Here is a 57671-nt window from a genome sequence, read left to right as displayed (position 1 = left end):
GCCGATGGCGTGTTGGCCGGGCGGATTTCAAAGCTGAGCGGTGAGGGCAATCTTGCCGTTGCCTGCCCACGCTGCGGATCGACCAATACGGAAAAAGTGAGTCAATTCGGCTCCACCCCCTGCAAGGCGTCCTACAGATGCAAGGATTGCCTCGAGCCGTTCGACTATTTCAAGTGCATCTGAGCCAAAGGAGGAGAGGCTCATGTCCCGTTTCTACCCGCTGGAAGTGACCGAAATCCGCAAGGAAACGCGCGATGCGGTCGTTGTCACGCTGAAGCCGCAAACGGATGCGGCAGCGCAATTTGATTTCACCCAGGGTCAATATCTGACCTTTCGCCATGATTTCGACGGTCAAGAACTGCGCCGGTCCTATTCGATCTGTGCTGGGCTTGATGAGGGCTGTCTGAAAGTCGGCATCAAGCGCGTGGACGGGGGGGCGTTCTCGACTTGGGCGAATGAAACCCTCAAGTCGGGCGACGTGATTGAGGCGATGCCTCCGATGGGCAAGTTCTACACGCAACTGGACCCGGCGCAGACCAAAACCTACCTTGGCTTTGCGGGCGGTTCGGGGATCACGCCTTTGCTTTCGATCGTGAAAACCGTGCTTGCGCGGGAGCCGCAATCGACCTTCACGCTGGTCTATGCCAACCGTCAGGTCAGCTCGATCATGTTCCGCGAAGAGCTGGAAGATCTGAAGAACACCTATCTGGGCCGCTTCTCGTTGATCCATATCCTCGAAAGCGAAAGTCAGGATATCGAGCTGTTCACCGGGCGCATCGACGCTGCAAAGATGGAGGCCCTGTTCCGGATGTGGATCGATGCCGAGACCGTCGATACCGCGTTCATCTGTGGCCCCGAGCCGATGATGCTGACGATTGCCGAAAGCCTGCGCAAGCACGGCCTCGATGACAGCCAGATCAAGTTTGAACTGTTCGCGTCCTCGCAGCCGGGTCGTGCGAAGGCGCCTGCCGTTTCGCAAGACAGCGCAAGCACGGCCAATAGCTGTGAAGTGTCGATCACGCTGGATGGCGCGACCCGCAGCTTTGCAATGGCCAAGGATGGCACGGCCATTCTGGATGCAGCGCTCGCGCAGAAAATGGATGCGCCCTATGCCTGCAAGGCCGGGGTCTGTTCGACCTGCCGCGCCAAGGTGCTTGAGGGCGAAGTCGAGATGGACGTCAACCACGCGCTTGAGGATTACGAAGTGCGCGCGGGCTATGTGCTGTCGTGCCAATGTATCCCGCTCTCGGACAAGGTGGTGCTTAGCTATGACGAATGATGCAGAAACGATGTCGGTCGCTGAATACCTCGCGCAGGGCGGCAAGGTCACGTCGCCTGAGAACGTCTCGCCACGCTATCGGGCCGAGTTGATGCGCATGATGTCGTCCTTTGTCGACAGTGAGTTGGCGGGATCGGCGGGTTTTGCCAATGCGATCAACTGGGCACCGGGTATCAAGGAACGGATCGCGGCCAGTCGGATTACCTTGGAAAAAGCGTCTAATGCGGAAAAAGTGCTGGATCTGATGGAAGATTTCGGCACCGACAAGGCGCTTTACAATCAAAGCCACGATTGGGCGGCCCGCGGGGCGCGCGACGATCGAAGCGCCCCGACCCGCCGGGGTGGCGACATGCGGTTGTCGGTGTTTCATTATCCGCTGTCGGGCTGGGTCGATGCCTGTGTGATGAACGCGTTGATGGGCCTTGCGACCTGTGTGCAGCTCGAAGAGATGGTGGGTGTTTCCTACACGCCGTTTGCCGAAGTGATGCGCGAAATCACCCCGATTGAGACGCGCCATATGGAGCTTGGGTTCGAGGGGCTCGAACGGATCGCCGCCACCGCCGAGGGACAAGCCGACATCGCGGCCTCGCTTGCCTATTGGCAGGATCGCGTGGCCGAGACCTTTGGCGTTGCCGCCTCGGAGAGGTTTGATCGCCTCTCCGCGATGGGGCTGCGCCACGCACCGAATGAAGTGCTTTTGGGGCGCTGGAAGGCACGCAGTGCCGAGGCGCTGGCGGCACTTGGACTCGCATGACATGGAAGGACAAGGCATGAAGGATACGGCTGTGAAACCACGCCGTCTGCAAAGCTATCTTGAAGGAGCTTGGCGTGCAGGCACTGGCGAGGGGCGCCCGGTTTACAATGCCGCGACCGGTCAGATCCACGCGCTGATCGGGACCGAGGGGCTTGATTTCAAGGCAGCACTGGAATGGGGGCGTCGCGTTGGCGGGCCTGCTCTGCGCAAGCAGACGATCCATGAGCGTGCCTTGATGCTCAAGGCCATTGGTTTGAAACTGATGGAGATGAAAGAGGAGTTTTACCTCGAGAATTTCGCCACCGGTGCGACCCGCAAGGATGGCTGGATCGACATTGATGGCGGCATCGGCACGATGCTGACCTTTTCGTCCAAGGCGCGCCTTGAACTGCCCAATGCGAAACTGATCACCGAAGGCCCCGTCGAGAGATTGTCGCGCGACGGGTCGTTTGTTGCCCAGCACGTGCTCAGCCCGATGGAAGGCGTCGCGGTTCATATCAACGCGTTCAATTTCCCGATCTGGGGGATGCTGGAAAAGATCGCGCCGTCGCTGATTGCGGGGATGCCTTGCATCGTCAAACCGGCGTCACAGACCGCCTATCTCACCGAGCTGGTGGTGCGCCGGATGCTGGAAACGGGGCTACTGCCAGAGGGCGCGTTGCAGTTGGTGACGGGCTCGGCCGGGGATCTGCTGGATCATGTGAGCGAGCAGGACGTGGTGACATTCACCGGCTCTGCGGGCACGGGGCGGATGCTTAAGGCGACGCCGGCCATCGTGCAGAATTCCGTGCGCTTCACGATGGAGGCGGACAGCCTGAACGCCTCCGTTCTTGGGGACGATGCCGAGCCGGGCACGCCGGAATTCGATCTGTTCGTCAAGGAAGTCGCGCGTGAAATGACGGTCAAGGCGGGGCAGAAATGCACTGCAATCCGGCGTGCGATCGTTCCAAGCCGTTTCGAAGACGCCGTGATCGAGCAGCTTTCCGCGCGTTTGGCCAAGACGGCGATTGGTCTGCCCGACGGCGAAGGCGTGCAGATGGGGGCGCTGGTATCGCGCAAAGATCGCGACGGCGTGCGCGAGAAGATCCGCGAAATTGCCGCCGATTGTGAGATCGTTTCGGGCGATCCCGAAAACGTCACGCTTGTGAGCGGTGATGCGGGGCAGGGTGCGTTCATGGCACCGGTTCTGATGCGGGCGCGCGACCCGATGTCGGCGGATGCGGCGCATGGGATTGAGGCGTTCGGTCCGGTCGCTACGGTGATGGGCTATCAAGACGCGGATGAGGCGGTGGCGCTGGCGCGCAAGGGGCGCGGCTCGCTTGTGTCTTCGCTGTTTACCAATGATCGCGATATTGCGCGCGATGTCGTCACGGGGCTTGCCCCCTATCACGGTCGCGTCCTGATCGGGAATCGCGGCTCGGCCAAGACCTCGACGGGACATGGCTCGCCGCTGGCACCTTTGGTGCATGGCGGTCCGGGGCGCGCGGGTGGTGGCGAGGAAATGGGCGGCATTCGTGGCGTCAAACATTTCATGCAGCGCACCGCTATTCAGGGCACGCCCGAGATGCTGTCGGCGGTAACCGGGCAATGGGTCGACGGAGCGCCTGCGCAATCCGATGGCCATCCGTTCCGTAAATCGCTTGCAGAACTGCGCATCGGCGATCAGGTCGTCACCAAGTCGCGCGAAGTCACGCAAGAGGATGTCGAGCATTTCGCCCATTTCACGGGGGACACGTTCTACGCCCATATGAATAGCGACGCGGCCAAGGCCAATCCCTTCTTCGAGGATCGCGTGGCGCATGGCTATCTGATCGCGTCCTTCGCGGCGGGCCTGTTTGTCGACCCCGAGCCGGGCCCGGTTTTGGCCAATTACGGCGTGGATAACTTGCGCTTCCTTACCCCGGTCTATTTCGGGGACAGCCTGCAGGTGCGTCTGACCTGCAAAGAGATCAACCCGCGCGCCAATGGCGATTACGGCGAGGTGCGCTGGGATTGTCGGGTGAGCAACCAGAAAGACGAGGTCGTTGCCCAGTATGATGTGTTGACACTGGTGGCCAAGACATGGCCGCAAGCGGCCTGATCTACGCGGATATGACATGAAAAAAGGGCCCGGGGAAATCTTCGGGCCCTGATGCTAACTTGTGTTGATTAGTGCCAAAAACACGGCTCTAGCGAACGGCTTTCACACCTTCCAGAATCAGCGTGGTGGCAACATCGGCGTAATCCTCGCGCGAGATCGGCCCGCCTTCCTTGAACCACATATAGACCCAGTTCATCATGCCAAACAGCGACATCGTCACGGGCATCACCAGCGGGCGCTCTGGGCGGTCAAGTTCGGGATGAATCGCGCGCAGCACGTTTGAAAAATAGCCCACGATCTTGCGCTCAAGCTTGGTCAGTTCTGCCTTCTGCGCATCCGAGAGCGCCGGTCCCGCATTCAGCTGAACCTTGTGTTGATCGTCAGCGCCACGATAGGCATCCAGAACCACCATCACCAAAGCCTTGAGCTGCTCATGGGGGGGCAGCGTGGCGTCATTTGCCTCGGCCAATGCGTAATCGAGGTCTTCAAGATGGGCCTGAATGATCGCAAAAATAAGCGCGTCTTTCGAGGGGTAGTAATGATAAAGCAGTGACTTCGACACGCCCGCCTCAAGCGCGATCTGCGACATCGAGGCTTTCTCCATCCCCTGAGAGGCAAAAACTCGGGCGGCATCGAGCAATAGGTTATGTTGCTTTTCTTCAAAATCGCTGGCGCGTGTTCTGGCCATGGGGGTCAGCCTCCTGATGGGCCTGAATGCTGAAGGGGGCAAGTTTGCCCCCTATAGACTAGTGAGTATGTGATTGACCAGTCGGTCGGGTTATTCTTTGGGGCGATTGTCGACCACACGTTTGGCTTTGCCCTCAGAGCGCGCGATCTGTCCGGGATCGTGCACCTCGATTTTGGACGAAACGCCAACCACCGATTTGATGTGATGAGCAAGCTCTTTGGACGCCGCAGACCGGGCGTCAGCTGAGGCGCGTTCGGGCGTGGCTTCGACATGCACGATCATCGCATCCATCCGACCCGCGCGCACCAGTTCAATCTGGAAATGCGGCGCAAGCCCTTTGACTTTCAGGATTTGCTCTTCGATCTGTGTCGGGAAGACGTTGACGCCGCGCAGGATCATCATGTCGTCGCTGCGCCCGGTGATCTTTTCGATCCGCCGCATTGAGCGCGCAGTGCCGGGCAATAGGCGCGTCAGATCGCGGGTGCGATAGCGCACCATCGGCAGACCTTCCTTGGTGAGCGTGGTAAAGACCAACTCGCCCATCTCGCCGTCGGGCAGAACCTCGCCGGTGACGGGGTCGATGATTTCGGGGTAGAAGTGATCCTCCCAGACATGCAGCCCGTCTTTGGTCTCGACACATTCATTCGCAACACCCGGCCCCATCACTTCGGATAGCCCATAAATATCAACGGCATGCATGTCGAAGGCCTGCTCGATCTCTTCGCGCATCTTGTTGGTCCAAGGCTCGGCGCCAAAAATGCCGACCTTGAGAGAGCTTTCGCGCGGGTCGATCCCCTGACGGCGGAATTCATCAAGGATCGACAGCATATAGGACGGGGTCACCATGATGATGTCGGGCTTGAAATCCTGCATCAACGTGACCTGACGCTCTGTCATCCCGCCCGAGATTGGCACAACCGTGCAGCCCAGACGTTCCGCGCCGTAATGGGCCCCAAGCCCGCCCGTGAACAGCCCGTAGCCATAGGCGATGTGGCAGATATCGCCGGGCCGCCCGCCCGAAGCGCGGATCGAACGCGCGACCACATCGGCCCAGACATCGATATCGCCCTTGGTATAGCCGACCACCGTGGGTTTGCCGGTCGTGCCCGACGACCCATGCACGCGCACCAGACTTTTGCGCGGAACGGCGAACATGTCGAACGGGTAGTTGTCGCGCAGATCCTGCTTGTAGGTGAAGGGGAATTTCGACAGATCGGACAGTGTTTTGAGGTCTTCGGGATGTGCGCCGTGCTCGTCAAAGCGTTTGCGATAGAAGGGCGAGTTTTCATAGGCATGGGTCAGCGAGCGCCGCATCCGGTGAAACTGCAGCGCGGAGATTTCGTCACGCGAGGCGGTCTCGATCGGATCGAGCATATCTTTGCTGGGTTTTAGGTTGATCATCTGGTTTCCTCCCAAAAATCATACGTCTTTTGTCGGCGTTTCATCCGACAGATGCGGTGTGCCCAAGCTGCGCGAATGGCCGCGGAATTCTGCGATCAAGGTCCCGTCCGCGCGCGCGATATGCACGTCATAGATGCCCGAGCGCCCGCGCCGCGACACCTCCTTCGCGGTGGCGATCAACTGATCACCGCTCGCCCCCGGCGCGATGTAGGTGATCGAGCAATGCTGCGCGACAGTGACCTGATTGTAGGTGTTGCAAGCGAAGGCAAAGGCGCTGTCGGCCAGCGTAAAAATATAGCCGCCATGCGCCGTTCCGTGCCCGTTGGTCATGGCGTTGGTGATCGTCATCGCCAAAGTGGCGGCGCCCGGTGCGATGTGGCGCAGCTCCATATCGAGGCGTTGCGAGGCGGAATCGTCGTTCCACATCGCGGCGGCGCAGGCCTCGGCCAGCTCTTGCGGTGTCATATCCGTCAGCGGTTTCATATCTTTGGCCATGATCAGTGCCCCGTGAAATTTGCGGAACGTTTCTCCAGAAAGGCGGTGACGCCTTCGGCATAATCGTCGGTGAACCCGGCTTCGCGCTGGCAGTCGCGTTCCCGATCGAGATGCGTGTCGAGATCGCTTGTCGCGGCCTCCTGAATAAGACGCTTGGTCAGGCCCAGACCTGTGGTCGGACCGGCTGCGAGTTTGCTTGCAATGGCCAAGGCTTCGGCTTGGAGCGCGTCATCCTCTACGGCGCGCCAGATCAACCCCCAGTCAGCTGCCGTCTGCGCGGGCAGGGGCTCGGCCAGAAGGGTGAGGGCCTTGGCGCGCGGCTCGCCCAGAATGCGCGCCAGAGACCAGCTTCCACCGGCATCCGGGATCAACCCGATCTTGGAAAACGCCTGAATGAATTTCGCCGATTGCGCGGCAAGAACGATGTCGCAGGCAAAGGCAATATTCGCGCCAGCCCCCGCCGCCACGCCGTTGACGGCGCAAATGACTGGCTTTTCAAGGCTGCGGATCAGCCGCAGGAGCGGGTTGTAAAACGTCTCGATGGTCGCGCCCAGATCGGGCTTGGGACCACCCTTGCGCGGATCGCGGTCGCCCAGATCTTGGCCTGCGCAAAACCCTCGTCCGGCCCCGGTCAGAAGCACCGCGCGAATCGCGTCATCGTCGCGGGCGCGTTCCAGTTCGCCGCGCAGGGCGAGATGCATCTCTTCGTTAAAAGAGTTCAACTTTTCCGGGCGGTTGAGCGTCAGCTTCAGGACGCCAGCCTCCTGAAAGGAAAGCAAAGTTTGTGATGATGTCATGTCTGTCTCCCTGGCTCTTTTTCGAGCCCCTCAAACAAATAGTTGCATAAACCGTCCGGTCGGTCAATGATACGAATCGAACTCTGGGAGGAGACATGACGGATTTCTTTGATCGCCATCGCGACTTGCTGGATCGTGCAGTTCATGCGTGGCGCGCGCGTGAATTCTGGACGCCTTTTCCCGAAACGCCTAGCACAAAAATTTACGGGGCCGATGCGCGCCGGGACGGCCATGCGGCCTATGAGGCGCTGCTTGGCGGCGCGTTCATGCTGCCCGGCCATCCCGAGACCGCACGCCTTGGGGCAGAGCAGTCCCCTTGGGGGCAGGATGTGGCAATCAGCTATCCTGCGGCGCCTCCGGCCGCGCTGATCGCGGCATCGCAGGCGGCGGGGGCGCAGTGGGGCAAAGCCTCGGTGCAGGCGCGCGTTGGGGCGTTGATCGAGGCCCTGATCCGGCTGAACCAGATGTCATTCCTGATCGGCGAGGCGACGATGCACGCCACGGGGCAGGCTTTTCCGATGGCGTTTCAGGCCGGTGGCCCGCATGCGCAGGATCGTGGGTTTGAGGCAATCGCAGCCGCCTGGATCGAGATGACGGCAACGGCGCAAACGGCGGTCTGGGAGAAGCCGCAGGGCAAATCCGACCCGCTGGTGATCGAAAAGCGCTGGCATCTGGTGCCGCGCGGCGTGGCTTTGGCGATCGGGTGCAATACCTTCCCGACGTGGAACAGCTATTCGGGTGTGTTTGCCAGTCTCGCCACAGGAAACACGGTGATCGTAAAGCCGCACCCGCACGCGATCTTGCCGCTGGCGCTGACGGTCAAGGTCCTGCGTGAGGTGTTCGCCGAGGCCGGTTTGCCGCAAGACGCAGTGCTGCTGGCCGTTGACGCGCCGGGTGCCGAAATCACCAAGGAGCTTGCGACCGACCCGGCCGTGGCGATCATCGACTACACGGGCTCATCCAGCTTTGCGGATTGGTTGCGCGCCAATGCCGGTCAGGCGCTTGTTTTCACAGAAGAAACTGGCGTGAATTCGGTCACGATCACCGGCACGGACGATTTCGCGGGGATGTGCGCCAATCTGGCCTTCTCGCTGTCGCTGTATTCGGGGCAGATGTGCACCGCGCCGCAAAACATCTACATCCCGCGCGGTGGCATTCAGACCTCCGAGGGCCACAAAAGCTTTGACGCGGTGGTCGCCGGGATCGTGGCGGCGATCGACGCCTTGTTGGCAGATCCCCAAAGCGCCTCGGCAATTTGCGGCACTATCGTGAACCCCGCGACGCTGGAACGTATCGCGTCGGCGCGTCACGCGGGGCAGGTGGTGCGCGAGAGCGGCGAGACTGGGGCAGGGCGCTCGGCTACGCCGCTTTTGGTGGTGGTGGATGGGGCGGGGTCGGGCCTGCAAGACGACGAATGTTTTGGCCCGGTGAGCTTTGTAATCCCCTGCGAGGATGCGCAAGATGCGATTGCGCGTGCCTCAGGCATTGCCGCGCGCAAAGGCGCAATCACAGCCGCGCTTTACGCCAATGACCCGGACTTGATCGAGCAGGCCGCGATGGCCTTTGCCGCAGCCGGGGTCAATCTGTCGGTCAATCTGACCGGCAATATCTATGTCAATCAGTCCGCTGCATTTTCCGATTTCCACGTCACCGGAGCCAATCCGGCCGGAAATGCCAGCCTGACTGACACCGCCTTCGTCGCGTCCCGGTTCCGGCGCGTGATGATCCGCTGGCCGAAAGCGGCATAAGGAGAGACGCCAACGGCAAGCTTTGGTTTTGGAGAGTATGGGAGGACTATCTATGAAACTGTTAATGACAACGGCTGTAAGCGCACTTGTGGTGTTGGGAACCACTGCAGCGATGGCAGATATCAAGCTGGGGGCAAGCCTGTCGGCTTCGGGCCCGGCCGCCTTCTTGGGCGATCCAGAGGCCAAGACCATCGAAATGATGGTCGAGCAAATCAACGAAGCTGGCGGGATCAACGGCGAGAAGATTGATCTGGTGCTGTATGACGATGGCGGCGATCCGAACAAGGCGCGCACCTTTGCCACGCGTCTGGTCGAGGATGACGAGGTTGTCGCAATCATCGGCGGCTCGACCACCGGCACGACGATGTCGATCCTGTCGGTTGCCGAGGATGCAGAAGTTCCGTTTATCTCGCTGGCGGGTGCCATTCAGATCATCGATCCGGTGCATAAATGGGTGTTCAAGACGCCCCATACCGATCGCATGGCCTGTGAAAAGATTTTCAGCGATATGCAGCAAAAGGGGATCACCAAGATTGGCATGATCTCGGGGACGGACGGGTTTGGTGCCTCGATGCAGGCGCAGTGCAAGGATGTTGCGCCGAAATACGCAATCGAGATCCTCTCGGATGAGACCTACGGTCCTCAAGATGCCGATATGACCCCGCAGCTGACCAAGATCCGCAATACGGACGGCGTTCAGGCCATTCTTAATCCCGGTTTCGGTCAAGGCCCGGCCATCGTAACGCGCAACAAGGCCCAGCTTGGCATTGATCTGCCGCTTTATGAAAGCCATGGGGTTGCGTCAGATGGGTTCATCGAGCTGGCAGGGGCTGCAGCAGCCGAAGGTGTGCGCCTGCCGGGCACCGCGCTGCTGGTGGCTGCGATCCTGCCCGATAGCGATCCGCAAAAGCCTGTCGTGACGGCCTACAAGACCGCCTATGAGGCGAAATACGGCGAGACGGTCTCGACATTCGGGGGCTATGCTCATGACGCTGTCGATTTGATGACCAATGCGATGAAGACGGGCGGTAGCGATCCCGCGGCCATTCGCGACGCGCTGGAGGCCACGCAAGGCTATGTCGGCACCACGGGCATCTATAGCTTCTCGCCCGAGGATCACCTTGGTCTCGATCTGTCGGCCTTCAAGATGCTTGAAATCCGCGATGGCGGCTGGACGCTGATCGACTAATCCCCAGGCCAGGTTCCTGAGGCCGGGGCGGTTTCGCGATCGCCCCGGACAGGACTAGACTTCATCGGAGACGTTCATGGACGCCTTGTTGCAATTCCTGCTGTCCGGCGTGACGGTTGGCGCGGTTTATGCGCTGGTCGCGCTTGGGTTTACGATCATCTACAATGCCTCCGACGTGGTGAATTTCGCCCAGGGCGAATTCGTCATGCTGGGCGGGATGATCACGGTTTTCACCTATCAGGCGGGGCTGCCCTTGCCCCTCGCGGCTGTTCTCGCGATTGCGATCACATCGCTGGTCGGGGTCGCGCTGAACAAGCTTGCGCTGGAACCCGCGCGCGGCGCACCCGTGGTGTCGCTCATCATCATCACCATCGGCGCCTCGATCTTTATCCGTGGCGCGGCGCAGCTGATTTTTGACAAACAGTTGCACCGCTTTCCGTCCTTTTCCGGCGATCAACCGATCCACATCTTTGGCGCGACAATCGTGCCGCAAAGCCTGTGGGTGATTGGTGGCGCGGTGCTTGTTTTCATCGGTCTATGGCTGTTCTTCACCAAGACGCTGACGGGCAAAGCAGTGCTGGCCACCGCAAATAATCGCCTTGCCGCGCAGCTTGTGGGGATCAATACCGGCTGGGTCATGACGCTGTCCTTCGCGCTTTCGGCGGCGATCGGGGCGCTGGCGGGCGTGCTGGTCACGCCGATCACCTTGGTGGGTTATGACGTAGGTGTCGGGCTTGCGCTCAAGGGTTTTGCCGCTGCGATGCTGGGCGGAATGGGCAATCCCAAGGGGGCCTTGGTGGGGGGCATCTCACTGGGTCTTCTCGAGGCGCTGACCGCAGGCTATCTGAGCTCGCAATACAAGGATGCAGTCGCCTTCATCGTGATCCTCGCGGTGCTGTTCGTGATGCCTCAGGGCCTGTTTGGCAAAAGCACGACGGAGAGGGTCTGAACCATGAAACTGTCTTCGAAATGGATGCAACTGGCGGCGCTTGCGGTGCTGGTTGCGGTGCTGCCGCTGTTCTTTCCCTCGGGCTATTATTACCGGGTCGGGGCGCTGATTTTTGTCAACGGGCTGGCGGTGACCGGGCTTGTGATCCTGATCGGCTATGCCGGGCAGATCAGCCTTGGCCATGCTGGGTTTGCGGGCATTGGCGGCTATGCCTGTGCGCTTGCGCCCGCGCATCTGGGCCTGCCGCCGTCCTTGTCGATCCTGCTCGGGGCCGTGATCTCTGCGGTGCTGGCGGTGTTGATCGGCAAGCCGATCTTGCGGTTGCGCGGCTATTATCTGGCGGTCGCAACGCTGGGCTTTGGCATCCTTGTGAGCATGGTGCTGACCAATGAGCGCGCCTTGACCGGCGGTCCCGATGGGATGGCGGTACAAGGGCTTGCGTTGCGCAAAATCCTGCGCGGCTGGGGCTGGAAGCTGTCGAGCGGAGAGTTCTGGTATATCCTAAGCGCGCTGGCGATGCTGGTCGGCGTTTGGATCGCGCTCAACCTGTTCCAAAGCGCCACCGGGCGCGCCATGCGCGCGCTGCACGGCTCTGAGGTGGCAGCGCGCACCGTGGGCATTGATGTAGCACGCCTCAAGCTGCAAGCCTTTGTTATCTCGGCCGTCTATGCATCGGTCGCAGGCTCGCTTCTGGCGCTGCAAAACCAGTTCGTCACCCCCGATATCGCAGGCTTCATGCATTCGATCGAGATGGTGACGATGGCTGTTCTGGGGGGTGTTGGCTCGGTCCTTGGCGCGGTGACGGGGAGTGCAATCCTGACGCTGCTGCCGCAGGTGCTGACGGTCTTTGCCGAATACGAACAGCTTGTGCTGGGGCTGGTGATGATCCTTGTGATGATTTTCCTGCCCCGTGGGCTGTTGCCCTCGATCGCGGCCAAGTTGAAGGGGAGGGGCGAATGAGCTTGCTGGAAGTATCGGGCCTTGGCATCGGTTTTGGCGGATTGCGTGCGGTCGATAATGTCGGGTTTTCCGCCGAGCCGGGCGAGATCGTGTCGATCATCGGTCCCAATGGCGCTGGAAAAACGACCTTGTTCAACATGATTTCGGGGGTCTATCTGCCCGATAGCGGCCATGTGCGCCTTGACGGGCAGGATGTGACTGCAGCCGAGCCGCATCGCCTTGCGCGCATGGGGCTGACCCGCACGTTTCAGAACCTGCAGATATTTCAGGAAATGACGGTTCTGGAAAACGTGATCGTGGGCTTTCACCAAAGCGAAAGCGGCTCGCTGATCGCCGATCTGTTGGCCTTGCCCGCCGCGCGTCGGCGTTCCCAGATTGCGCGCGCACAGGCCCAAGAGCTTCTTAAACGGGTACGTCTGGACAAGGCCGCCGAAGAATTGGCGGGCAACCTGTCTTACGGCGCGCTCAAACGGCTTGAGATCGCGCGGGCGCTTGCGATGCAGCCGCGTGTCTTGTTGCTGGATGAGCCCGCCGCAGGCTGCAACGCGGTCGAGACCGAAGAGATCGACCATCTGATCGCGGAACTGGCGCAGTCGGGCATTGCGATCTTGCTGGTTGAGCATGACATGAAGATGGTGATGCGGATCTCGAACCATATCGTCGTGCTTGATCACGGTGAAAAGATCGCCGAGGGCAGCCCCGAGAGCGTGTCGAAAAATCCTGCGGTGATCGCGGCCTATCTGGGCGCGGGAGATGAGGAGAGTGTCGATGCTGACAGTTGAGGGGGTGCGCTCGGCCTATGGGCGGATCGAGGTGTTGCACGGCGTGGACCTTGAGGTCCGCTCGGGCGAAATCGTGACTGTTGTGGGCGCGAATGGCGCGGGTAAGACAACGCTATTGCAATGCCTGTCGGGAACACAGCCAGTCAGTGCGGGTCGCATTCATTTTCGCGGCGATGAGCTGACCTCGGTGCCCGCCTATCGCCGCTTGCGGCGCGGATTGGCGCAATCGCCCGAGGGGCGGCAGATTTTCACCAACCTGTCGGTTGAGGAAAACCTGCGGCTGGGGGCGTTCCTGTTCACCGACGAGCGGGTCGATCGCGATATGCAAGATGCCTTCGCGATGTTCCCGATCCTGCGCGAAAAGCGCAATCTGGTGGCGGGCGGATTGTCCGGCGGGCAACAGCAGATGCTGGCGATAGCGCGCGCCTTGATGGGGCGGCCGCATTGCCTGTTGCTTGATGAACCCTCAATGGGGTTGGCGCCGCTGATCGTTGCGCAAATCTTCGAGGTGGTGGAAAGTCTGCGCGCGCGCGACGTCACGATCCTGCTGGTGGAACAAAACGCCTATGGCGCGCTCAAGATTGCGGATCGTGGCTATGTCATGGAAACCGGCCAGATCACGATGACCGGCCCCGCCGCCGAGTTGATTGCGGATCCGCGCATCCGCGAAGCCTATCTGGGAATCTGAAGAGGCCAATATGAACACTCCTGTATCGATCCGTCCTCAGGGCGATATCGCTATCGTCACGCTCGACAACCCGCCGGTCAATGCGATCTCGGCGGCGGTGCGCAAAGCGCTGTGGCAGGCCGTTGAGGACATCGATGCCAATCCGACCTTGCGCGCCGCGATCCTGATCTGTCAGGGCCGCACGTTCATTGCGGGCGCGGATGTGCGCGAATTCGGTCAGACCCCAGAGCCGCCGCATCTGCCCGATCTGGTGGATCATCTCGAAGCCGCGCGCGTGCCATGGATCGCAGCAATCCACGGTTCGGCTTTGGGCGGCGGGTTCGAGATCGCGATGGGGTGCCGGTTTCGCGTGGCCGTGCCGCAGGCGAAGATCGGCCTGCCAGAGGTCACGCTTGGCATCATCCCCGGCGCGTCGGGCACCGTGCGCACGCCCCGTCTGGCAGGCGTCGAGGTGGCCGTGGATCTGGTGACGTCGGGCAAGCCGATGGCGGCGTCCAAGGCGCGCGAAGCCGGGCTGATTGACGCGGTGATTGAGGGCGATCTGGAGGCAGGCGCGATTGCCTTTGCCAAGGCCGCTTTGGCCAAACCCCTGCCTGCGCCGATTTCGGCGCGTCCAGTCGCGAAAATGGATGATGCGTTTTGGGAGGCCAAGCGCAAACTGGCAGCAAAACCGGGCCATCGCGCGCCGCTTGAGGCGCTCGACGCGCTGCGCCGCGCCACCGAACTGCCCTTTGACGCAGCCATGGCCGCAGAGCGCGAGAGCTTTCTCGCGCTACGCAGCTCGGATGAGGCGGCAGCCCTGCGCGCCGTGTTCTTTGCCGAGCGCGCCGCACCCCGCCCTGATGCGCTACGCGACGTGACGCCGCGCAAGCTGGCGCAGGTTGGCGTTGTGGGCGGCGGCACGATGGGGGCAGGGATCGCGGCAGCCCTGCGCAGCGCCGGGCTGCCGGTGGTGTTGATCGAGCGCGATGAACAAGCGCTGGCACGCGGGATCGACACGCTGGCCAAGACATTCGCGGGTGCGATCAAGCGGGGCAAGCTTACTGAGCAGGCGCGCGATGCACTGATGGCGGGTGTCACGGGGGCCACCGATTACGCGGCATTGTCGGAGTGCGATCTGGTGATCGAGGCAGTCTTTGAGGAGCTGTCCGTCAAGCGGCAGGTCTTTGAAAACCTGATCGCGCACTGTCGCCGCGATGCGATCTTGGCCACGAACACCTCCTATATTGACCCGCGCGAGATCTTCGCCGGATTGCCGGGGGCCGAGCGTTTCATCGGCCTGCATTTCTTCAGCCCCGCCCAGATCATGAAGCTGCTGGAAATCGTGCCGCTGCCAGATACGGCACCAGACGTTCTGGCCACGGGTTTCGCACTGGCCAAGCAATTGAACAAGATCCCGGTCCGCGCGGGCATCTGCGAGGGCTTCATCGGCAATCGCATTCTCAAACGCTACCGTGCCGAGGCGGAAACCCTCGTGCGGCGCGGTGTGCCGATTGCACAGGTCGACGCCGCGATGCGTGGGTATGGCTTTCGGATGGGCCCGTTTGAGGCACAGGATCTGGGCGGGCTCGACATTGCCTATCTGCAACGCGAGGGCGCGCGGGCAGCGGGGCAGGACGTGCCCGAGACGCTGGGCGATATCCTTGTTGGGGCAGGGCGCAAGGGGCAAAAAACGGGCGGCGGCTGGTATGATTACACCGAGGGCGATCGTACGCCCCAGCCCTCAACGCGCGTGGCAGAACTGCTAGCGCCCCACATCGCCAAGGACGCGCCCGGTCTTGAGGACGCTCAGATTGCCGCGCAACTGATTGCGGCGATGGCAGCCGAAGGCGAGGCCATTCTTACAGAGGGGATCGCCGACAAGGCCAGCGATATCGATCTGGTCGAGATCCACGGCTACGGTTTCCCGCGCTGGAAAGGTGGCCCGATGTTTGCGAGCGGCAAGCACCGCTAGGGCGCTCAGGCGCGCCTGTCCTAAGCCATGGCTTTGACAAGCGCGTCTGCCTTGGGTTTGAACCTGCGGATCGCGTCGTCTTTAACCGGGCCATAGCCGCGAAACTGCATCGGTATTTCAAGCGCTTCTAGCGCCGAGGCCGCGGTCTTGTCCGAGATCAGCGCGGGTAGGGTTTCAAGAAGGGTTTCGAACCAGTCGATCAGGGCAACTTCTTGTTTGCGCTCTTGGCTGTAGCCAAACAGATCGAACTTGCTCCCCCGCAGGCGGCGCAGCGAAGCGAGCGCGCGCAGTGCGGGTGTCATCCACGGGCCGAAGCTGCGTTTGACGGGACGTCCGCGCGCATCCGTCTTGCGAGAGAAAATCGGCGGGGCCATGTGATAATTGATCTTGAAGCCGGGCTCGAATTCCTGTGCCAGAGCCGTGGCGAAACTGTCTTGCCCATGCAGGCGCGCGACCTCGTATTCGTCCTTATAGGCCATCAGCTTGAACAGCGATTTCGCCGCCGCTGTGGTCAGATCCTGCGCGGTGGCTGGGTCCAGTTCATCGCGCAGAGCCGCACGGAAACGCGTGAGGGAGCGCGTATAGCGCTCTGCGTAGCGGGCGTTCTGATACTCGGTCAGAAAAGCCACATGCTTGGCGATGAGCGCATCAAGACTTGGGGGCGCAGCCGAGGGTTCTTGCGCAAGGATGGCATCCGGCGTCTCTGCCAGCACCCGGCCCAGATCGAATGCGCGAGCATTTTTCTCAACTGCCACGGCGTTCAGGGTGATCGCCTGTTTGAGAGCCGTTTCGCTGACCGGCACCAACCCCTTTTGCCACGCATAGCCAAGCAGGATGACATTGGCGAACACGCTGTCGCCCAAAAACGTCTCGGCCAATGCGTTGGCGTCAAGGCTCCAGACGTTGTCGCTGCCCGCGACACTGCGGATCGCCTGTTCGCGCAGATCGACACTCAGGCTCGCATCGCGATGCAACACCAAGTCACCGGTCGGCATTTCAGCGGTATTGAGCACGATCCGCGAGCCGGGTTTGAAATAGGCCGACGCGCGCGGCGCCGAGGACACCACGATGTCGCAGGCGATAACAGCCTCGGCCGAGCCAATATCGGTGCGCACCTGATGGATCGCGTCCGGGCTTTGGCCTAGACGAATATAGCTGAGCACGGTGCCGAATTTCTGCGCGAACCCGGTGAAATCAAGAACGGATGCGCCTTTTCCCTCAAGATGCGCGGCCATCGTGATCAGCGCCCCGACCGTCACCACACCCGTGCCCCCGACACCGGTCACCAGTAGGTCGTAGGGCTTGGCAAGGTCTGACATTTTCGGCGCGGGCAGGGCGCCCAGCAAGCTTGCCACATCCACGTCGCGCACGGTCTTCTTGCGCCGCACTGCGCCTTCCACGGTCACGAAACTGGGGCAAAACCCGTTGAGGCACGAGAAGTCCTTGTTGCAGGTCGATAAATTGACTTTGCGCTTGCGACCAAACTCGGTGTCGAGCGGCTCGATGCTCAGGCAGTTGCTTTCCACCGAGCAATCGCCGCAGCCTTCGCAGACCAAGGGGTTGATATAGGCAAACCGCTTGGGGTCGGGCATCGTGCCACGCTTGCGGCGGCGGCGTTTCTCGGTGGCGCAGGTCTGCTCATAAATCAGGACGCTGACGCCGCGCACGTCGCGCAGCACGCGTTGAACGGCGTCCAGGTCTTCGCGCGGGTTGAAACTGGTTCCTTGCGGGAAGTCTGCGCGGTTGAATTTCGCGATGTCGTCCGAGACCAGCGCGATCCGATCCACCCCTTCGGCGCGGCAGGTCTGCGCAATGGCGCTGACGCTGATCGGGCCATCGACGGGCTGGCCACCGGTCATTGCGACCGCATCATTATAGAGGATCTTGTAGGTGATATTGGCCCCGGTCGCGACCGCCTGACGGATCGCGAGCGAGCCGGAATGATACCATGTTCCTTCCCCGAGGTTCTGGAACATGTGCTTGCCGCCGGAGTATTTCGACGCCACCAGATGGGGCACACCTTCGGCGCCCATCTGCGCATAGCCCCCGGTTTCACGATCCATCCAACTGGCCATCACATGACAGCCGATGCCAGAGGCCGCCTTGCTGCCTTCGGGCAATTTGGTCGAGGTGTTATGGGGACAACCCGAGCAGAAATAGGGGGTGCGGGTCGCGCCGGGCACGTTGAGCAGCCTCGGCGGATGATCGGTCAGGGCGCGGGCCTTGGCCAGCAGGCCCTCATCGGGGAAATAGGTGTTCAGACGCTCTGCCACGATGGGCACTAGGCCAAGCGGGCTTAGTTCTCCGGTCCAGGGCACCAGGGGATCGCCCGCCGCGCGGTGCTTGCCCACCATTTTCTTGGGCTTGTCGCCGGGCCAGTCGTAGAAATACTCTTTGAACTGGCTTTCGATGATGCCGCGCTTTTCCTCGATCACCAGAACCTCGGTCTTGCCGCGCACAAAGGCCAGCGCATCGCGGCGCGCCAGCGGCCAGACCATGCCGACCTTGTAGATATCAATGCCAAGGCGACGGCATGCAGCCTCATCGATCCCCAGAAGACGCAGCGCCTCCATCAGATCGAGATGACCTTTGCCCGTGGTGACAATGCCAAAGCTGGCATCACGGATGTCATAGATGTGGCGATCAATCGGGTTGGCCTCGACAAAGGCTTCGACTGCGCGCAGCTTGTGTTCCATCCGGGTTTCGATCAGCGGGCTGGGCAAATCCGAGCGGCGCACATGCAACCCGCCCGGCGGCAAGTCGATCTCTGGGAGCGAAAACACCCGGTCTTGGGGCAATTCCACCGATTGACCACTTTCCACCGTTTCTGAAATCGCCTTGAACCCGACCCATGTACCCGAATAGCGGCTTAGCGCGATCCCGTATTCTCCGAAGCTCAGATATTCCGCGACATTGGCGGGGTTTAGCGTTGGCATGAACCACGTCATGAACGCCACGTCGGATTGATGGGGCATCGACGAGGAAACGCAGCCATGATCGTCGCCCGCGACCACCAGAACGCCCCCTTTGGGCGAGGACCCGTAGGCATTTCCATGGCGCAGCGCATCGCCTGAGCGATCAACGCCGGGGCCTTTGCCATACCACATCGAAAACACGCCCTCGACCGTGGCATCGGGGTCAAGCACGGCTTGTTGCGCCCCCAGCACCGCCGTTGCGCCAAGATCTTCGTTCACCGCAGGCAGGAAGGTGATGCCCGCCGCATCGGTCTGCGCACGCGATCGCCACAGCTCCAGATCAAGCCCGCCAAGCGGAGAGCCGCGATAGCCCGAAATGAACCCTGCGGTGTTCAGGCCCGCCGCGCGATCTCGACGTGCCTGATCGAACATGATCCGCACCAAAGCTTGCGTCCCGGTCAGAAACACCCGGCCGTGCGATGCGTCATAGCGATCCGACAATGCGTAGCTTTGAAACTGATGCGTGGTCTGGTTCATCGGCTTTCCCCCCTAAAATCACCGGAAATATATCACGCGGTTTTTGGATAATCTGATCTTGTTCCTGGAATCACTGCCGATAATTCGAAAACTTGTGTCGACATAAGCGACTTATGTAGTCATATTATCCAAATGGAACTGGACAGTCGCGACAAAGAAATTCTCAAAATACTGCAAGCGGATTCCCGCGTTTCCAATGCCGAGATTGCGGAGCGGGTTGGCATGTCAGCCTCGGCATGTTGGCGCAGAGTGCGCCTGTTTGAAGAGCAGGGTCTGATTGAACGCTACAAGGCCGAGCTGTCGCCGCGCGTGGCTGGGCTGGCTTTTAGCGCCTTGGTGCAGGTGCGCCTGACCCGGCACAATCCCGAGCATCTCAAAGAGTTCATCGACGCGATCACGACCCGCGCCGAGGTGCTGGAGTGCTACGCGACCACAGGTCAGGCGGATTATCATCTGCGCCTGCTGTGCAAGGATATCGACGCCTATAACGTCTTCCTCGAAGAGTTTCTGTTCCGCCTGCCTGCCGTTCAAAGCGCCGAAACCAATGTCGTCCTGCGCGAGGTCAAACGCAGCCACGAACTTCCCTTATGACCCCCCCCCCCGATCCTTGGACGTTCACTGGTCCAAATTCAGCGCCGTTTTGCGTCTGCTGATCGGGTTGGGTTCTTGCGTTTCTCGGCCATTAGGCTCCGCCATCAGCCGCGGTTTTTCAGGTGACGCGCGAACGCGCCTTATAAGCCGGGTTGTCCCAAAGCCTGTTGGCCATCACATCCTCGATGATTTCAGCCGCGCCCACCACGTCGCCCTCATCAATGTATAGCGGGGTAAAGCCGAACCGCATTGCATCGGGGGCGCGGAAATCGCCAATCACGCCCCGCTCGATGAGGGCCTGAATCGCGGCGTAGCTTTCGGAGAACCCGAACGAAACCTGACTGCCGCGCGCCATAGGATCGCGCGGGCTGAGCAAGGTCAGATCGGGGCAGCGCGCCTCGACTTCGCGGATGAACCGCTCGGACAGCTCGATGGAACGTGCGCGCACCTCCTCCATCGTCAGCCCGTCCCAGACGCTCAGAGCTTCTTCAAGTGCGGTGGCCTGCAGCACCGGTGGCGTGCCCACGCGCATCCGCTCAACCGCGCGCCCCGGGCGATAGCCGAGATCAAAGGCGAACGGTGCCTCATGGCCCAGCCAGCCGCTGAGCGCCGGGCGTACCGTCTCGGCGATATCGGGGCGCACATAGATGAAGGCGGGCGCGCCGGGCCCCCCGTTGAGATATTTATAGGTGCAGCCTACGGCGAATTCAGCGTTATTTGCGACCATGTCGACGGGCACCGCGCCCGCGCTATGGGCCAGATCCCAGATCATCACGGCCCCGACCGCATGGGCCTTTTGCGTGATCGCTGTGAAATCGTGCATCCGGCCCGTGCGGTAATCCACCTGCGTCAGCATCACGACCGCCACGTCTTCGGTGATCGCATCGGCGACCTCTTCGGGAGGCGGGGTGCGCAGCTCATGCCCACGCCCCAGCGAGCGCAGCAACCCCTCGGCCATATAAAGATCGGTTGGAAAATTGCCATTGTCCGACAGCACCACCTTGCGATCGGGTCGCATCTCAAGCGCCGAGGCCAGCGCCTGATAGACCTTGATCGATAGCGTGTCGCCGATCACCACCGCGCCCTCGGGCGCACCGATCAGCCTCGCGATCTTATTGCCCACCCGCGCGGGCTGATCCATCCACTGCGCGTCGTTCCAGCCGCGAATGAGCATCTCGCCCCATTCCTTATGCACACAACGCTCAAGCCGTTCGGCCACGCCGCGCGGCAAGGGGCCAAGCGAGTTTCCATCAAGATAAATCACCCCTTCGGGCAGATCGAACAGGTGCTTTCTGGGCAGGCTCGCCATTACAGATTTCCTCTCACATTCCAAAGCTCTGGGAACAGCTCGACCTCAAGCATGCGGCGCAAGTAAGCGACCCCGGCCGTGCCCCCCGTGCCGCGCTTGAATCCGATCACGCGTTCGACGGTCGTGACATGGTTGAAGCGCCAGCGACGGAAATAGTCTTCGAGATCGACTAGCTTTTCGGCCAGTTCATAGAGTTCCCAATGCTCTTCGGGCGCCTCGTAAACCCGCTGCCAGATCGCCATGATCCGATCATCCGCACCATGCGGCATGTTCAGGTTGGGTTCGGGCAAATCCGTAGCACTCACTCCAAGGCGAGCGGCGGCAAAGCGGATCGCCTCGTCATACAGGCTTGGCTGCGCCAGTTCGGCATTCAGCAAACCCATGATGTCGGCGCGATGTTCATGCACCCGCGTCATCGCCAGATTGCGATTGCCAAGAACGAATTCGATCAGGCGGTATTGATAAGATTGAAACCCCGATGAGGCCCCAAGAGCCTCGCGAAACCGCGTGTAGTCGCTGGGCGTCATGGTGCGCAGAACATCCCAAGCCCCGTTGAGTTGCTCGAAAATCCGGGCCAGCCGTGAGAGGATCTTAAAGCACGGACGCAGGGTTCCGGCGCGGATCATCTCGCGCGCAGAGCGCAGCTCGTGCAGGGCCAGCTTCATCCAAAGCTCGCTTGTCTGATGCTGGATGATGAAGAGCAATTCGTCATGGGCATCTGACAGCGTGTCCTGCGCCGACAAAACCTTATCAAGGCCCAGATAATCGCTATAGGACATGTCCGTCGCGAACGACATCTTCGCTCCTTCACTTGCTGGATCGTAAGCCATACCGCCTCCGTTAAACTGCGCGACCCTGCAAGATACACGCCCGCCTTGCAATGGACGTTTCCTGGGGTTGCCTGCGCCGGACTCCTCTGCAAAACAGAGTGTTACGAGAGAGAGTTCGGCTTGATGCGGAGGTTAGCGAGGCCGGCAGCGGCTCGCAATATCAAACCCTTGTGAGCCGAGGCTGCACAGGATGCGCAAAACCAACGGGAGGCGTTATGGACGATCAAAGTGGAATTGACTGGGAAGATGCTTTTGCGAACGCCTCCCATATCGAAAACGGCGAGAGCTATCCGCAGCTTTGGCTGGACCGCGCCGCCGCCTTTCGGGCGCAGATCGAAGGCCGTCTGAGCGAAGTCGCCTATGGGACAGGCGCACGCGAGAAGATGGATATTTTCCGCCCCGAGAGTGACTCCAAAGGGTTGCTGGTCTTCGTGCATGGCGGATATTGGCGCGCGTTTTCCAAGGATCACTGGTCGCATCTGGCGGCGGGGGCCTTGGCGCGGGGCTGGACGGTGGTTATGCCCGGCTACACGCTTGCGCCCGAAAACACCATTCCGGGCATCACCGGGCAAATCAGCCGCGCCATCACGCAGGCGGCGGGGCTTGTGGACGGGCCGATCCATCTGGCGGGCCACTCGGCGGGCGGTCATCTGGCGACGCGGATGGTGTCAGATGACAGCACGCTGCCCGCCCCCATCGCCGAACGCATCGCGCGGGTTATCTCGATCAGCGGGTTGCACGACCTGCGCCCCTTGGTGTTGAACTCCCTCAACGAGATACTGGGGCTCACCCCAGAGATCGCCGCCGCCGAAAGCCCGGCTTTGCACGGCGTGCGCCCCGGTGTGCGGGTCACCGCTTGGGTCGGCGCGGCGGAGCGCCCGGAGTTTTTGCGCCAAGCCGCCTTGCTTGCCGAAAGCTGGGCCCCCGCCGATCTGATCGCAGCGCCCCGCCGCCATCATTTCGACGTGATCGATGACCTTTGCGAGCCGTCAAGCGGGCTCGTCAATGCGCTTTTGGCGTCAGAGTAAGGGCGCGCTGGCCGCCATCAGGCAGATTTGGCGCGGCATGCGGGTCAGGCATGCGACGGGGGCAAGGGAAACTCCGCCGCGCGTTTTGCGCGATCAGGGTATTGGCAATGCTTGCAAAAGGGAATGGCGGGAAACCGATCGGCACCTTTCCCCGTCTGGCAGCGATATGGCCGCGCTGAGATGAGCCTTAGCCTTGCAGCGACTGGGCCAAGCGCGGAAAGCGCGGTGAGGCCAAAGGCCTCGGTCAGGTGCGGGTGCGGGTGAATGCTGGCGGCGATCTGTTCCAGCGTCAGCCCATTGCGCACCGCCAATGCGGCCGCGCCCATCAGATCGACGGCTCCTTCGGCCAGAACATGGACACCAAGGATGCGGTGATCGTCGCGGCGATAGATGATGCGCAACCTCCCCAACGTCTCGCCCGAACTCTGGGCGCGCCCGGTGAAGATGTCTGGGAGATGCTCTGCGCTTGTCTGTTGCGGATGGGGCCATCGATGGCGACGGCCTCGATTTCGCCTGATTGGGCCGTTTGCACAGGCGGCGCAGGTAGCAGTCTGACAGCTTGGACAGAGAAATCGCGTGAAAGCGTGGCGGTGATTTGCGCCAAGGCGCCCCGATTGGCGAGGCTTTATGCGACCTCGTTTTTCACCGTTTAAGTGGGGCTGATCCTGTCTAGCAAGGATTGGCATCGGCTAGATCACCTGATACGCAAATGGCTTGGAAGAATGCTTGAGCGCGTTCCTGTGACGCTTCCTTCTTGCGCAACCGGGCGTTTCCCGGTGCGCCCGAGGCAACGCCCGTGTCGCGCGTCTTATTTTTCTGATCAGGTTTCACAAAGTGCTGAAGCGTAGCGTCAGATGGATGAAAGCGGCCAAGGCGAACACCATCTAGCAATCAAGGGCGTGATGCTTGTGTCATTGCAGCGATGGACGGGGCGCTTCCCCGCCGCAGATAGCATCTAAGGAGATACGCATGCCCGATACGCAGGATGTCTTCAAACAAAGCCTTGAACAGAGGGCCGCGCTGCCCCGGAACGGGTTGAACACTCCGGGCGCCATCACGATCGCGAGCGGAAATGCCACGCTTGAGCACCTCACGGATTTCGCCAGCGATCTGCAACGCCTCTATACCGACGCCATTCAGCATCACATCGACCCTGTGCAGAAAGACCACGAAGACGTTTCCAGGCATTTTGCGAAATTGACGCAAAGCCGTGATCTAAAAGAGTTTGCGGATTTTCAGCTGGAGCTGCTGGGGATGATGATGGAAACTGCCTTTGTGCGCGCCGAAACCTGGGGTGCGTTGGCCGATAAGGTGGGCCAACGCTATGCCGAGCTTGTTCGCGAGGTGGCAGGAGACCTGCAATTGCAGGCCGCGACGAAAGAGGCCCCCGAGTCTGGGGCAGGCAAGCGCGCCGCCGCAAAGGTGAGTAACTGAACCATGACAAAGACAATACCGCCCGCCAATCCGTTCGATCTGATGCTGCATGCCAGTGAAGGGCGGCTGACGGGTGGGTTGTCACCGGCCTCTGCCGCGCTCGCCTATCTCGACTGGGCGCTGCATCTGGCCAATGCGCCGGGCAAACGATCAGAAATCCTGCGCGCGGCGCTTGCGCGTCAGATGGCGTTGGCGGGGTATCTCTCTGCGCTCGCCGTCGATCACACCAAAGAGGGCGCGGCCCCGATCACTCCGCGCCCCGAGGATCACCGTTTCGACGACCCGGCATGGCAACAATGGCCCTTCGCGGCCTATGCCCAGTCCTTCCTTGCGACCGAGCAGTTATGGGACGAACTGACAAAGGGGATCGCGGGGGTGTCGCGCCACCACCTTGATCTGGTGAATTTCGGGGTCCGGCAGTGGCTTGATATGATGTCCCCGTCCAATTTCTTGGCGACAAACCCAGAAATCATTGCCCGCACCCATGAAACGGGTGGCCAGAACCTGGTGACGGGCGCGCGGCATTTCTTTGAGGATTTGATGCGCGAAACAGAGGGCAAGCCGCCCGAAGGGGCCGAGCAGTTCCGCCCCGGCCATGAGGTGGCGGTGACGCCCGGACAGGTGGTGTATCGCAACGAATTGATCGAGCTGATCCAATACACGCCGACCACAGACAAGGTGCATCCAGAACCGATCCTGATCGTGCCGGCCTGGATCATGAAATACTACATTCTCGATCTGAGCCCGAAGAATTCGATGGTGCGCTATCTGGTGCAACAGGGCCACACCGTCTTCATGATCTCGTGGATAAACCCCGACGAGGAAGAGCGTGATTTCAGCCTTCAGACCTATGTGGAAAAGGGGGTGCTTGCTGCGCTGGATGCGGTGCAGGCAATCGTGCCGGGGCCCAAGGTGCATGCCGTGGGCTATTGCATCGGCGGCACACTTTTGTCGCTTGCCGCAGCCCTTCTGGGCAAGACCGGGCAGGATCGTCTGGCATCGCTCACGCTGTTTGCCGCGCAGATCGATTTTACCGAGGCGGGCGAGATTTTGCTGTTTGTCGATGACAGTCAGGTCGCCTTTCTCAAGGACATGATGGCCGAGCGCGGCTATCTTGACGCGGGCGAGATGGCGGGCGCCTTTGAGATGCTGCGCGCGAACGATCTGATCTGGTCGCGCATCGTGCATGACTATCTGATGGGCGAACGCCGCCCGTTAAACGATCTGATGGCGTGGAATGCCGATGCCACCCGGATGCCCTATCAGATGCATTCGCAATACCTGCAAAAACTGTTTCTCGATAATGACTTCTCTGAAGGTCGGTTCGAGCTGGGCGATGTCACCGTGGCCCCCCCCGATATCACCACGCCGATCTTTGCCGTCGGGACCGAGCACGATCATGTGGCCCCTTGGCACTCGGTCTATAAGGCTACGCTTTTGACGGATGTCGATGTGACCTTCCTGCTGACCAGTGGCGGGCATAATGCCGGGATCGTCAGCGAGCCCGGCCATCCACGCCGCCACTACCGCATCGGTGATCACTGCGCCAATTCCAGCTTTGTGCCGCCGAAAAAGTGGTTCAACGGCACGCCCGAACATGAGGGGTCATGGTGGCCCGCTTGGCAAGCGTGGCTCGCCAAGCGTTCAGGCAAACCGGGCCCGCTGCCGCAGATGGGGCGCGAGGAGGCTGGCTATCCCCCGCTTTGCCCGGCACCGGGCGAATACGTGTTGCAACGCTAACAGGAGTGACGCCGATGACACCGATGCACCTTCCCCTGAGTGGAAAGAAGGGTCTTGTCATCGGTGTCGCCAACGAGACGAGCATCGCTTATGGCTGCGCGCGCGCCTTTCGTGATGCGGGCGCCGACCTCGCGCTGACATATTTCGACGCCAAGGCCGAGCCCTTTGTCCGACCGCTGGCCGAAGCCCTATCTTGCCCGATCATCCTGCCCTGCAATGTTGAAAAACCCGGCGCGCTGGATGCGGTGTTTGATCGGATCGAACGGGACTGGGGGCGGCTTGATTTTGCGCTGCATTCGATCGCCTTCGCGCCCGCCGCCGATCTGCATGGTCGGGTGACGGATTGCTCACCCGAGGGGTTTGCGCGCGCGATGGATATCTCGGTGCACTCCTTCATCCGCATGGCAAAACGTGCCGAGAAGCTGATGGACAAGGGCGGCGCGCTTTTGTCGATGAGCTATTACGGCGCCGAGAAAGTCGTCGATCATTACAACCTGATGGGCCCGGTCAAGGCCGCGCTTGAGGCCACGACCCGCTCGCTGTCGGCTGAACTCAGCGGTAGCGGCATTCGCGTCAACAGCCTGTCGCCGGGGCCGATCAAGACCCGTGCCGCCTCGGGGATCGCGCATTTCGACGCGCTGATGGAAAAGGCCGTCGCCAAGGCCCCGTCACATCGCCTGACGACCATCGACGAGGTCGGCGCGATGGCGGCGTTTCTGGTCAGTGACAGCGCGCGCAGTGTGACCGGCGACATTCTGTATATCGACGGAGGCTATCACGTCATCGACTGATCTGACGCGCCGATGAGACAGCGAAACAGGAGAAAGCAGATGCTTCAGACCGACACCGACCTCATCGCCAATCGCACCATCGCGCAGATAAAGCCCGGCGATAGCGCCCGGCTAAGCCGCAAACTGACCGTGCGCGATCTTGAGCTGATCTCAGCCCTTGGCGGCGGTGGCGGGCCTGTTGCCTGCGAAACCGGGCCAATTGCTTGGGCGGGATCAAGCCTTGCGGCGCTGATCGGCACGCGTTTGCCCGGTGCGGGCAGCCGGATCGACGCGGTGGATCTGCGCTTTCACGCGGGGCTCGCGGTGGGGGATACGCTGGATCTCGAGGTGCGCGTGCGCAGTGTCGATCTCGCAACACGGGCGGTCGTGTTCGACTGCACCGGCACCGGGCCCAAGGGCAAGTCACTGGTCGAGGGCAGCTTGCAGGTCACCGCCCCGGCCAACCAGATCACCCGCGCCCCATCGGACAGCCCTAACCTCATTATCGGCGAACGCGGCGCGAAGTTTCGCAAACTGATCGCGCAGGCGAAAACACTGAAGCCCATCCTCACCGCCATCGTGCATCCGGTCGAACCCAACGCCATAGCGGGCGCTATCGAGGCCGCGCAGGCCGGGTTGATCTCTCCCGTCTTTGTTGGCCCCGAGGCGCGTATCCGGGCCGCTGCAAAAGAGGCGGGCCTTGATCTGTCCAACTGGCCCATCGAGGACACCGAACATTCCGATGCCGCCGCCGAAATGGCCGCGCGCATGGCCCATGAGGGTCGTGTTCACGCGCTGATGAAGGGCAGTCTGCATACCGACGAATTTCTCCACCCGATCTTGCAGCCCGAGTTGAACCTGCGCACCAAACGCCGCCTCAGCCATGTGTTTTTGATGGATGTGCCGGGCACGGACCGTCTGCTGTTCATCACCGATGGCGCGATCAACATCGCCCCCGATCTCGCGGCCAAGACCGAGATCGTGCAGAACGCGATTGAGATGGCCCATGCGCTGGGCGTTGAAACCCCGCGCGTCGCCATTCTTTCGGCGGTGGAAGTGATCAATCCGCGCATTCCCTCGACGTTGGATGCCGCCGCCCTGTGCAAGATGGCCGAGCGCGGGCAGATCACCGGCGCGGTGCTGGATGGGCCATTGGCGTTTGATAATGCGGTCTCGACGCTGGCGGCGGAAATCAAGCATATCCATTCCGACGTCGCCGGGCGGGCCGATATCCTGCTTGCGCCCGATCTGGACGCGGGCAACATGATTGCCAAGCAGTTGGAATACCTCGCCTCCAGCGAGGCCGCCGGGGTGGTTCTGGGCGCGCGGGTGCCCATAGTGCTGACGAGCCGCGCGGATTCTGCGCAAAGCCGGTTGGCCTCATGTGCGGTGGCGTCGTTGATCCATGCGCACAGGGTGGGGAGCGTGGCATGAGCGAGGTCATTCTTACCCTCAACGCAGGCTCAACCAGCCTCAAGTTTTCACTGTTCGCGGTGGGGCCAGACGGGGTCGATCCGACGCCCTTTGCCGATGGCGAGGTCGACGGGTTGGGCGATGCGCCCCATCTCAAGATCACCGCGGCCAGTGGTGGCATTGATACTGCGCTGGAGTCGGTTAATTACGAGGCGGTGCTGGCACGCGTTCTGGACTGGATCGAGACCCATGACAGCGGCATGACCCTGATCGGCGCGGGCCATCGCATCGTGCATGGCGGCCCCAAATTTGCGGCACCTGTGCGCCTGAGCAAGGCGATCACCCGAAAGCTGGCCGCGCTTAACCCGCTGGCACCGCTGCATCAGCCCCATAACCTTGTGCCTGTGCGCGTGCTAAGCGCAAGCCACCCGCATTTGCCGCAAGTCGCATGTTTCGACACCGGCTTTCACGCCAGCAACGCGCCGCTAAGCACCCGTTACGCGATCCCGCGCGAGATGCATGACGCGGGGATTCGCCGCTATGGCTTCCACGGGCTGTCCTACGAATATATCGCCTCGACCCTGCCTGAATATCTGGGGGCCAAGGCGAATGGCCGTGTGGTGGTGGCGCATCTGGGCGGGGGTGCGAGCATGTGCGCGATCCGCGAGGGGCGCTCGGTTGCCTCAAGCATGGGGTTTTCGGCGATTGACGGGCTGGTGATGGCCACCCGCTCGGGCGCGATTGACCCCGGTGTGCTGCTGTATCTCATGAGCGAACGGGGCATGGATGAGGCGGCGCTGAGCGATCTGCTGTATCGCCGCTCAGGCCTGTTGGGCGTGTCGGGGATCAGCGGCGACATGCGCACGCTTCTGGCCAGCCCCAGCCCCGAGGCGCGCGAGGCCGTCGATTTGTTCATCTACCGGATTGGGCGCGAACTTGGCTCGTTGGTGGCAGCACTGGGCGGGCTGGATGCGCTGATCTTCACCGGCGGCATTGGCGAACACGCCGCCCCGGTGCGCGAAGGCGTTTGTGCGGGCGCGCAATGGCTGGGTATCCGGCTGGATGAGACTGCCAATCAAACTGACGGGCCACGCATCAGCGATGGGGATAGCGCGGTTCCCGTCTTCGTCATTCCCACGAACGAAGATCTGATGATCGCACGCCACACATTGCACGTGCTGCGCCCGGCCGTGGTGGGGCGCGCGAAACAATAAGTGAATTCAACCAAGGAGCTAATCATGTCCAGGATCGAAGTTATTCTCGCGGCTGCGACGCGCACCGCCATTGGTACCTATGATGGAACGCTCAAGAGCACCCCGGCGACCGAGCTCGGGGCGGTCGCGATCCGCGCCGCTCTGGAGCGATCCGGTCTGAGCGGCGGCGATATCGGCACGGTCGTCATGGGCAATGTCATTCAGGCTGGCAACAAGATGAACCCGGCGCGCCAAGCCGCGATCGGGGGCGGGCTGCCTGTCGATGTGCCCGCGATGACGGTCAACCGGGTCTGTGGGTCGGGCGCGCAGGGGATCGCGAGTGCGGCGCAGGAAATCTGGCTTGGTAACCTTTCCAGCGCCATCGGTGGCGGCATGGAGAACATGGACCGCGCGCCCTACCTGATGGCGGGCGGGCGCTGGGGCTACCGGATGGGCAATGCTGAGATTTACGACTCGATGCTGCTGGACGGGTTGAACGATGCGTTCTCAGATCAGCATTCGGGTTGGCATACCGAGGATTTGGTGGCGAAATTCGGTTTGACCCGCGAAGATCAGGACCGCTTTGCGCTGCGCTCGCAGGAGCGGTTTTCGGCAGCGCAGGCAGCGGGCAAGTTCGAGGCCGAAATCACCCCGGTCGAGATCAAATCGCGCAAAGGGTCGGTGATGTTTGCCAAGGACGAACATAACCGCCCCGAAACAACGCTGGAAAGCCTCGCCAAGCTTAAACCCGCTTTTCGCAAGGATGGCACGATCACCGCAGGCAACGCGCCGGGGCTTAATTCGGCTGGGGCGGCGATGATCGTGGCCGAACGCGGCTGGGCCGAGGGCAAGGGCGTCACCCCGATGGCGCGGCTGGTGTCTTACGGTATCGGCGCGGTCGAGCCGGGCTTTTTCGGCCTTGGCCCGGTGCCCGCCGTGCGTCAGGCGCTGGATCGGGCGGGCTGGTCTATCGGCGATGTCGAACGCTTCGAGATCAACGAGGCGTTTGCCGCCATCGTGCTGGCGGTGATGAAGGAGCTGTCGATCCCCGAAGACATCGTCAATGTCGAGGGTGGCTCGATTGCGCATGGCCACCCCATCGGCGCGACCGGCGCGGTTCTGACCACGCGGCTTTTGCATTCAATGGCGCGCGACGGCATCCGGCGCGGCGTGGTGACGCTGTGCATCGGTGGCGGTCAGGGCATCGCGCTGGCGCTGGAGCGGTTGGACTAAGGAGGCAGGAAATTGGATCGTGTGAAGGACGAGGGCTCAGGGATCGGTGCTGTAACTGGCATCGGCTAAGGTGAAATGCGCCACCGGCAGCGCGCCGGTGGTCGATGGCGGTTCTACCGCCCAGTAACGCAAGCAAGTGCCGCGCTTGGGGAGGAGACGCGTGCCGATTTCTCGAAAGGAAAGATCATGACGACATCACCCATTAAAACCCCGAAAATCGACCATTCCGTTCCGTGGTTCTGGCCCTTGGCCATGAGCATGGAGATGGGTCAGGACGGTCTGGACCTGTTTCGCCAGAACATGAAAGCCGTGGCCGAGATTGCCGAGATCACCGATCCGCCGCCCTCGGTCTGGGCCACGGAAAACCGCGTTCTGCAAGAGATGGACACGATGCGGCTGCGCGATTTCACCCGCAAAGGGGCAGGGCAGGGCGGCGTGCCGGTTCTGATCGATCCGCCCTATGCCGGGCACAGCTCGACCATCGCGGATTACCAAAAAGGGCAAAGCCTGATCGAAACCTTGCTCGATGCCGGGGTGCCGCGTCTGCTGGCGATGGATTGGAAGGCGGCCACGCCCGAAATGCGTGATTTCAACATCGACAAATATCTCGCCGAGATCAACGTGGTGGTCGATGATCTGGGCGGGCGCGTGGCCTTGGTCGGGCTGTGCCAAGGGGGCTGGATGTCGGCAATGTATGCCGCGCGCTTCCCCGAAAAGGTGGCCGCGTTGGTGCTGGCGGGATCGCCCATCGACACCAATGCTGGACACGGACCGATCCGCAAGCTGGCCCATGAAATGCCGCTCGATCTGTATCGCGAGATGGTCAAAAGCGGCGGTGGGCGGATGCTGGGGCAATATATGCTGGCAGGCTGGAAGAACATGCACCCGGGCGAGCAATACTTAGGAAAATTCATCGACCTCTACGCCCATGCGACGGATGAAAAATACCTCAAACGCACCAAGGCTTTTGAGCGCTGGTATGAAAACCCGATCGACCTGCCGGGGCCCTATTACCTGCAGTCGATTGAATTGCTGTTTAAGAAAAACATGTTCGCCAAGGGCCAATTCGTCGGGTTGGGGCGAACGCTTGATCTCAAGGCGATCACCTGTCCGCTGTACATGCTGGCGGGCAAAAGCGACGACATCACCACATGGGAGCAGGTCTACGCTGCCGAGCATCTCGTTGGCACCGATCCGGCAAAGATGGTCAAGCAGACGGTGCCGGGCGGGCATATCGGCCTGTTCATGGGCTCCAACACGCTGAAAGACACTTGGCCGGGTATCGCCAAGTGGATCATGGAGGCGGTGTCATGACGGCGGGCGCAAATGCCGCCGCGCCGATTGAGGAAACCGATCTGACGGCGGGGCTAAGCGCGGCGCAGGCCCGCAAGCGGCTAGAGACATTCGGCCCCAACGCGCTGGAAGAGCACCGGGTCAGCCCGCTGAAGAAGCTGGCTGGCTATTTCTGGGGGCCGATCCCGTGGATGATCGAGGCGGCGGCGGTGCTTTCGGCGCTGGATGCGCATTGGGCGGATCTGGCGATCATTCTGGTGCTGCTGCTGTTTAATGCAGGCGTCGGGTTTTGGCAGGAACGCAAGGCCGATGATGCTTTGGCCGCACTGAAGAACCAACTTGCGCTGAGGGCGCGCGCCTTGCGCGACGGTAAATGGGCAGAGATCGACGCCGCCGATCTGGTGCCCGGCGATGTGATCCGCATTCGCCTTGGCGATGTGATCCCCGCCGATGTGCGATTGCGAGAGGGCGCGTATCTTTCGATCGATCAGGCCGCGCTGACGGGGGAGTCCCTGCCGGTGGCGAAAAAGCCCGGTGAAGACGCCTATTCCGGCTCGATTGCCAAGCAGGGCGAGATGGTGGCGCAGGTCACGGCGACGGGCGCGAACACCTTCTTTGGGCGCACCGCCAAGCTGGTGGAAGGCGCGGGCGCGGTGTCGCATTTCCAGCGCGCCGTCTTGCGGATCGGGGATTTCCTGATCCTCGTGGCGCTGGTTCTGTCGGCGGTGCTGATCTTGGTCGAGCTGTTTCGCGGAGAAAGCCCCGCGAGGCTGTTGCAATTCGTGCTGATCCTTGTCGTGGCCTCGATCCCGGTGGCGATGCCCGCCGTGTTGTCGGTGACGATGGCGCTGGGCGCGTTGGCGCTGTCAAAGAAGAAGGCGATCGTGTCGCGCCTGCAATCCATCGAGGAAATGGCGGGCATCGATATTCTGTGTTCGGACAAGACCGGTACGCTGACCCAGAACAAGTTGACCTTGGGCGATCCTGAGTTGTTCGCGGCCACGGATACGCAGGCGCTGATCCTTGCGGGCGCGCTTGCCTCCAAGGCCGAGGACAAAGACGCCATCGACCTTGCCGTGATCGGTGGACTGAACGAGGCCGCTCTTGCTGGCTATACGCAGACCGCCTTTACCCCCTTTGATCCGGTGGGCAAACGCACGCAGGCCGATGTGACCGGCCCGCAGGGGGCCTTTCGCGTCAGCAAGGGCGCGCCGCAGGTGATCCTTGATCTGTGCGCGCCCGATGACGCCACCGTCACGCGCGCCAAGGGGATCGTGGACGCCCTCGCCACCAAGGGGTTTCGCACGCTGGGTGTGGCGCGCTCGGACGATGCCGGGCAAAGCTGGGTCTTTCTTGGCATCCTGCCGCTGTTTGATCCGCCGCGCGAAGATTCCGCGCTGACCATCGCCGAGGCGCGCGCCCATGGCATTGAGGTCAAGATGGTGACTGGCGACGATACCGCCATCGGGCGCGAGATTTCGGGCAAGTTGGGGCTGGGCACGAATATCCGCCCTGCCACCGATCTGTTCGGGAGCGATGGCGATCAGGTGCCCGCAGATGCCGCCCAACAGGTCGAGGCCGCCGACGGGTTCGCCCGCGTCTACCCCGAGCATAAGTACCGCATCGTCAAGGCCTTGCAGGATCGCGGCCACCTTGTTGGCATGACCGGAGACGGGGTGAACGACAGCCCCGCGATCAAGCAGGCCGATGTCGGGATCGCCGTGTCGGGCGCCACCGATGCCGCGCGCGCCGCAGCCGATCTGATCCTGACCACACCGGGCTTATCGACCATCATTTCAGCGGTGGAAGAGGCGCGGCGGATCTTTGAGCGCATGACCTCTTACACGATTTACCGCATTGCGATGACCATCGACATCATGCTGTTCGTGGTGCTCGCAATGCTGATTTTCGGGGTCTATCCGCTGACGGCGGTGATGATTATCCTGCTGGCTTTGCTTGATGATATTCCGATCATGACCATCGCCTATGACAACACATGGCTGAGCAAGAAACCGGTGCGCTGGAACATGCCTTGGGTGCTGGGGGTCTCGTCTTTGCTGGGGTTCTTGTCGGTGATCCAGACCTTTGGCCTGATGTATCTGGGCAAAATCCCGTTCGCGATGGACACGCCGCATCTGCAAACGATGATATTCCTGCAACTCGTGGTCGGTGGCCATCTGATGCTGTTTGTCACCCGCAATCGCAAAAGCTTCTGGCGCAAACCTTATCCGGCTTGGCCGCTGGTTTCGGCGATCTTGGCGACGCAGGTCTTGGCGGTGTTGGTGACAGGCTTTGGCTGGCTGATGCCCGCGCTTCCGTGGCATATCATCGCTTGGGTCTGGGTCTATAACCTCGTCTGGATGGTGGTGCTGGATTTTGCCAAGCTCGGGGCCGACAGCCTGATGGGCCACCGCCCGCGCTTCAAGCAGGTGCTGCTGGACAAGACCAACCGGCCGCTGTTCTCGCATGGCGCGCATAGGCATAGCTAAGCGGTCGCGCGCCCTCTCACCCCCGAACCGGGGTTTTTGGGGGCGCGCGGCATGGGCTTTGCTGACTGCGGCTGGGCTTAGGACCGGCTGGCGCGGGCCGCCCATGCCCATCACCGGGTTTTTCTGAACGCAAACAAGACCGTGGTCTTCATGGCCTCGCCCGGTAGCTACAGCTCAAACCGCATGAGCTGAGTGGGGGCGTTCGGCCCAACCGCTGTCTTGCCCTAGGATTTTGGGTATTCAGGAAACCGTGATACCCTTGTTAACTCCAATGGGAGGGCGATTTCCGCAACGGCACTTGGGGGTGTGGCGATGTCGCGATGCAAAGCCTGCAATGGCACAGGCCGGATAAATGCATCCGGTGGCGCGGCTTATGGCGCGGCCGATGATTTCATGCAATGTCAACGGTGCCATGGTTTTGGCTATGTGAATGAGCCGGCTAGAATCCGAAAGGGAACGCGCGGGTCTTCTGGTGGCTCGGGGGGCGGCAAGTCATCGGGAGGCGGTGCGCTTGGCGCCATCGTGTTGTTGGGATTGGGCTATGCCGGTCTTCAGTGGATTGGCAAAAACCAGCAGTCTATCGCCAACGCACTCTGGTATTATGTCCTGCTACCGATCGCCGCGCTGCTGTGTGCAATCGCTGCCTTCTTCCTGCTTCGATTCCTGTGGCGCTGCGGGCGATGGTCACTCGATGGTCTTGTGCGCCATGCATTCAACTTGGCGGTTCTGACGTATTTAAGCTGGTTTTTTTTGGATGCTTGTCGTGGGGGTGGCGGTGGCGGTCGTGAAAAAGATCGCGCCTGCGTTTTCTCCAGTGCCGACAGTCCTTATCGGCGGCAGCCTTATTCTCAGTGCCTTAACGGGCCTCTGGCTCGTCGCACGTCTTGCGCGAGACTACGGTCGCTACGGGTATTTCTGGGACTTGCTGCGCAGGAAGAAAACCGCCCTTGCGCATCAGGTCTCTAATCTCATGTTGCCGCTCCTGCGCAACCCCTCGGGCAAATGGATCGGGGTGAAGGCGTGGAATGATCCTTTCGTGCGCGGGTTTCTGAATGTTCAGTGCTTCAGCCTTGTTCGACTGAAGCGGCCCGGGCTAGAGGGCGCGCCGCTTACAGATGAGGTCAACCGGATTATTCACTACATATTTGCGCGGACCGGTATGTCATCCGTCGATTTGGCCAAGATCAGGCCGGGAGACGATATCATCGGACCAGAGTATTGGGAGGGGCGCAAAGCGGCGCTTATGTTTTTAGAGCGCTTTCATGGCATTGACCTGAAAGGGCGGGCCTCTGCGGAGGATATTGTCGCAGCCGGGGCATTGTTTCAGCAGGTCGCGAAAGACGTCCCAAAGCCGCAAAAACTCAGCCGACCGGCCTACGCGCGTCAGGCCTTGGTGCGATATTTCTGGCAACCGCACTTGGCCAAGGCCGCGATCTAAAGCGCGCCGCAGTCTTTTCAAAAGGCCCTGTGCAAGAGGGGGCGGGAGGTGTGACTAGGCTGCAAGCGCTTGGGGCGCATGCCCGAGGGGAAGAAAGCCGCTATGGCACGAGCGTAACACCCGGCTAAGCGTATTATGGTTTCCAACAAGGGCGGCTCTGAGCCCGTTGCAGACGGTCAAGGTGGCACTTGCCTTTGCTTGGCGAATAGAAGATCGGCTGCTCGCAAAGGAAACATATGATGCCTTGCATTGATGCGGACCTTGCAACCAGCATTCTTTCCAAAATCGATGATTTTGCTATACCAACCAATAGGTTGGCTGCCGTTATTGGAAGCTTTGATGATGACGAAACGCGAAAGCGCATTTCGGCAAAAGAAATGACTGCTTCATCAGCCAAACCCGCCGCTTCTGATATGACATCGCTGCCGAACCTAGACGGCCATCCCCTCAAGCGCGTTGCGCAACCTGCCGTCAAGCCGACAGCCAGCCTTCCAGCTTGGTTTGGTCCGGCAGGCCGCCTGCGTGAACCAGCTTGCCGTCGATGGAAATGCCGGGGGTCGACATGACTCCGGCCATCGCGATGGCGCGCGGGTCGGACACTTTCTCGACCTCGACCGCGATGCCAAGGCGCGCGGCCGCGTCCTTGACCATGTCCTCAGTTGCTGCGCAGCGTTTGCAGCCGGGGCCGTAGACTTTGACGGTTTTCATTGGATAGTCCTTTCAGAAAATCAGGTTGAAGAGGAAGCCGACGCCAAGGATGCCGCTTGCCACCACGCCGATGAACACGGCGATCAGGCGCAGCGTCAGGACCTGGCGCAGGATGATCATCTCGGGCAGGGACAGCGCGATCACGCTCATCATGAAAGCCAGCACGGTGCCAAGCGCCGCGCCCTTGCCCAAAAGCGCCTCGACGATCGGAATGACGCCCGCGGCATTGGTGTACATTGGAATGCCCATCAGCACCGCTGCGGGCACCGACCACCACGTTCCCGCGCCCATGATGCGCACCATCAGGTCTTGGGGCACATAGCCGTGGATCAGCGCGCCCATCGCGATCCCGAGGATGATCCAGACCCAGACTCTGGCGAAGATCTCGCGCACCGCTTCAAGTCCAAGACGATAGCGATCGACCAGCGTCAGGTGCTCTTCGTCGAGGATCCCAGCGGTGTTCGCGCCGGAATGGATGTCGCGCACCCAATCCTGCAGCCAGCCCTCAAGATGCAGCTTGCCAATGACGAAGCCCGCAAGGATCGCGATCGCAAGGCCGAAGCCAAGGTAAATCGCCGCCACCTTCCAGCCAACAAGGCCGAACAAAAGGATCAGCGCGACCTCATTCACCATCGGTGCCGCGATCAGGAACGAAAAGGTCACTCCCAGAGGCACCCCCGCCGAAACAAAACCGATGAACAGGGGCACAGCCGAGCACGAGCAGAACGGAGTCACGATCCCCAGCCCGGCGGCCAGCACATTGCCCACCCCTTCGCGTCGCCCCGACAGGACCGCGCGGGTCCTCTCGGGCGAGAAGAAGCTGCGCACGACGCCCATCGCGAAGACAATAAGCGTGAGAAGCATCATCACCTTGGGCACGTCGTAGAAGAAAAAGGCGATTGCCTCGCCGGTGTGGCTGTGGCGCGCGACGGGAAGTTGCGCGGTGATCCATTCCGAGATCGGCACGAGCTGACCATAAAGCAGCCACCAGCCAAGCACGAAGGCGGCCACCCCCAGATGCCAAAGCCAGTCGGGGCGCGCAGGGCGGGGTGGGCTTGTGATATCGACGCTCATGCGGCTTTCCTTTCTTCGGCTTCCGCCGCGCTTGCGGCGAGAACGGCCTCTATGACTGCACGGATCTCGGGCGGCATGTCTGGGTTAAGTCGGTAGCGCACCCATTGCGCGTCGCGCCGATCCACGACCAACCCGGCCTGCTTGAGCACCTGCATGTGGCGCGACATGCGGCTTTGCGTGGCGTCGAGCTTTTTCATCAATTCGCAGACGCAATGTTCCGATCCATCCGCGAGAAGCGGAATCACGCCAAGACGCGTCGGTTCGGCGAGGGCAGACAGAGCGGACAGAATCATGGAGCATTCTCCTTTATGCGCATTTGCGCATATGACGCGTCAGGCTGCCTTGATCTATGTCAGACGAAACTTGCGATGCAGCACTCGCGAGGCTGCGTCATTCCGCTCTGATGACCGCTAATTCCGATTTAGCCGATGCGACAGGGGCGGGACCGTTGATGGTGACTGAGAGCGCCAAGAAGGCTGTGTCCTGCCGTCGCATGACCGCATTTTGACGATTTTCGACGATGCTGCGAATGGCGGCTTTTTCTTGCAGGCCATGATTAGTTTTTGGCAAAGCAAGACTGCGAAAGAGGTTGCTTTATTTGTGTTTGGTCTTCGACGATGTGTGGAGGCGTAAATGTGCAACGTTTTGAAAGCCGTTCGACCCGTGGCTGCGAAGGTATTCTGCCATAGCATTTCGCGATTTCGTTATCTGCCATAAAAACTTTGACCGACGCCCGATCATCACGAAGGGACACAAGATGAAAGACGCAGCCGAAGACCTTCGCAAAAACGTGTCACTTCCGTTTGAACAAGCCCGCGCGATGCCGCCCTCCGTTTACACGTCCGAGGCGTTTTTGGCGCGCGAGACGTCCTCGATTTTTGCCCATGACTGGTTTTGCGCCGGGCGCGCCGATGCGCTGGCCAATCCCGGTGACTACATCACTTTGGATCTCGCGGATCAGCCGATCATCGTGTTGCGCGACAAGGTTGGCGCGTTGCGCGCGATGTCAAATGTCTGCCGCCACCGGATGTCGACCTTGCTTGAAGGCCGTGGCAACACGCGCAGCATTGTCTGCCCCTATCACGCTTGGACCTACAATCTGGACGGATCGCTGCGCGGCGCGCCTGCGATGGATCAGAACGCAGGGTTTTGCAAATCGGACTACAGCCTACCGGATATCCGCTGCGAAGAATGGCTTGGTTGGGTTTTCGTGACGCTAAACCCCGACATCCCCGCCGTGGCGCAGCAACTGGCAAAGGTCGAAGACCTTGTCGCTGATTACGACATGACAAACTACACTGAGACCTTTTTCGAGACCCATATCTGGGACACCAACTGGAAGGTTTTGGCCGAAAATTTCATGGAGAGCTACCATTTGCCCGTCTGCCATGCGGGGACAATCGGTGGCCTGTCCAAGTTGAATGAAATGATCTGCCCGCCCGGTGAAGACAGCTTCAACTATCATACGATCTTAAAGGACGAGACCCTCAGGATCGCGATGGCGCATCCCAATAACACGCGGATGCAGGGCGAGCGTCGTCGCACAACCTTTCTGCTGGCGATCTATCCCAGTCTGCTGATCACGCTGACGCCAGGCTATTTCTGGTATCTGACGCTGCATCCGCACGGCGTGGGCCAAGTCCGCATCGGCTTTGGCGGCGGCATGTCCAATGACTACGCAGATGATCCCGATGCGCAGGCCAATTTCGTGCAGCTCAAGACCCTGCTGGATGACGTGAACGTCGAGGATAGGGGGTGCACGGAGAAGGTCTATCGGGGGCTGCGCTCACAATCGGCATCGCCGGGGCATCTGTCCCATCTGGAACGGCCGAACTATGATTTTGCGCAGTATATCAACGCACGCATACAGGCAGCGGACCATCAGCAGGATCTCTCATGACCCATACACGCATTCGCAAATTCAACACCAAGGATACCTATCCCGAACAGTCGCTCGACAATGATCTGTGCCAAGCGGTTGTGACGCAAGGCGGCAAGACGGTGTATCTGCGCGGACAATGTCCGCAAAGTCTGGATGACTTCAAGAACATCGAGAGCCATGATCCAATAGAGCAGACCCACAAGGTTATGCAAAATATCAGGCAGTTGATCGAAGAAGCGGGCGGCGAAATGGCCGATCTGGTCAAGGTTGTCGTCTATATTACGGATGTGCGTCACCGCGAGGCCGTTTATCGCACGATGGGCGAATACATCAAAGGGGTTCATCCGGTGTCGACCGGGCTGGTGGTGCAGGCATTGGCGCGGCCGGAATGGCTGGTTGAGATCGATGGCACTGCGGTGATCCCGGCATGACATTCTCATTGGTCGCGCGCTGCGCGCAAACAGGCATGTTCGGAACCGCGATCGCATCGTCCTCGCCCGCCGTGGCGGCGCGGTGTTCCTACACCCGCGCAGGCGTTGGTGCGGTGTCGAGCCAGAACATCACTGACCCGACACTGGGGCCGTTGGCGCTGAATTTGATGCAAGGCGGCCTGTCCGCAAAGGACGCGATTGCGCAGATTCAGGGTCAAGCGCAGTTCATGGAGTATCGGCAGGTGCTGGCGATTGATCGCAACGGCCGCACGGCGATCCATTCGGGGCCGCGCTCGCTAGGGATCTGGACGCAAGGGCGCGGGGTGAACGTGATTGCGGCGGGCAACCTGCTGGCGAATGAAGACGTGCCGCAAGCGATGGTTGCCGGGTTCGAGAATGCGACCGGCCATCTGGGGGATCGCCTGCTGGCGGCGATGCGCGCCGGATTGGCTGCGGGCGGCGAGGCTGGCCCGATCCATTCGGCAGGTCTTCAGATGTGCGACACCGTGGCATGGCCCGTGGCCGATCTGCGGTGCGACTGGACCGAGGACTGCCCGATTGAGGCGGTTGCCACGGCATGGGCCATCTATCAGCCGCAACTGGACGCCTATGTGCAACGCGCCCTCGATCCGCGTGAGGCTCCGTCTTATGGCGTGGCTGGGGATGAATAACACAGCTTGATATTGCGGGCCCCGAAAGCCACTCTTGCGCATGCCTTTGCGTTTTTCATTCAGACAGTTGGAATATCTGGTCGCCGTCGGCGAGGCGGGCACGATTGCCTTGGCCGCACAGCGCGTCAACGTGTCCTCACCGTCGATTTCATCGGCGATCAGTCAGTTGGAAACCGACCTGGGCGTGCAGTTATTCGTGCGCCATCATGCTCAAGGCCTGTCCCTGACGCCGGGCGGCAGGCGCGTTTTCAACGAGGCGAAACAGATCCTGTTCAGCGCGAACGGTCTCAATGACCTTGCCAATGACATCGTTGAAAAGGCGCGTGGACCGATCACGATTGGTGCACTTTCCACGATCGCGCCACTGCTCAGCGCCCCGCTGCGCCGGTCGTTCGAGGCGGAGTATCCCGATGCCTCGGTGGTCCTGAAAGATGGCAGTCAGATAGATTTGTTGCGCATGCTGGGACAGGCCGAAATCGACGTCGCGATCACCTATGATATTGAAATTCCAAAGGACATTCACTTTGATGCTGTGGTGTCTTTGCCGCCATACGTCATGTTGGCCACGGATCACCCAAAGGCGAAACAGCCGTCCTTGAACCTAGCAGACCTGAAAGACGAGCCGATGATCCTGCTCGATCTACCGCTGAGCCGCGATTATTTCCTGTCGATCTTTCAGGATTGCGGTTTGCGCCCGAATATCACCGAGCGGACGTCTGATATGTCGATGGCGCGCAGCCTTGTGGCCAATGGCTATGGCTTTGGGTTGGTGAATATGCGCACAAGATCCGATCTGGCACCGGATGGCGAAAAACTCGTCACGCTTCCGCTGACGGGGGCCATTCGCCCTGTCGTTCTGGGGCTGGCGACCAAGGGGTCGGACTATCGCTCTGCTATCGTCGCTGCGTTTTTTCGACATGCGAAAGCGCATCTGAAAACCGCGGGTCTGCTGCGTTCTCACGATCAACCCTAGAGACCCGCGCCCAGCCGATCCAGAAGCGCGTCCAGCATAGCATCGCATTTTGCGAGCTGATCGGCGCTGACGAATTCGTCCGGTCGGTGCCCCTGCGCCATCGAGCCGGGGCCGCAAATGACCGTCGGGATATCAAGTTGCGTTGAAAACAGCCCGCCTTCCGTGCCGAACGCGAGTTTGAGCGTGGCATTCTGGCCCGTCAGGGATTTCACGAAACGAACGACCTCCGCATCCTGAGCGGTGGAAAGTGGGGGGTAGCTGCCTGTCGTTTCAATCACGATGTTCGCTTCGGGAAAGTCGCGGCGAAGCGGGGCCAGAAGATCCTCTGCGGCGGCTTTCAATCGCTCTAAAATGGCTTGGGGATCATCCGCAGGCAGATTGCGGATTTCGAACAAGAATTCGGCTGTATTCGGCACGATATTCAGCGCGACCCCGCCACTGATGCGTCCAACGTGAAGCGTCGAATAGGTGACGTCGTAGTCGTCATCCGGCACTGAGGTGCGGCTGATGTCGGCCTGAATCGCGCGGATCGCAGACACCATATCGCAGACCAAATGGATGGCATTCAGGGCCGTCGGCGCCAGCGCGGAATGGCCTTCGCGACCCGTGCACACCACGCGGCACGCGGTTTTGCCCTTGTGACCTGTAGCGACCATCATCTGCGTCGGCTCGCCGACGATGCAGAACTGGGGTCGGAACGGTGCCACTGCCAGCATGTCGATCAACGAGCGCACGCCGAGGCAGCCGACTTCCTCATCGTAGGACAAGGCGAGGTGCAACGGGGTTTTCAGCTCCATCTTGGATGCACGCAAGGCCGCAGACAGCGCGCTTGCGACGAAGCCTTTCATATCGGCCGTGCCACGCCCGTAGAACTTGCCATCGCGCTCGGTCAACGCGAAGGGCGGCATCGACCAGCTCTGGCCCGCCACCGGAACCACGTCGGTATGGCCCGATAGCAGCACACCGGGACGGTCGGTGGGGCCGATCGTTGCGTAAAGGTTTGCCTTGGGCTGATCGGGGTCTTTGATGATCACGACCTCTGCGCCCGTTTCGCGCAGCAGGTCTGCGCAGTACGCGATGAGGTCGTCATTTGGGTCCGCACTGATCGTCGGAAACCCGATCAGCGCCTTTAGAAATTCAACCGTGTGCATGCGCCATTACCCCGTCGCCGCAAGGCGCTTGGCCGCAATATGCTCTGCCAAATACTGCGCATCGACCCAGACCCCCCAGATAAACGAAGAGCCTCGCATCGACAGCCACGGCAGGCCGAGGAAATAAACGCCGGATGCGGTGGACACGCCGCGATCATGCTGCGGCTTGCCGTCTGCGCCAAAGGCGTCAACCTCTAGCCAATTGAAATCCTGCACAAATCCTGTGGCCCAGATGATCGTCGTGATCCCCGCCTGCGCCAGATCCAATGATAGAACCGGCTCTGTCAGACAGTCCGGATCAGGCGGAATGATATGCGCCTCTGGCTCTGGCGGAAGATCAAGCCCTTCACGCGCCACATAGTCATCCGCCTCTTGCAGCAGGGACAGATAGTTCGCATCGCCCGCAGCGATATTTTCGACCAGATCGGCGTTGAAAAGCAGTTTGCCGTTTTCAAATCGTTGCGTGCGGCCAACGAGTGTAATGCCCGTTTCGGCAAGCTTGCGGAAATCGACCGTTTCGCCGCCATTGGCCCCACTGACGGCAATGGTCACATGCTCTTGTCCTGCGGGCGGCGTCTTGGCCTGCCATTTCCCCAAAACGCCAAGCCACCAGCAAAAATCCCGGCCTCGATAGCTGCGGGGAGGGCGGTCATGTGGCCCGACCGACAGGTAAACCTTGCGTCCGGCGTGCCGTAGTTCGCTGGCAATCTGCGTGCCCGATGACCCGGCGCCGACGACCATGATAGCGCCTTGGGGCAGCTGCTCCGGGTTGCGGTAGGTCGAGGAATGCATCTGCTTGATACCGACTAGCTCGGGCACCACAGGCGGAATGACCGGTTTTTGAAACGGCCCCGTTGCGGCGACGATGTTGCGCGCCTCGATCAGCCCTTCCGATGTCTCGACCCTGAAGCCCGTCGCGTTTTCCATCCGCCGAGCATTTCGCACCGTGACGCCGCAGTAAATCGGGGCGTCGATCTGCTTGGCGAAGTCTTCGAAATAGGACGCAACGCTGTGCTTGGACGCAAACGCGTCCGGGTCCGTATCGCTAAATTCCATGCTCGGGAAACGGTCGTGCCAAGCAGGGCCATTGGCCACAAGCGAATCCCAACGCTCTGTGCGCCAACGCTCAGCGATGCGCGCGCGCTCCAAGACTACGTGGGCGATGCCGCAATTGCTGAGATGCTCACTCATCGCCAGCCCGGCCTGACCGCCACCGACGATAACCGTGTCCGTCTCTTTCGGTAACATGTTGATCCTTTTTGCGGGTTGCTGAGCCATCAGGCACAATTTCCACCAGCATACTCAAGGCAAGGGTTTGCTAAAAATACGATTGCGCTAATCATTGATTGCGCTCAGGCTCATGCGATGTGCTGCATAAAGAACAATCCTGTGCGTGGCCTTCACTATGCGATCAGGCTGGACACATTTTACGCCGAAAGCAGAGCTTGATTCCGCAACGCTGACGATCGTTTTGTCCCGCTTGGCGACGTTTCACCCGACAGAACTCCCCCCGACATTCGGACACTGACGTAAGCTGCGATTTGTTGTCTTCCGATCATAGACACCCGTCGCCTCAAAACCGTCAACGCGGCCTTGGCTTTGCTTATCCAGCGAAGAAGTCGCTTTAGCCCAGGCTGATCATTGTTGACAACCTGGTGCTGCCTTCCAGACAGCCAATATGCATCTAGAGTTGCCTTCGAAACATCTATGCGCCGTGCATTGACAGGTTAACCAGTGGGGTCTCAAGCGAAGTTGGGAAGCCGCTAGAGTAGCTTCAATCAGCGCCGCCATGTGATCTGTCTCGGGTTGGCGTTCGCTTGTTGATGTCGTTATGGATGTTGGCGGCGAACGAGGGGAGGCGATCTTGGCGGGTAAATTGTTCATCGGAATCGATGTTGGAACCGGGTCCGCTCGGGCGGGAGTATTCGACGATCGCGGGGAACTTCTAGCGGTGGGTAAACATCCGTTAGATATCTGGTCTGACGATTTCGGTCAGGTCGAGCAGTCGAGTGCGCAGATATGGCAAGCCGTTTGCGCTGCCGTGCGCGAGGCTTTAACCACGGGACAGATCGACGCCCGGAACGTGGCGGGTATGGGGTTCGATGCGACCTGTTCGCTTGTTGTGATCGGCGCGCAAGGCGGGCTTGCGGTGAGCGACAGCACCCATCCAGAGCGCGATGTCATCGTCTGGGTGGACCACCGAGCGCGCGATCAAGCGAAACGGATCAATGAGGGCCGCCACGATGTGCTGCGCTATGTGGGCGGGCGGATCTCGCCTGAGATGCAGACCCCGAAGCTTCTTTGGCTCAAAGAGGAGCGCCCCGATACCTATGCTGCTGCCACGCAGTTCTTCGATCTGACGGATTTCCTCACTTGGAAGGCGACCGGCGCACTGGAGCGGTCTTCTTGCACCGTGACCTGCAAATGGACCTATCTGGCGCATGAAGGTCGCTGGGATGAGGGGTATTTTCACGCCATCGGACTTGGGGATCTTGCTGAGGACGGGTTCGCCCGGATCGGGACGCGTATCGTTGAACCGGGCACCGCGCTGGGAACCGGCCTGAGTGACGACGCTGCACAGGCACTTGGCCTATGTGCAGGCACGCCTGTCGCGGCAGGTTTGATTGATGCGCATGCCGGCGGGGTCGGGACCGTGTCAGCCTCAGGCGGAATAGACGATCCGGCCCAGTGTTTGGGATATGTTTTCGGTACGTCTTCTTGCACGATGACGTCGACCCGCGAGCCGGTCTTTGTGCCCGGCGTCTGGGGGCCCTATTATTCGGCGATGATTCCGGGAATGTGGCTCAACGAAGGTGGGCAATCGGCGGCAGGTGCAGCGATCGCACATCTCGTTCAGATGCATCCGGCTGCGGCTGAGGCGGACGCTCTGGCGAAAGATGCGCGCGTTTCGGTGCCGCAATTTCTTGCGGATCGGGCGTTGGCGCTGGCGGGTTCGGCGTCAGACGCCGTTCGTCTTGCGCAATCGCTCCATGTGGTGCCCGAATTTCTGGGCAATCGGGCGCCCCTTGCCGATCCCGATGCCCGCGCGGTGATTGTCGGGCAGGGGATGGAAACGGGGCTCGATTCTCTTGTGATGCTTTACATCGCCGGGGTGTGTGGATTGGGCTACGGGCTGCGTCAGATCATTGAAACGCAAGCCAAATATGGTGCGCCGATAACCGAGATCTCGATTTCTGGCGGCGCAGGCTCACATCCGCTCACGCGCCAGATCATCGCGGATGCGACGGGGGTCGATACCGTGATTACGCAATGTGACGAGCCCGTCCTTTTGGGCGCGGCGATATTGGGGGCTTTGGCGGGGGGGCGCTTTGGAGAGATGACAGAGGCGATGCGGTCAATGTCGCATGTCGATGATCGATTTGCCCCTGCCACAGGGGCCGTCGCACGCATACACGAAGCGCGGTTCAACGCCTTCCTGACGCTTCAGGGCACAGCAAAGTCGTTGCGCCAGTCTATGGCCGAGGCAAGCGCGTGATCTGTTTTCCGCGCTTGAAAGCAAGCCCTCTTGCTTTTGGCGCATGGGTTTCGGACAATTCGCGCAGCTAACATTCCTTTTCATTCCCTATTTAGCCCCAAGGCTCGCCCGTGACTCGACCCAGCCGCCAGCAAGAACGGATCGCGCAAATCAGCGCGCTGCTTGACGTCTCTCCCTCCCTGCGCCTGCGCGATCTATCGCACCAACTTGGCGTGACAGAGATGACCTTGCGCCGGGATGCGGCGCAGGCAGCGTCGGGCTTTGCGTGTCGGGGCGGCTATATTGTGGCCACCCGTACGACCGAGCATTATGATTTCGACGCCCAGATGACACGCGCGATCGATGCCAAACGTGCAGCCTGCGAACATGCCCGCGCACTCGTGCCGGATGGCGCGGTGGTGTTTCTCGATACCGGAACGACGCTGCCCCATCTTGCGCGCCTGCTTGCCCATAGCAAGGCGCGTCGAATCATCACGCATTGCTTTACCACCGCCGAGATCCTGCAGGGGCGCTCGGACGTTCCGGTGGAGTTTTTGGGGGGCGAGATCAAATCCAGCACCCGGTCCTGTCACGCGGACAATCCGGAAATCCGCCTTGCGCCGTTGGCGATAGATGTCGCGTTTCTGTCTGCTGGTGGCATTGATAAACGAGGGACAGTCAGCTGTTCTCACGACTACGAAGTGGCACTGAAACGGGCCGCTATTTCACTTTCAAATCAAAGCTTTCTCGTGCTGGATGAAAGCAAGATCGGCGCATCGAAATCCGTCGCGTTTTGCGAAATCAATGAGATTGCCGGCCTCGTCACAGAGGTCGGGCTTTATTCTGCGGCGCAGCTGAAAAATCGGTTGACACTTCCTTTTCACGAATAGATGTTCGGCGAGGTTATGTTGCGATCGTAACATAACCCGTGCGGTGGGTTGAAACCCGTGCCGTAGACGGGAAACGCGGGCGAGGAGGTCCGCAACAAGGGAGAGTAACCATGAAGTTCGGATTCATTCCGGCTGTCGCGCTCGCGATGGCTGTCGCCAGCCCGGTTCTGGCACAGCAAGTGGTCGACACGAGCAATGTCGACAAAGCCATGCTCAGCTCGGAAAAGACCTATCACATCGCGACCGTGGTGAAGGTCGATGGCATCGCTTGGTTTGACCGGATGCGCGACGGCGTGAAGCAGTTCGGTGACGACACTGGTAGCGACACTTGGATGGTTGGACCCTCGCAGGCCGATGCTGCCGCGCAGGTGCAACTCATCGAGAACCTGATCGCGCAAGGCGTGGACGCGATTGCCGTCGTGCCGTTCTCGGTCGAGGCCCTCGAGCCAGTTCTCAAGAAGGCGCGCGATCGTGGCATCGTCGTGGTCAGCCACGAGGCCTCCAACATCAAGAATGTCGATTACGACATCGAAGCCTTTGACAACCTCGCTTATGGTGCAGAACTGATGGATCACCTCGCTGCACAGATGGGCGAGAAGGGGCAATATGTCGCCACTGTCGGCTCGCTCACCTCGAAGTCGCAAAACGAGTGGATCGACGGGGCCATCGCGCGCCAGAAAGAAGCCTATCCGAAGATGTCGCTCGCAACTGAACGGCTGGAAACCTATGACGACGCCAACACCGATTACAACAAGCTGAAAGAGGCGTTGACCGCACATCCCGATATCGCAGGGATCGTCGGTGGTCCGATGCCGACCTCGGCGGGCGCAGGGCGTCTGATCGCGGAAAGCGGTCTGCAAGGCAAGCTGCACTTCGCAGGCACCGGTCTGCCCTCGGTGGCCGGTCAGTACATCTCGAACGGCGATATCAGCTACATTCAGTTCTGGGATCCGGCTGTTGCAGGTTACGCGATGAACATGATCGCGCTGGCCGAGCTGAAGGCGCGTGACGCAGGCAAAGAGCATGCCGATATCGGTGCGGGCACCAATCTTGGCCTGCAGGGTTATAGCGACCTCAAAGAGGCCGATAGTGCCGATGCCAAGGTGCTTTACGGCGCTGGCTGGGTCGGGGTGACCAAGGACAACATGGATCAGTACGACTTCTGATCGCTGTCTACGCCTGAAGCTGGGTGGTGCGCCTGTCGCGCCACCCTCTGTGGCCCCTGCTCAACAGGAGAATTCCATGACATCCGCTCCTCTGATCGAGCTGCGCAATATCTCGAAGCGCTTTGGCGGCGTGCGCGCGCTTGACGATGTGTCGCTTTCGCTTGATGCCGCGCGCATCCATTGTCTGGCTGGCGAAAACGGTTCGGGAAAATCCACCCTTATCAAGGTCGTCTCCGGCGTCTACCAGCCTGATGAGGGCGAGATTTTCATTGATGGTCAAAAGGTTGATCGCCTCGATCCCGTGACCTCGATCGCGCATGGCGTGCAGGTGATCTATCAGGATTTCTCGCTGTTTCCGACGCTGAGCGTCGTTGAGAATCTCACGCTCAACAGCTTCCTGCGCGAGGGCAAGACACGCATCGACTGGACACGGGCGCGCAAGATGGCGCGCGAAGTTCTGGCGCGTCTCGACGTGTCGCTGGATTTGGATGCGACTGTCGAAACCCTTCCCGCCGCAGGGCGCCAGATCGTTGCGATTGCTCGCGCGATGTTGGCGGATGCCCGGCTGATTATCATGGATGAGCCGACCACGACGCTGACCGGGCGCGAGGTCAAGCGGCTGTTTCGCATCGTGCACGACTTGCAGGCCGATGGCATCGCCACACTGTTTGTCAGCCATAAGATGCGCGAAATGCTTGAAATTTCCGAACGCCTCACGGTGTTTCGTAATGGTAAGAAAGTCACCGAAGGGCCGATCTCGGACTTTGACGAGCGCGCGATCACCCGCGCAATGACGGGGCGCGATCTGCATCAGGGCCGCTTTGTCGCGCCCGATGTCACGGGGCGTAAGCCGCGGCTGGAATTGCGCAATGTGTCGGTGGGCGACAAGGCGCGTGATATCAATCTGACCCTGATGCCGGGCGAGATCGTCGGCCTGTCGGGGTTGATCGGGGCCGGGCGCAAGGCGATCGCGCAGGCGATCTTTGGGCTGCGCCAAGACATGAGCGGCGAGATGCGCGTTGATGGCGTTCCGGTCGCACCGAAATCCGTGCCCGAGGCGATCGCGGCGGGGTTGGCCTATGTTCCCGAGGACCGGTTGTCGGAAGGCTTGTTCCTGACCCGCTCGATCCGCGACAATGCGATTGTCTCTTCGATGGAGCGGTTCGCCCCTCATCTCTGGCTGGATACCGAAAAGGCAGGCGCCGAGACGCGCAAGATGTTTGCCGAGATGGCGATTTCCGCCCCCGGCATAGATGTGCCGGTCGGCACACTTTCGGGCGGCAATGCGCAGCGCGTGATGATCGGGCGCTGGCTAATGACGGATGCGCGGGTGCTCATCTTGAACGGGCCGACTGTGGGTGTCGATGTCGGTTCAAAAGAGCAGATCCACGGCATCATCCAAGACCTGACCCGCAAATCCGATCTTGCCGTGCTGATGATCTCGGACGACCTGCCCGAGCTGGCCGCCAACTGCAACCGGGTGCTGTGCATGACCGAGGGCCGCATTCTGGGCGAATTGTCGGGTGAGACGCTGACCGAAGAGGCGCTTGATGCGGCGCTCTCGCGTGAAATCGAAGGAGAACACGCATGAGATTCCTGCGCAGCTCGGATGCGATTATCCTAGCAATTCTTGTCGTGGCGATGATCTTCATCGGCCTCGTGAATCCGGCCTTCTGGCAAATGTCCAACCTGTTCAGCCTGCTCAAGGAGAACGTGGTCATCGGCATCATGGCGCTTGGCGTCTTGCTGGTAATGATCTCGGGTGGGATCGACGTGTCTTTTACCGCCTTTGCCGTGGCGGGAATGTATCTGACGGTGCGCGCGATGGTGGCGCTGGATTACAACGGGCTGGTGCTGCCTTTCATGTCCGCGATCCTGATCGGCGGGCTGTTGGGGCTGATGAATGCCGGCATTATCCATCGGTTCAAGATGATCCCGCTGATCGTGACGCTTGGCACTGCCTCGGTGGTGCGCGGGTTGGTGCTGGGGCTTGTGGGCACCTCGAATGTGAATATCAACAAAATGCCCGATGCGCTGGTCGAGTTTGGCAAGACCGATCTGTTCACGCTGGAGCGCGCGAATGGCTCGACCTACGGGCTGACGGCGATGATCGTGATTTATCTCGGTCTGGCGCTGGCGCTGCATCTGGTGCTGAAACACACGATGATCGGCCGTTCGGTCTATGCCTATGGCGCCGATCCCGAGGCCGCCAAACGGGTCGGTTTCTCGACCGGGCGCACGATGATTTTCGTCTATGTCACCGCGGGCGCGCTGGCAGGTTTTTCCGGCCTGCTGCACTCCTCGATGATTTGGCTGGCCAATCCGCGTGATTTCGTCGGGCTGGAGCTGGACGTGATCGCGGCCGTGGTGCTGGGCGGGGCGTCGATATTTGGCGGGCGCGGAACGGTTCTGGGTACGGTTCTGGGGGTATTCATCCTGGTGATGATCCAGAACTCGCTGATCCTGATGGGGATCGACACGACCTGGCAGCGCATCGTCGTGGGCGCGATGCTGATCGCGGCAGTTACGGTGACGGCGCTGCGCGACCGCCGTGCGCTGGTCTGAGGCAGGAGATGAAGATGAACGATACAAATTCGACGGTGACCCGGCCCGGCCTGCGCAATCTGGTCAGTGGTGAGACGGCGCAGACCAACCTGATGCTGGCCGTGGTTTGCATTCTGGTGCTGATCTCCATGACGGCGCTCAGGCCGACGATGTTCCTGTCGTCCTATAATTTCGAGTCCATGGCCTTTTTCATGCCCGAACTCGGTATTCTCTCGATCGCGATGATGATCGCGATGCTGACCGGAGGGATCGATCTGTCGATCGTGGGCGTGGCGAACCTTGCTGGCATCACCGCGGGCACGCTGTTTGCCACGATGGCGGGCGATGGCGGCTCGGCTGCGCTTGGTCTTGGGCCTGTCACGCTTGGGGTGATCGTGGCGCTTCTTGTGGGGATGGCGGCGGGGCTGTTGAACGGCTTTCTGATCTCGGTGCTCAAGATCACGCCGATCTTGGCGACGCTCGGCACTGGCCAAGTCTTTATCGGACTCTGCCTTGTGTTGACGGGCGGCCCCGCGATCGTGGGCTTTCCGCCGGGTTGGAACGCGATCGGAAATGGGAAGCTGCTCGGTATCCCGGTGCCGCTGTTGATCTTCGTGCTGATCTGCATTGCGTTGTCCTTGCTGTTGGCGCGCACCTCTTTCGGGCTGCGGCTCAAGCTGATCGGGACCAATCCGAAAGCGGCGGTCTATGCGGGTGTGAAGCGTGGCCAAATGATCTTTTATTCCTATATGCTGACGGGGGCGCTGGCCGCGCTGGCCGGGGTGCTGCTATCGGCGCGCACGAATGCGGCGAAATCCGATTACGGTGCGTCCTACCTGCTGCAGGCGGTGCTGATCGCGGTGTTGGGTGGGACCAACCCTGCGGGTGGTCGCGGGAATGTGCTGGGCGTGGCGCTGGCGCTGATCTCGCTGACGCTACTATCCTCGGGCTTCCAGATGATGCGCGTGTCCAACCACTTGATCGACTTCGTCTGGGGGGGCTTCCTGATCGGGGTGATCGCGCTGAACTCATGGCGCAGCCGGAAAGGATCGTAATATGAGCGTAATCATCCCCCTCCCGCGTGAGCGGTTCGGTTTAGCACCAACTGTGCTGGCAAAGACCGACGCCTTCAGCGTGACTGGCTGGCGCACGGGACTGGGCATTGAGATGTTGGCGGTCGAGACCCCGCGCGGTCGGGTCGAGATGCTGCCCTATATGGGGCAGATGCTGTGGGATGCGGTGTTTGACGGGGTGCGCCTGACGATGGACAGCGCCTTTTGCGAGCCGCGCCCTGCGCAGGTGATCGTGGAAACCTATGGCTGTCTGGCCTATCACAGCGGGCTGTTGCGCAACGGCTGCCCCGGACCGCAGGACGATCATCCGCTGCATGGCGAGATGGCCTGCGCCACAATGGATACGGCGTATCTGGAGATCGGCGAAGACGGGCAGGGCGCGTTTGTGCGCCTTGGCGGGCATGTCGATTACATCCGCGGCTTTGGTCCCCATTATCGCGCGATGCCCTCGATCACGCTGCGCGAAGGCACGCTGATCGAGATGGCGATGACGGTCGAGAACCGCTCGGCTCTGCCGATGGACTTGATGTATATGTGCCATGTGAATTTCGCCTTCGTGCAAGGCGGGCGCATCCATCAGGCGGCACCTTTCACGCCTGAACGCACCCGTGTGCGCCGCGAGGTGCCCGCCCATGTGCAGCCCACGCAAGCCTATACCGATTTCATCGAGCGCCTCGCCAAGACCCCGCAAGACAGCGCCGTTCTCGATCACCCTGAGCAATGGCATCCCGAGCAGGTACTGTATATCGAAAACCCGCGCGCCGATGCGCAGGGCGAAAGCCACGCATTGCTTGAACGCCCCCAGGGCGACGGGTTCGTGATGAGCTGGCGGCCCGATCAACTTGATCATCTCGCGCGCTGGATACTGGCGGGCGAGGATGCCTCGGTTGCGGCCTTTGCCTTGCCTTCGACCTGCGAACCCGAGGGCTACACTGCCGAGAAAGCCAAGGGGAACCTGCGCAGCCTTGGGGCGGGTGAAACCGCGCGTTTCGCAACCCGCTTTGGCTATGTGACGGCTGCGCAAACCGCCGCGCTAGCGCGCAAGATTTCCGAGATGACGGAGAGCGAGAATGTCTGACAAGATTGCCGTAGTCGGCTCGAATATGATGGATCTGGTGACCTATATCGACCGGATGCCAGAGCGCGGGGAAACCGTCGAAGCGCCGGATTTCGCGATGGGATTTGGCGGCAAGGGAGCCAATCAGGCGGTTGCCGCCGCGCGTCTGGGATCGCGGGTCGCGATGGTAACCTGCGTGGGCGATGACGCGTTTGGCCCGCAAGTGCGCGCCAACCTTGAGGCCAACGGGATCGACACCACCCATGTGCGCACGGTGGCGGGCAAGGCCTCGGGCGTGGCGCCGATCTTTGTCGAGCGTGATGGCGAGAATGCGATCCTGATCGTGAAAGGGGCCAATGCCGCGCTGGCCCCGTCAGATGTCGATGCTGCCGCCAAGACGCTGCGCGCAGCCTCTGCGATCCTGCTCCAGCTCGAGGTCGATCTGGAAACCGTTTATCACGCGGTGGCTTTCGGTGCGCGCGAAGGGGTCGCGACGATCCTCAATCCCGCACCCGCGCATCCTGATCTCGATATTGCGCGGCTTAATGGGTTGGACTGGTTCTGCCCCAATGAAAGCGAATTGGCGCTGCTGACGGGCTTGCCCACGGATAGTGATGAGGCGGTCGTTGCCGCAGCGCGCAGCCTGATCGAACGCGGCATTCGCAATGTCGTGGTCACGCTGGGCGGGCGGGGGGCGCGTCGCGTTACCGCTGATAGCGTCACCGAGATAGCGCCGGTCGCGGTCACCCCCGTCGATACCACGGGGGCGGGCGATGCCTTTATCGGCAGTTTCGCGCATTTCCTTGGGGCGGGGGTGGACGCGAATGACGCGCTCACCCGCGCTGCGCGCTACGCCGCCTTGTCAATTACCCGTCGCGGCACCCAGACAAGCTATGCGACGGACCAAGAATTTGTGACGTTTCTTTCCAGTCAGGCGCTTGCTTGATACCGATATGCCGTTCTCGTAGGGCAGGCCGGGTTGCGTCCCGCGCCCTTGCCGATATGCGCGAACAGGCTCCGAGCTAGGAGATATGCGATGAAAACGCAGACAGATCTGAAGTCGCGCGAAGGGGCACTTGTGCCCACGACCGCCGCCCATCCCGAGCATGCGCGAAACCCCGGTATGAAGCTGGACGTCGCGATGTTCGAGGGCCATCACGTGAACCGTGCCGCCGCTGACCGCCGCTGCGCGACGCTGACCACGCGGCGCAGCGTGAAAAAAGAGTATCAGGCAGCGTGGCTGGTCAATGCGGTGCGCTGCGTCGATCTGACGACGCTGGCGGGCGATGATACGGCGGGTCGCGTCAAGCGGCTTTGCGCCAAAGCGCGCCAGCCGATTGCGCCCCATATCGAGGCCGGGCTGGGGCTGAAACCGGGCGCGCTAACGGTGGGGGCGGTCTGCGTCTATCCCACGATGGTGCCCCATGCGGTGAAGGCGCTTGAAGGGAGCAATATCCCTGTGGCATCGGTCGCAACGGGCTTTCCCGCAGGGTTGATGCCGTTGCATCTGCGTCTCGAGGAAATCCGCTGGGCGGTGGCCCAAGGCGCAGCCGAGATTGACATCGTGATCAATCGCGAACTGGCGCTGACGGGCAACTGGCAGGGCTTGCACGATGAGATCACGGCGATGCGCGCGGCCTGTGGCGATGCCCATATGAAGGCAATCCTTGCCACGGGCGAGCTTGAAACGCTCAACACTGTTTACGCCGCTTCGATGGTGGCGATGCAGGCGGGAGCTGATTTCATCAAGACCTCGACGGGCAAGGAAAGCGTAAACGCCACGCTGCCCGTCAGCCTAGTGATGATCCGTGCGCTGCGCGATTACGGCGCGTTGACCGGCCATCCAATCGGCTTCAAGCCTGCAGGCGGGATGAAACAGGCCAAAGAGGCGCTGGCCTGGCAGATTCTGATGAAAGAAGAGTTGGGCCGCGACTGGCTCAACCCCGATCTGTTCCGCTTTGGCGCCAGCTCGATGCTGGGCGATATCGAACGCCAACTCGAACATCACGTGACCGGGCGCTATGCCGCTTCCAGCCGCCATGCGCTTGCCTGAGGAGAGACAAAGATGAGCATTCAGACGATCCTCGAGACGATGGAGTATGGCGTGGCCCCTGAAGATGACAGCCACGCACGCGCATGGCTTGATGCACACAAGGATGGTTTTGGCCATTACATCAATGGCGAGATGACCAAACCGGGCGCGCTGTTCGAGACGCGCGATCCCGCCAGCGACACCGTACTGGCGCAGGTCAGCCAAGGCACGCAGGCCGATGTCGATGCCGCCGTTGCCGCCGCGCGCAAGGCGCAGCCCGATTGGGCCAAGCTGTCAGGCCATCAGCGCGCCAAGTATCTTTACGCATTGGCACGTCACATCCAGCAACATTCACGCCTGCTGGCGGTGCTGGAAACGCTTGATAGCGGCAAGCCGATCCGCGAAAGCCGCGATATCGACATCCCGCTGGTTGCGCGCCATTTCTATCACCATGCGGGCTGGGCCGAGATCCTTGAGGACGAGATGCCGGGCCATGCTGCCCATGGCGTGTGCGGCCAGATCATCCCGTGGAATTTTCCGTTGCTGATGTTGGCCTGGAAGATCGCGCCAGCACTGGCGGCGGGCAATACGGTGGTGCTGAAACCGGCCGAATATACGCCACTTACCGCGCTGGCTTTCGCCGAGATCGCCATCGAATGCGGCATCCCGCAGGGCGTGATCAACATCGTCACCGGCGATGGTGAAACAGGGGCGGCAATTGTCGGCCATGAGGGGATCGACAAGCTGGCCTTTACCGGTTCGACCGAGGTGGGGCGGATCCTGCGCGAACGCACAGCGGGCTCGGGCAAGGCGCTGACGCTGGAACTGGGAGGGAAATCGCCCTTCATCGTCTTTGACGACGCTGATCTTGATGCCGCCGTCGAAGGGGTGGTGGATGCAATCTGGTTCAACCAAGGGCAGGTCTGCTGTGCTGGCTCGCGCATTCTGGTGGCGGAATCCGTAGCCGAGCGGTTCGAGACGCTGTTGCGTGCGCGCATGAAGACACTGCGTACCGGCGATCCGATGGATAAAAGCACCGATGTGGGCGCAATCGTGCATCCCTCGCAACTGAGCCGCATCCGTGATCTGGTCGAACAGGGCGCAAGCCAAGGGGCCACGCTGCATCAGGCGAACGCACCGAAGGGCTGCTATTTCCCGCCCACGCTCGTCACCGATGTCGAACCCGCCAGCATCCTGTCGACCGAGGAAATCTTTGGCCCCGTGGTTACGCTCACCACTTTCCGCACGCCGTCTGATGCGGTGGCGCTGGCCAATAACACTCGCTACGGGCTGGCCGCGAGCATCTGGTCGGAGAACGTCAATCTCTGCCTTGATATCGGGGCACAGGTGAAGGCCGGGATTATCTGGATCAACTGCACCAATATCTTTGACGCGGGTGCGGGCTTTGGCGGCTATCGCGAAAGTGGTTTTGGCCGTGAGGGTGGGCGTGAGGGCATGCGCGCCTATCTGCGCAACCCTGCCGCCGCGACTGGTAAAGGCAAAGGCAGCACCCCCGAGCCACTTGCGACCGGCCCGGCCGATACGATCAAATCGGGCGAGATCGACCGCACCGCCAAGCTGTATATCGGGGGTAAGCAAGCGCGACCCGATAGCGGCTACAGCTATCAGGTGAAGGGTGGCAAGGCGGTCGTCGGGCTTGCAGGTCTTGGCAATCGCAAGGATATCCGCAACGCGGTTGAAGCGGCCTCCAAGACCAAGGGCTGGGGCAAAGCCACGGGCCACAACCGCGCGCAGGTGCTGTATTATATCGGCGAGAACCTTTCGGCGCGGGCAGGCGAGTTCACTGAGCGGCTGGAAAGTCTCGGCGCAAATCGCAAGGCGGCGCAGGCCGAGGTCGAAACCGCTATCACGCGGTGTTTCTGGTATGCCGCTCAAGCCGATAAGTTTGACGGCGCCGTGCATAGCACGAAAAGCGAATTCGTGACGCTCGCGATGAACGAGCCGATCGGGGTGATGGGACTGGTCGCACCGAGTGCGCAGCCGTTGCTCGGGGCGATCTCGCTGGTGCTGCCTGCTATTGCGATGGGCAACAATGTGGTGCTGGTGCCCTCGCAAGCCCATCCGCTGGCGGCGACCGATCTTTATCAGGTGTTCGATACTTCGGATTTGCCCGGTGGCGTGGTCAATATCGTGACCGGCCCGCGCGACGAGCTGGCCAAGACGCTGGCGGCCCATGACGGGGTCGATGCGATCTGGTATTTCGGCGATCAACCGGGTTGCAAGATGGTCGAAACGCAAAGCGCAGGGAACCTCAAGCAAAGCTGGACGGAGGCCGATGACGCGCGCGACTGGGCCGGTCGGGGCGGGCAGGGGCGCTTGTTCCTTGAACGCGCCACGCAGGTGAAAAACATCTGGGTGCCCTACGGCGCTTAAAGGGGCGCGATGGCGTTGTAAGGCCTTGTTTACAGCTCGACGCTCACTCGGGCGCGCGCGCCTTCCGAGACGGGATTCGGGCGGCGCGGTCTCAACCTGGGTGGCCAAGTCTGGTCATCCGGTTGAGACCCAGGGTGCCAATCCTGGGTTCTACCTTCTATTTTTCGAAGTTG

At 61.0% G+C, this 57671-nt stretch carries 49 protein-coding genes and 1 pseudogene (1 of these 50 running past the window's edge); 37 read left to right on the top strand and 13 right to left on the bottom strand.

The genetic code is table 11. From position 1 onward, the window contains the following. The 4 genes in view from paaD to paaZ are tightly spaced (at most 19 nt apart) and all read left to right on the top strand, a layout consistent with a single transcriptional unit that may run on beyond the window. Positions 1–183: the final stretch of a 1,2-phenylacetyl-CoA epoxidase subunit PaaD gene (paaD, locus tag QZ571_RS08020; RefSeq protein ID WP_295533279.1), read on the top strand. The gene continues 333 nt to the left of window position 1, outside the view; the window shows 183 of its 516 coding nt (coding positions 334–516); the start codon falls outside the window, past its left edge; it ends in the stop codon at positions 181–183. Between the two features lie 19 nt (positions 184–202). Further along, the gene (paaE, locus tag QZ571_RS08015) at positions 203–1279 is read left to right on the top strand and encodes a 1,2-phenylacetyl-CoA epoxidase subunit PaaE (RefSeq protein WP_295533277.1); all 1077 of its coding nucleotides are present in this window, start codon (positions 203–205) and stop codon (positions 1277–1279) included. Beyond that, entirely contained in the window at positions 1269–2033 is a 765-nt protein-coding gene (locus QZ571_RS08010; protein ID WP_295533275.1) for a Phenylacetic acid catabolic protein, read from the top strand. Before paaE ends, QZ571_RS08010 begins: the two co-directional genes overlap by 11 nt. Positions 2034–2049: 16 nt before the next feature. Next, positions 2050–4113 carry a phenylacetic acid degradation bifunctional protein PaaZ gene (gene paaZ, locus QZ571_RS08005; protein ID WP_295533273.1) on the top strand — a complete coding sequence of 688 codons (2064 nt, stop codon included), beginning with the start codon at positions 2050–2052 and terminating at the stop codon, positions 4111–4113. Between the two features lie 88 nt (positions 4114–4201). Here paaZ and QZ571_RS08000 read toward each other — a convergent pair whose 3' ends face one another. From QZ571_RS08000 to paaG, 4 genes are all read right to left on the bottom strand, one after another. Beyond that, complete coding sequence (locus tag QZ571_RS08000) at positions 4202–4801, bottom strand: TetR/AcrR family transcriptional regulator (RefSeq protein ID WP_295533271.1); 600 nt, start codon at positions 4799–4801, stop codon at positions 4202–4204. A gap of 90 nt (positions 4802–4891) precedes the next feature. Next, on the bottom strand, positions 4892–6202 hold the full coding sequence (gene paaK, locus QZ571_RS07995; RefSeq protein WP_295533269.1) for a phenylacetate--CoA ligase PaaK: 1311 nt from the start codon (positions 6200–6202) through the stop codon (positions 4892–4894). An 18-nt stretch (positions 6203–6220) separates the two neighbouring features. Then, positions 6221–6667, bottom strand: coding sequence for a hydroxyphenylacetyl-CoA thioesterase PaaI (gene paaI, locus QZ571_RS07990; RefSeq protein WP_295533327.1), 447 nt, complete (start codon positions 6665–6667; stop codon positions 6221–6223). A 32-nt stretch (positions 6668–6699) separates the two neighbouring features. Next, positions 6700–7494, bottom strand: coding sequence for a 2-(1,2-epoxy-1,2-dihydrophenyl)acetyl-CoA isomerase PaaG (paaG, locus tag QZ571_RS07985; RefSeq protein WP_295533267.1), 795 nt, complete (start codon positions 7492–7494; stop codon positions 6700–6702). A 95-nt stretch (positions 7495–7589) separates the two neighbouring features. Here paaG and paaN point away from each other — a divergent pair, with 95 nt between their 5' ends. The 7 genes from paaN to QZ571_RS07950 all read left to right on the top strand — a co-directional run bounded on the left by paaN (position 7590) and on the right by QZ571_RS07950 (position 15764). Further along, complete coding sequence (gene paaN / locus QZ571_RS07980; RefSeq protein ID WP_295533265.1) at positions 7590–9242, top strand: phenylacetic acid degradation protein PaaN; 1653 nt, start codon at positions 7590–7592, stop codon at positions 9240–9242. A 52-nt stretch (positions 9243–9294) separates the two neighbouring features. Next, entirely contained in the window at positions 9295–10431 is a 1137-nt protein-coding gene (locus QZ571_RS07975) for an ABC transporter substrate-binding protein (protein WP_295533263.1), read from the top strand. Positions 10432–10507: 76 nt separating this feature from the next. Beyond that, a complete protein-coding gene (locus QZ571_RS07970) occupies positions 10508–11380 on the top strand; it encodes a branched-chain amino acid ABC transporter permease (RefSeq protein WP_295533261.1) in 873 nt (290 codons plus the stop codon). A gap of 3 nt (positions 11381–11383) precedes the next feature. Beyond that, positions 11384–12340 carry a branched-chain amino acid ABC transporter permease gene (locus QZ571_RS07965; protein WP_295533259.1) on the top strand — a complete coding sequence of 319 codons (957 nt, stop codon included), beginning with the start codon at positions 11384–11386 and terminating at the stop codon, positions 12338–12340. Further along, entirely contained in the window at positions 12337–13122 is a 786-nt protein-coding gene (locus QZ571_RS07960; RefSeq protein WP_295533257.1) for an ABC transporter ATP-binding protein, read from the top strand. Before QZ571_RS07965 ends, QZ571_RS07960 begins: the two co-directional genes overlap by 4 nt. Continuing rightward, positions 13109–13810: an ABC transporter ATP-binding protein gene (locus tag QZ571_RS07955; RefSeq protein ID WP_295533255.1), complete on the top strand. Its 702-nt coding sequence runs from the start codon at positions 13109–13111 to the stop codon at positions 13808–13810. Before QZ571_RS07960 ends, QZ571_RS07955 begins: the two co-directional genes overlap by 14 nt. Positions 13811–13820: 10 nt before the next feature. Beyond that, positions 13821–15764 carry a 3-hydroxyacyl-CoA dehydrogenase NAD-binding domain-containing protein gene (locus tag QZ571_RS07950; protein ID WP_295533253.1) on the top strand — a complete coding sequence of 648 codons (1944 nt, stop codon included), beginning with the start codon at positions 13821–13823 and terminating at the stop codon, positions 15762–15764. 20 nt (positions 15765–15784) lie between these two features. On the opposite strand, the gene QZ571_RS07945 is transcribed toward QZ571_RS07950, so the two are convergent. After that, the gene (locus QZ571_RS07945; RefSeq protein ID WP_295533251.1) at positions 15785–19216 is read right to left on the bottom strand and encodes an indolepyruvate ferredoxin oxidoreductase family protein; all 3432 of its coding nucleotides are present in this window, start codon (positions 19214–19216) and stop codon (positions 15785–15787) included. A 132-nt stretch (positions 19217–19348) separates the two neighbouring features. Here QZ571_RS07945 and QZ571_RS07940 point away from each other — a divergent pair, with 132 nt between their 5' ends. Then, positions 19349–19807 carry an Lrp/AsnC family transcriptional regulator gene (locus tag QZ571_RS07940; protein WP_295533248.1) on the top strand — a complete coding sequence of 153 codons (459 nt, stop codon included), beginning with the start codon at positions 19349–19351 and terminating at the stop codon, positions 19805–19807. Between the two features lie 118 nt (positions 19808–19925). Here the strand turns inward: QZ571_RS07940 and kynU are convergent, their stop codons facing one another. Both kynU and QZ571_RS07930 read right to left on the bottom strand, forming a co-directional pair. Further along, on the bottom strand, positions 19926–21116 hold the full coding sequence (gene kynU, locus QZ571_RS07935) for a kynureninase (RefSeq protein WP_295533246.1): 1191 nt from the start codon (positions 21114–21116) through the stop codon (positions 19926–19928). After that, a complete protein-coding gene (locus tag QZ571_RS07930; protein WP_295533244.1) occupies positions 21116–21946 on the bottom strand; it encodes a tryptophan 2,3-dioxygenase family protein in 831 nt (276 codons plus the stop codon). The genes kynU and QZ571_RS07930 overlap by 1 nt, the downstream gene beginning before the upstream one ends. A gap of 215 nt (positions 21947–22161) precedes the next feature. Here QZ571_RS07930 and QZ571_RS07925 point away from each other — a divergent pair, with 215 nt between their 5' ends. Next, entirely contained in the window at positions 22162–22974 is an 813-nt protein-coding gene (locus QZ571_RS07925; RefSeq protein ID WP_295533242.1) for an alpha/beta hydrolase, read from the top strand. Between the two features lie 44 nt (positions 22975–23018). Here the strand turns inward: QZ571_RS07925 and QZ571_RS18495 are convergent, their stop codons facing one another. Beyond that, a complete protein-coding gene (locus QZ571_RS18495) occupies positions 23019–23660 on the bottom strand; it encodes a hypothetical protein (RefSeq protein ID WP_366929940.1) in 642 nt (213 codons plus the stop codon). Positions 23661–23943: 283 nt separating this feature from the next. Between QZ571_RS18495 and QZ571_RS07915 the strand changes: the two genes are divergently transcribed. The 10 genes and pseudogenes from QZ571_RS07915 to QZ571_RS07870 all read left to right on the top strand — a co-directional run bounded on the left by QZ571_RS07915 (position 23944) and on the right by QZ571_RS07870 (position 35977). After that, complete coding sequence (locus QZ571_RS07915) at positions 23944–24408, top strand: phasin family protein (protein WP_295533236.1); 465 nt, start codon at positions 23944–23946, stop codon at positions 24406–24408. Positions 24409–24411: 3 nt separating this feature from the next. Next, positions 24412–26148, top strand: coding sequence for an alpha/beta fold hydrolase (locus tag QZ571_RS07910; RefSeq protein ID WP_295533233.1), 1737 nt, complete (start codon positions 24412–24414; stop codon positions 26146–26148). A gap of 23 nt (positions 26149–26171) precedes the next feature. Then, a complete protein-coding gene (gene fabI, locus QZ571_RS07905) occupies positions 26172–26939 on the top strand; it encodes an enoyl-ACP reductase FabI (RefSeq protein ID WP_295533325.1) in 768 nt (255 codons plus the stop codon). A gap of 39 nt (positions 26940–26978) precedes the next feature. Further along, positions 26979–28352 carry a bifunctional enoyl-CoA hydratase/phosphate acetyltransferase gene (locus QZ571_RS07900; RefSeq protein WP_295533230.1) on the top strand — a complete coding sequence of 458 codons (1374 nt, stop codon included), beginning with the start codon at positions 26979–26981 and terminating at the stop codon, positions 28350–28352. Next, entirely contained in the window at positions 28349–29545 is a 1197-nt protein-coding gene (locus tag QZ571_RS07895; RefSeq protein ID WP_295533229.1) for an acetate/propionate family kinase, read from the top strand. The genes QZ571_RS07900 and QZ571_RS07895 overlap by 4 nt, the downstream gene beginning before the upstream one ends. A 24-nt stretch (positions 29546–29569) precedes the next feature. After that, complete coding sequence (locus tag QZ571_RS07890; RefSeq protein WP_295533227.1) at positions 29570–30757, top strand: acetyl-CoA C-acetyltransferase; 1188 nt, start codon at positions 29570–29572, stop codon at positions 30755–30757. A gap of 186 nt (positions 30758–30943) precedes the next feature. Further along, a complete protein-coding gene (locus QZ571_RS07885; RefSeq protein ID WP_295533225.1) occupies positions 30944–32071 on the top strand; it encodes an alpha/beta fold hydrolase in 1128 nt (375 codons plus the stop codon). After that, positions 32068–34539 carry a plasma-membrane proton-efflux P-type ATPase gene (locus QZ571_RS07880; RefSeq protein ID WP_295533223.1) on the top strand — a complete coding sequence of 824 codons (2472 nt, stop codon included), beginning with the start codon at positions 32068–32070 and terminating at the stop codon, positions 34537–34539. The genes QZ571_RS07885 and QZ571_RS07880 overlap by 4 nt, the downstream gene beginning before the upstream one ends. A gap of 87 nt (positions 34540–34626) precedes the next feature. Continuing rightward, positions 34627–34731 (top strand): annotated as a pseudogene (gene purU, locus QZ571_RS07875) (formyltetrahydrofolate deformylase); the annotation flags it as partial. 583 nt (positions 34732–35314) lie between these two features. Beyond that, positions 35315–35977, top strand: coding sequence for a hypothetical protein (locus QZ571_RS07870; protein WP_295533221.1), 663 nt, complete (start codon positions 35315–35317; stop codon positions 35975–35977). 471 nt (positions 35978–36448) lie between these two features. Here the strand turns inward: QZ571_RS07870 and QZ571_RS07865 are convergent, their stop codons facing one another. From QZ571_RS07865 to QZ571_RS07855, 3 genes are read right to left on the bottom strand one after another with little or no spacing between them, the layout of a single operon-like run. After that, positions 36449–36685 carry a thioredoxin family protein gene (locus tag QZ571_RS07865; protein WP_295533217.1) on the bottom strand — a complete coding sequence of 79 codons (237 nt, stop codon included), beginning with the start codon at positions 36683–36685 and terminating at the stop codon, positions 36449–36451. Between the two features lie 12 nt (positions 36686–36697). Then, the gene (locus tag QZ571_RS07860) at positions 36698–37759 is read right to left on the bottom strand and encodes a permease (RefSeq protein WP_295533215.1); all 1062 of its coding nucleotides are present in this window, start codon (positions 37757–37759) and stop codon (positions 36698–36700) included. Then, positions 37756–38052, bottom strand: a complete 297-nt coding sequence (locus tag QZ571_RS07855) for a metalloregulator ArsR/SmtB family transcription factor (protein ID WP_295533213.1) — start codon at positions 38050–38052, stop codon at positions 37756–37758. The genes QZ571_RS07860 and QZ571_RS07855 overlap by 4 nt, the downstream gene beginning before the upstream one ends. Before the next feature lie 464 nt (positions 38053–38516). On the opposite strand from QZ571_RS07855, the gene QZ571_RS07850 reads away from it, so the two are divergent. The 4 genes from QZ571_RS07850 to QZ571_RS07835 are packed head-to-tail and all read left to right on the top strand — an operon-like array spanning position 38517 to position 41716. Continuing rightward, the gene (locus tag QZ571_RS07850) at positions 38517–39659 is read left to right on the top strand and encodes an SRPBCC family protein (protein ID WP_295533211.1); all 1143 of its coding nucleotides are present in this window, start codon (positions 38517–38519) and stop codon (positions 39657–39659) included. Beyond that, positions 39656–40072 carry a RidA family protein gene (locus tag QZ571_RS07845; RefSeq protein ID WP_295533209.1) on the top strand — a complete coding sequence of 139 codons (417 nt, stop codon included), beginning with the start codon at positions 39656–39658 and terminating at the stop codon, positions 40070–40072. Before QZ571_RS07850 ends, QZ571_RS07845 begins: the two co-directional genes overlap by 4 nt. Further along, a complete protein-coding gene (locus QZ571_RS07840; protein WP_295533207.1) occupies positions 40069–40743 on the top strand; it encodes a DUF1028 domain-containing protein in 675 nt (224 codons plus the stop codon). The genes QZ571_RS07845 and QZ571_RS07840 overlap by 4 nt, the downstream gene beginning before the upstream one ends. Positions 40744–40783: 40 nt before the next feature. Continuing rightward, positions 40784–41716 (top strand): LysR family transcriptional regulator, encoded by a 933-nt coding sequence (locus tag QZ571_RS07835; protein WP_295533205.1) that lies wholly within the window; start codon positions 40784–40786, stop codon positions 41714–41716. Here QZ571_RS07835 and argE read toward each other — a convergent pair. Both argE and QZ571_RS07825 read right to left on the bottom strand, forming a co-directional pair. Further along, positions 41713–42867 (bottom strand): acetylornithine deacetylase, encoded by a 1155-nt coding sequence (gene argE, locus QZ571_RS07830; RefSeq protein WP_295533203.1) that lies wholly within the window; start codon positions 42865–42867, stop codon positions 41713–41715. The genes QZ571_RS07835 and argE overlap by 4 nt on opposite strands. A 6-nt stretch (positions 42868–42873) precedes the next feature. Continuing rightward, positions 42874–44115 carry an NAD(P)/FAD-dependent oxidoreductase gene (locus tag QZ571_RS07825; protein ID WP_295533200.1) on the bottom strand — a complete coding sequence of 414 codons (1242 nt, stop codon included), beginning with the start codon at positions 44113–44115 and terminating at the stop codon, positions 42874–42876. A 583-nt stretch (positions 44116–44698) separates the two neighbouring features. Between QZ571_RS07825 and QZ571_RS07820 the strand changes: the two genes are divergently transcribed. The 10 genes from QZ571_RS07820 to QZ571_RS07775 all read left to right on the top strand — a co-directional run bounded on the left by QZ571_RS07820 (position 44699) and on the right by QZ571_RS07775 (position 57498). Next, positions 44699–46363, top strand: coding sequence for an FGGY-family carbohydrate kinase (locus QZ571_RS07820; RefSeq protein WP_295533196.1), 1665 nt, complete (start codon positions 44699–44701; stop codon positions 46361–46363). A gap of 110 nt (positions 46364–46473) precedes the next feature. Then, positions 46474–47232: a DeoR/GlpR family DNA-binding transcription regulator gene (locus QZ571_RS07815; protein WP_295533194.1), complete on the top strand. Its 759-nt coding sequence runs from the start codon at positions 46474–46476 to the stop codon at positions 47230–47232. A 110-nt stretch (positions 47233–47342) separates the two neighbouring features. Further along, the gene (locus QZ571_RS07810) at positions 47343–48398 is read left to right on the top strand and encodes an autoinducer 2 ABC transporter substrate-binding protein (RefSeq protein ID WP_295533192.1); all 1056 of its coding nucleotides are present in this window, start codon (positions 47343–47345) and stop codon (positions 48396–48398) included. 76 nt (positions 48399–48474) lie between these two features. Next, positions 48475–49989 carry a sugar ABC transporter ATP-binding protein gene (locus tag QZ571_RS07805; RefSeq protein ID WP_295533190.1) on the top strand — a complete coding sequence of 505 codons (1515 nt, stop codon included), beginning with the start codon at positions 48475–48477 and terminating at the stop codon, positions 49987–49989. Further along, the gene (locus QZ571_RS07800; protein WP_295533188.1) at positions 49986–50963 is read left to right on the top strand and encodes an ABC transporter permease; all 978 of its coding nucleotides are present in this window, start codon (positions 49986–49988) and stop codon (positions 50961–50963) included. The genes QZ571_RS07805 and QZ571_RS07800 overlap by 4 nt, the downstream gene beginning before the upstream one ends. 14 nt (positions 50964–50977) lie before the next feature. Then, positions 50978–51997, top strand: a complete 1020-nt coding sequence (locus QZ571_RS07795) for an ABC transporter permease (protein WP_295533187.1) — start codon at positions 50978–50980, stop codon at positions 51995–51997. Position 51998: 1 nt separating this feature from the next. Then, complete coding sequence (locus tag QZ571_RS07790; protein ID WP_295533185.1) at positions 51999–53093, top strand: DUF4432 family protein; 1095 nt, start codon at positions 51999–52001, stop codon at positions 53091–53093. After that, complete coding sequence (gene rbsK, locus QZ571_RS07785; RefSeq protein WP_295533183.1) at positions 53086–54018, top strand: ribokinase; 933 nt, start codon at positions 53086–53088, stop codon at positions 54016–54018. The genes QZ571_RS07790 and rbsK overlap by 8 nt, the downstream gene beginning before the upstream one ends. Before the next feature lie 177 nt (positions 54019–54195). Beyond that, the gene (deoC, locus tag QZ571_RS07780; protein WP_295533323.1) at positions 54196–55125 is read left to right on the top strand and encodes a deoxyribose-phosphate aldolase; all 930 of its coding nucleotides are present in this window, start codon (positions 54196–54198) and stop codon (positions 55123–55125) included. Positions 55126–55137: 12 nt separating this feature from the next. Continuing rightward, on the top strand, positions 55138–57498 hold the full coding sequence (locus tag QZ571_RS07775; RefSeq protein ID WP_295533180.1) for an aldehyde dehydrogenase family protein: 2361 nt from the start codon (positions 55138–55140) through the stop codon (positions 57496–57498). The last annotated feature ends 173 nt before the right edge of the window (positions 57499–57671 follow it).

It is taken from the genome of uncultured Thioclava sp. (genome assembly GCF_913064665.1).
Classification (GTDB): Bacteria; Pseudomonadota; Alphaproteobacteria; order Rhodobacterales; family Rhodobacteraceae; genus Thioclava; species Thioclava arctica.
The sequence above is the reverse complement of the archived record's forward strand: the minus strand, read 5'-3'. Positions and strand labels throughout refer to the sequence as shown.

Bases quoted from the DNA above. Each gene is read 5' to 3' on its own strand.
- paaE (WP_295533277.1), top strand. From the start codon at position 203: ATGTCCCGTTTCTACCCGCTGGAAGTGACCGAAATCCGCAAGGAAACG.
- QZ571_RS08010 (WP_295533275.1), top strand. From the start codon at position 1,269: ATGACGAATGATGCAGAAACGATGTCGGTCGCTGAATACCTCGCGCAG.
- paaZ (WP_295533273.1), top strand. From the start codon at position 2,050: ATGAAGGATACGGCTGTGAAACCACGCCGTCTGCAAAGCTATCTTGAA.
- QZ571_RS08000 (WP_295533271.1), bottom strand. From the start codon at position 4,801: ATGGCCAGAACACGCGCCAGCGATTTTGAAGAAAAGCAACATAACCTA.
- paaK (WP_295533269.1), bottom strand. From the start codon at position 6,202: ATGATCAACCTAAAACCCAGCAAAGATATGCTCGATCCGATCGAGACC.
- paaI (WP_295533327.1), bottom strand. From the start codon at position 6,667: ATGACACCGCAAGAGCTGGCCGAGGCCTGCGCCGCCGCGATGTGGAAC.
- paaG (WP_295533267.1), bottom strand. From the start codon at position 7,494: ATGACATCATCACAAACTTTGCTTTCCTTTCAGGAGGCTGGCGTCCTG.
- paaN (WP_295533265.1), top strand. From the start codon at position 7,590: ATGACGGATTTCTTTGATCGCCATCGCGACTTGCTGGATCGTGCAGTT.
- QZ571_RS07975 (WP_295533263.1), top strand. From the start codon at position 9,295: ATGAAACTGTTAATGACAACGGCTGTAAGCGCACTTGTGGTGTTGGGA.
- QZ571_RS07970 (WP_295533261.1), top strand. From the start codon at position 10,508: ATGGACGCCTTGTTGCAATTCCTGCTGTCCGGCGTGACGGTTGGCGCG.
- QZ571_RS07965 (WP_295533259.1), top strand. From the start codon at position 11,384: ATGAAACTGTCTTCGAAATGGATGCAACTGGCGGCGCTTGCGGTGCTG.
- QZ571_RS07960 (WP_295533257.1), top strand. From the start codon at position 12,337: ATGAGCTTGCTGGAAGTATCGGGCCTTGGCATCGGTTTTGGCGGATTG.
- QZ571_RS07955 (WP_295533255.1), top strand. From the start codon at position 13,109: ATGCTGACAGTTGAGGGGGTGCGCTCGGCCTATGGGCGGATCGAGGTG.
- QZ571_RS07950 (WP_295533253.1), top strand. From the start codon at position 13,821: ATGAACACTCCTGTATCGATCCGTCCTCAGGGCGATATCGCTATCGTC.
- QZ571_RS07945 (WP_295533251.1), bottom strand. From the start codon at position 19,216: ATGAACCAGACCACGCATCAGTTTCAAAGCTACGCATTGTCGGATCGC.
- QZ571_RS07940 (WP_295533248.1), top strand. From the start codon at position 19,349: ATGGAACTGGACAGTCGCGACAAAGAAATTCTCAAAATACTGCAAGCG.
- kynU (WP_295533246.1), bottom strand. From the start codon at position 21,116: ATGGCGAGCCTGCCCAGAAAGCACCTGTTCGATCTGCCCGAAGGGGTG.
- QZ571_RS07930 (WP_295533244.1), bottom strand. From the start codon at position 21,946: ATGGCTTACGATCCAGCAAGTGAAGGAGCGAAGATGTCGTTCGCGACG.
- QZ571_RS07925 (WP_295533242.1), top strand. From the start codon at position 22,162: ATGGACGATCAAAGTGGAATTGACTGGGAAGATGCTTTTGCGAACGCC.
- QZ571_RS18495 (WP_366929940.1), bottom strand. From the start codon at position 23,660: ATGCCAATCCTTGCTAGACAGGATCAGCCCCACTTAAACGGTGAAAAA.
- QZ571_RS07915 (WP_295533236.1), top strand. From the start codon at position 23,944: ATGCCCGATACGCAGGATGTCTTCAAACAAAGCCTTGAACAGAGGGCC.
- QZ571_RS07910 (WP_295533233.1), top strand. From the start codon at position 24,412: ATGACAAAGACAATACCGCCCGCCAATCCGTTCGATCTGATGCTGCAT.
- fabI (WP_295533325.1), top strand. From the start codon at position 26,172: ATGCACCTTCCCCTGAGTGGAAAGAAGGGTCTTGTCATCGGTGTCGCC.
- QZ571_RS07900 (WP_295533230.1), top strand. From the start codon at position 26,979: ATGCTTCAGACCGACACCGACCTCATCGCCAATCGCACCATCGCGCAG.
- QZ571_RS07895 (WP_295533229.1), top strand. From the start codon at position 28,349: ATGAGCGAGGTCATTCTTACCCTCAACGCAGGCTCAACCAGCCTCAAG.
- QZ571_RS07890 (WP_295533227.1), top strand. From the start codon at position 29,570: ATGTCCAGGATCGAAGTTATTCTCGCGGCTGCGACGCGCACCGCCATT.
- QZ571_RS07885 (WP_295533225.1), top strand. From the start codon at position 30,944: ATGACGACATCACCCATTAAAACCCCGAAAATCGACCATTCCGTTCCG.
- QZ571_RS07880 (WP_295533223.1), top strand. From the start codon at position 32,068: ATGACGGCGGGCGCAAATGCCGCCGCGCCGATTGAGGAAACCGATCTG.
- QZ571_RS07865 (WP_295533217.1), bottom strand. From the start codon at position 36,685: ATGAAAACCGTCAAAGTCTACGGCCCCGGCTGCAAACGCTGCGCAGCA.
- QZ571_RS07860 (WP_295533215.1), bottom strand. From the start codon at position 37,759: ATGAGCGTCGATATCACAAGCCCACCCCGCCCTGCGCGCCCCGACTGG.
- QZ571_RS07855 (WP_295533213.1), bottom strand. From the start codon at position 38,052: ATGATTCTGTCCGCTCTGTCTGCCCTCGCCGAACCGACGCGTCTTGGC.
- QZ571_RS07850 (WP_295533211.1), top strand. From the start codon at position 38,517: ATGAAAGACGCAGCCGAAGACCTTCGCAAAAACGTGTCACTTCCGTTT.
- QZ571_RS07845 (WP_295533209.1), top strand. From the start codon at position 39,656: ATGACCCATACACGCATTCGCAAATTCAACACCAAGGATACCTATCCC.
- QZ571_RS07840 (WP_295533207.1), top strand. From the start codon at position 40,069: ATGACATTCTCATTGGTCGCGCGCTGCGCGCAAACAGGCATGTTCGGA.
- QZ571_RS07835 (WP_295533205.1), top strand. From the start codon at position 40,784: ATGCCTTTGCGTTTTTCATTCAGACAGTTGGAATATCTGGTCGCCGTC.
- argE (WP_295533203.1), bottom strand. From the start codon at position 42,867: ATGCACACGGTTGAATTTCTAAAGGCGCTGATCGGGTTTCCGACGATC.
- QZ571_RS07825 (WP_295533200.1), bottom strand. From the start codon at position 44,115: ATGTTACCGAAAGAGACGGACACGGTTATCGTCGGTGGCGGTCAGGCC.
- QZ571_RS07820 (WP_295533196.1), top strand. From the start codon at position 44,699: ATGGATGTTGGCGGCGAACGAGGGGAGGCGATCTTGGCGGGTAAATTG.
- QZ571_RS07810 (WP_295533192.1), top strand. From the start codon at position 47,343: ATGAAGTTCGGATTCATTCCGGCTGTCGCGCTCGCGATGGCTGTCGCC.
- QZ571_RS07805 (WP_295533190.1), top strand. From the start codon at position 48,475: ATGACATCCGCTCCTCTGATCGAGCTGCGCAATATCTCGAAGCGCTTT.
- QZ571_RS07800 (WP_295533188.1), top strand. From the start codon at position 49,986: ATGAGATTCCTGCGCAGCTCGGATGCGATTATCCTAGCAATTCTTGTC.
- QZ571_RS07795 (WP_295533187.1), top strand. From the start codon at position 50,978: ATGAACGATACAAATTCGACGGTGACCCGGCCCGGCCTGCGCAATCTG.
- QZ571_RS07790 (WP_295533185.1), top strand. From the start codon at position 51,999: ATGAGCGTAATCATCCCCCTCCCGCGTGAGCGGTTCGGTTTAGCACCA.
- rbsK (WP_295533183.1), top strand. From the start codon at position 53,086: ATGTCTGACAAGATTGCCGTAGTCGGCTCGAATATGATGGATCTGGTG.
- deoC (WP_295533323.1), top strand. From the start codon at position 54,196: ATGAAGCTGGACGTCGCGATGTTCGAGGGCCATCACGTGAACCGTGCC.
- QZ571_RS07775 (WP_295533180.1), top strand. From the start codon at position 55,138: ATGAGCATTCAGACGATCCTCGAGACGATGGAGTATGGCGTGGCCCCT.